General features: G+C 61.3%; 62 protein-coding genes (2 of these 62 cut by a window edge). 40 read left to right on the top strand and 22 right to left on the bottom strand.

The annotated features are described in order from the left end of the window. On the bottom strand, positions 1 to 617 hold the 5' portion of the coding sequence (locus tag GB927_RS25735) for a hypothetical protein (RefSeq protein WP_256120075.1). Its footprint begins 202 nt before the window's first position; the window shows 617 of its 819 coding nt (coding positions 1-617); it begins with the start codon at positions 615 to 617; the stop codon falls past the left edge of the window. Between the two features lie 458 nt (positions 618 to 1,075). Between GB927_RS25735 and GB927_RS25730 the strand changes: the two genes are divergently transcribed. Then, the gene (locus GB927_RS25730) at positions 1,076 to 1,282 is read left to right on the top strand and encodes a helix-turn-helix domain-containing protein (protein ID WP_256120074.1); all 207 of its coding nucleotides are present in this window, start codon (positions 1,076 to 1,078) and stop codon (positions 1,280 to 1,282) included. Here the strand turns inward: GB927_RS25730 and GB927_RS25725 are convergent, their stop codons facing one another. Both GB927_RS25725 and GB927_RS25720 read right to left on the bottom strand, forming a co-directional pair. Next, complete coding sequence (locus GB927_RS25725) at positions 1,283 to 1,792, bottom strand: thermonuclease family protein (RefSeq protein WP_256120073.1); 510 nt, start codon at positions 1,790 to 1,792, stop codon at positions 1,283 to 1,285. After that, positions 1,782 to 2,408 carry a hypothetical protein gene (locus GB927_RS25720; RefSeq protein WP_256120072.1) on the bottom strand — a complete coding sequence of 209 codons (627 nt, stop codon included), beginning with the start codon at positions 2,406 to 2,408 and terminating at the stop codon, positions 1,782 to 1,784. Before GB927_RS25720 ends, GB927_RS25725 begins: the two co-directional genes overlap by 11 nt. A gap of 80 nt (positions 2,409 to 2,488) precedes the next feature. Between GB927_RS25720 and GB927_RS25715 the strand changes: the two genes are divergently transcribed. The 15 genes from GB927_RS25715 to GB927_RS25645 all read left to right on the top strand — a co-directional run bounded on the left by GB927_RS25715 (position 2,489) and on the right by GB927_RS25645 (position 16,093). Beyond that, entirely contained in the window at positions 2,489 to 3,049 is a 561-nt protein-coding gene (locus GB927_RS25715) for a lytic transglycosylase domain-containing protein (protein WP_256120071.1), read from the top strand. 47 nt (positions 3,050 to 3,096) lie between these two features. After that, entirely contained in the window at positions 3,097 to 3,420 is a 324-nt protein-coding gene (locus GB927_RS25710) for a TrbC/VirB2 family type IV secretion system protein (RefSeq protein ID WP_256120070.1), read from the top strand. Position 3,421: 1 nt separating this feature from the next. Beyond that, on the top strand, positions 3,422 to 3,712 hold the full coding sequence (locus GB927_RS25705) for a VirB3 family type IV secretion system protein (RefSeq protein ID WP_256120069.1): 291 nt from the start codon (positions 3,422 to 3,424) through the stop codon (positions 3,710 to 3,712). Continuing rightward, a complete protein-coding gene (locus tag GB927_RS25700; protein WP_256120068.1) occupies positions 3,709 to 6,120 on the top strand; it encodes a VirB4 family type IV secretion/conjugal transfer ATPase in 2,412 nt (803 codons plus the stop codon). Before GB927_RS25705 ends, GB927_RS25700 begins: the two co-directional genes overlap by 4 nt. Next, the gene (locus GB927_RS25695; protein WP_256120066.1) at positions 6,113 to 7,276 is read left to right on the top strand and encodes a transglycosylase SLT domain-containing protein; all 1,164 of its coding nucleotides are present in this window, start codon (positions 6,113 to 6,115) and stop codon (positions 7,274 to 7,276) included. The genes GB927_RS25700 and GB927_RS25695 overlap by 8 nt, the downstream gene beginning before the upstream one ends. Positions 7,277 to 7,286: 10 nt before the next feature. Beyond that, positions 7,287 to 8,003 (top strand): type IV secretion system protein, encoded by a 717-nt coding sequence (locus GB927_RS25690; protein WP_256120065.1) that lies wholly within the window; start codon positions 7,287 to 7,289, stop codon positions 8,001 to 8,003. Positions 8,004 to 8,009: 6 nt separating this feature from the next. Continuing rightward, complete coding sequence (locus GB927_RS25685) at positions 8,010 to 8,183, top strand: hypothetical protein (protein WP_256120064.1); 174 nt, start codon at positions 8,010 to 8,012, stop codon at positions 8,181 to 8,183. Positions 8,184 to 8,187: 4 nt separating this feature from the next. Next, positions 8,188 to 9,207, top strand: a complete 1,020-nt coding sequence (locus GB927_RS25680; protein WP_256120063.1) for a TrbL/VirB6 family protein — start codon at positions 8,188 to 8,190, stop codon at positions 9,205 to 9,207. A 55-nt stretch (positions 9,208 to 9,262) separates the two neighbouring features. Continuing rightward, positions 9,263 to 9,499, top strand: coding sequence for a hypothetical protein (locus GB927_RS25675; protein WP_256120062.1), 237 nt, complete (start codon positions 9,263 to 9,265; stop codon positions 9,497 to 9,499). Positions 9,500 to 9,515: 16 nt separating this feature from the next. Continuing rightward, on the top strand, positions 9,516 to 9,887 hold the full coding sequence (locus GB927_RS25670) for a hypothetical protein (RefSeq protein ID WP_256120061.1): 372 nt from the start codon (positions 9,516 to 9,518) through the stop codon (positions 9,885 to 9,887). 156 nt (positions 9,888 to 10,043) lie between these two features. Beyond that, positions 10,044 to 10,778, top strand: a complete 735-nt coding sequence (locus GB927_RS25665; protein WP_256120060.1) for a VirB8 family type IV secretion system protein — start codon at positions 10,044 to 10,046, stop codon at positions 10,776 to 10,778. Next, complete coding sequence (locus GB927_RS25660; RefSeq protein WP_256120059.1) at positions 10,778 to 11,560, top strand: TrbG/VirB9 family P-type conjugative transfer protein; 783 nt, start codon at positions 10,778 to 10,780, stop codon at positions 11,558 to 11,560. Before GB927_RS25665 ends, GB927_RS25660 begins: the two co-directional genes overlap by 1 nt. Continuing rightward, on the top strand, positions 11,557 to 12,978 hold the full coding sequence (virB10, locus tag GB927_RS25655) for a type IV secretion system protein VirB10 (protein WP_256120058.1): 1,422 nt from the start codon (positions 11,557 to 11,559) through the stop codon (positions 12,976 to 12,978). The genes GB927_RS25660 and virB10 overlap by 4 nt, the downstream gene beginning before the upstream one ends. Next, positions 12,975 to 13,973, top strand: a complete 999-nt coding sequence (gene virB11 / locus GB927_RS25650; protein WP_256120057.1) for a P-type DNA transfer ATPase VirB11 — start codon at positions 12,975 to 12,977, stop codon at positions 13,971 to 13,973. Before virB10 ends, virB11 begins: the two co-directional genes overlap by 4 nt. Continuing rightward, complete coding sequence (locus tag GB927_RS25645; protein ID WP_256120056.1) at positions 13,970 to 16,093, top strand: type IV secretory system conjugative DNA transfer family protein; 2,124 nt, start codon at positions 13,970 to 13,972, stop codon at positions 16,091 to 16,093. The genes virB11 and GB927_RS25645 overlap by 4 nt, the downstream gene beginning before the upstream one ends. 50 nt (positions 16,094 to 16,143) lie before the next feature. Here GB927_RS25645 and GB927_RS25640 read toward each other — a convergent pair whose 3' ends face one another. Continuing rightward, positions 16,144 to 16,902 (bottom strand): SDR family NAD(P)-dependent oxidoreductase, encoded by a 759-nt coding sequence (locus GB927_RS25640; RefSeq protein ID WP_256120055.1) that lies wholly within the window; start codon positions 16,900 to 16,902, stop codon positions 16,144 to 16,146. Between the two features lie 255 nt (positions 16,903 to 17,157). Between GB927_RS25640 and GB927_RS25635 the strand changes: the two genes are divergently transcribed. Together GB927_RS25635 and GB927_RS25630 are read left to right on the top strand one after the other, a co-directional pair. Beyond that, positions 17,158 to 18,771: an RcgA family putative transporter gene (locus GB927_RS25635; protein WP_256120091.1), complete on the top strand. Its 1,614-nt coding sequence runs from the start codon at positions 17,158 to 17,160 to the stop codon at positions 18,769 to 18,771. After that, positions 18,761 to 19,759: an RcgR family putative quorum lactone hydrolase gene (locus tag GB927_RS25630; protein ID WP_256120054.1), complete on the top strand. Its 999-nt coding sequence runs from the start codon at positions 18,761 to 18,763 to the stop codon at positions 19,757 to 19,759. The genes GB927_RS25635 and GB927_RS25630 overlap by 11 nt, the downstream gene beginning before the upstream one ends. A gap of 110 nt (positions 19,760 to 19,869) precedes the next feature. Here GB927_RS25630 and GB927_RS25625 read toward each other — a convergent pair whose 3' ends face one another. The 5 genes from GB927_RS25625 to GB927_RS25605 form a co-directional block, all read right to left on the bottom strand. Then, positions 19,870 to 19,944, bottom strand: coding sequence for an aldehyde dehydrogenase family protein (locus tag GB927_RS25625; protein WP_256120090.1), 75 nt, complete (start codon positions 19,942 to 19,944; stop codon positions 19,870 to 19,872). Between the two features lie 142 nt (positions 19,945 to 20,086). Further along, positions 20,087 to 20,521, bottom strand: a complete 435-nt coding sequence (locus GB927_RS25620) for a MerR family transcriptional regulator (RefSeq protein WP_256120053.1) — start codon at positions 20,519 to 20,521, stop codon at positions 20,087 to 20,089. 63 nt (positions 20,522 to 20,584) lie between these two features. Beyond that, the gene (locus GB927_RS25615) at positions 20,585 to 21,232 is read right to left on the bottom strand and encodes a DsbA family protein (RefSeq protein ID WP_256120052.1); all 648 of its coding nucleotides are present in this window, start codon (positions 21,230 to 21,232) and stop codon (positions 20,585 to 20,587) included. Then, complete coding sequence (locus tag GB927_RS25610; protein ID WP_256120051.1) at positions 21,229 to 21,669, bottom strand: disulfide bond formation protein B; 441 nt, start codon at positions 21,667 to 21,669, stop codon at positions 21,229 to 21,231. The genes GB927_RS25615 and GB927_RS25610 overlap by 4 nt, the downstream gene beginning before the upstream one ends. 70 nt (positions 21,670 to 21,739) lie before the next feature. Then, positions 21,740 to 22,402: a DUF930 domain-containing protein gene (locus GB927_RS25605; protein ID WP_256120050.1), complete on the bottom strand. Its 663-nt coding sequence runs from the start codon at positions 22,400 to 22,402 to the stop codon at positions 21,740 to 21,742. Positions 22,403 to 22,604: 202 nt separating this feature from the next. On the opposite strand from GB927_RS25605, the gene GB927_RS25600 reads away from it, so the two are divergent. The 14 genes from GB927_RS25600 to GB927_RS25535 all read left to right on the top strand — a co-directional run bounded on the left by GB927_RS25600 (position 22,605) and on the right by GB927_RS25535 (position 35,162). After that, positions 22,605 to 24,752, top strand: a complete 2,148-nt coding sequence (locus tag GB927_RS25600) for a heavy metal translocating P-type ATPase (RefSeq protein ID WP_256120049.1) — start codon at positions 22,605 to 22,607, stop codon at positions 24,750 to 24,752. Positions 24,753 to 24,765: 13 nt separating this feature from the next. After that, positions 24,766 to 25,233, top strand: coding sequence for a copper chaperone PCu(A)C (locus GB927_RS25595; protein WP_256120048.1), 468 nt, complete (start codon positions 24,766 to 24,768; stop codon positions 25,231 to 25,233). Next, complete coding sequence (locus GB927_RS25590) at positions 25,220 to 25,825, top strand: SCO family protein (RefSeq protein ID WP_256120047.1); 606 nt, start codon at positions 25,220 to 25,222, stop codon at positions 25,823 to 25,825. Before GB927_RS25595 ends, GB927_RS25590 begins: the two co-directional genes overlap by 14 nt. A 4-nt stretch (positions 25,826 to 25,829) precedes the next feature. Next, positions 25,830 to 26,423, top strand: coding sequence for a methyltransferase family protein (locus GB927_RS25585; protein WP_256120045.1), 594 nt, complete (start codon positions 25,830 to 25,832; stop codon positions 26,421 to 26,423). 221 nt (positions 26,424 to 26,644) lie between these two features. After that, positions 26,645 to 27,460 (top strand): chromate resistance protein ChrB domain-containing protein, encoded by an 816-nt coding sequence (locus tag GB927_RS25580; RefSeq protein ID WP_256120044.1) that lies wholly within the window; start codon positions 26,645 to 26,647, stop codon positions 27,458 to 27,460. Between the two features lies 1 nt (position 27,461). Then, positions 27,462 to 28,874: a chromate efflux transporter gene (chrA, locus tag GB927_RS25575; protein WP_256120043.1), complete on the top strand. Its 1,413-nt coding sequence runs from the start codon at positions 27,462 to 27,464 to the stop codon at positions 28,872 to 28,874. Between the two features lie 11 nt (positions 28,875 to 28,885). Beyond that, the gene (locus GB927_RS25570; RefSeq protein ID WP_256120042.1) at positions 28,886 to 30,103 is read left to right on the top strand and encodes an MFS transporter; all 1,218 of its coding nucleotides are present in this window, start codon (positions 28,886 to 28,888) and stop codon (positions 30,101 to 30,103) included. Between the two features lie 172 nt (positions 30,104 to 30,275). After that, a complete protein-coding gene (locus tag GB927_RS25565; RefSeq protein ID WP_256120041.1) occupies positions 30,276 to 30,629 on the top strand; it encodes an ArsR/SmtB family transcription factor in 354 nt (117 codons plus the stop codon). Further along, positions 30,626 to 31,066, top strand: a complete 441-nt coding sequence (gene arsN2, locus GB927_RS25560; protein ID WP_256120040.1) for an arsenic resistance N-acetyltransferase ArsN2 — start codon at positions 30,626 to 30,628, stop codon at positions 31,064 to 31,066. The genes GB927_RS25565 and arsN2 overlap by 4 nt, the downstream gene beginning before the upstream one ends. A gap of 15 nt (positions 31,067 to 31,081) precedes the next feature. After that, entirely contained in the window at positions 31,082 to 31,609 is a 528-nt protein-coding gene (locus GB927_RS25555; protein WP_256120039.1) for an arsenate reductase ArsC, read from the top strand. Beyond that, complete coding sequence (arsB, locus tag GB927_RS25550) at positions 31,609 to 32,667, top strand: ACR3 family arsenite efflux transporter (RefSeq protein WP_256120038.1); 1,059 nt, start codon at positions 31,609 to 31,611, stop codon at positions 32,665 to 32,667. The genes GB927_RS25555 and arsB overlap by 1 nt, the downstream gene beginning before the upstream one ends. Positions 32,668 to 32,669: 2 nt before the next feature. Next, a complete protein-coding gene (arsC, locus tag GB927_RS25545; protein ID WP_256120037.1) occupies positions 32,670 to 33,092 on the top strand; it encodes an arsenate reductase (glutaredoxin) in 423 nt (140 codons plus the stop codon). After that, positions 33,067 to 33,795: an arsenical resistance protein ArsH gene (arsH, locus tag GB927_RS25540; protein ID WP_256120089.1), complete on the top strand. Its 729-nt coding sequence runs from the start codon at positions 33,067 to 33,069 to the stop codon at positions 33,793 to 33,795. The genes arsC and arsH overlap by 26 nt, the downstream gene beginning before the upstream one ends. A 338-nt stretch (positions 33,796 to 34,133) precedes the next feature. Next, positions 34,134 to 35,162: an EamA family transporter gene (locus GB927_RS25535; protein ID WP_256120036.1), complete on the top strand. Its 1,029-nt coding sequence runs from the start codon at positions 34,134 to 34,136 to the stop codon at positions 35,160 to 35,162. A gap of 35 nt (positions 35,163 to 35,197) precedes the next feature. On the opposite strand, the gene arsK is transcribed toward GB927_RS25535, so the two are convergent. After that, positions 35,198 to 36,442, bottom strand: coding sequence for an arsenite efflux MFS transporter ArsK (arsK, locus tag GB927_RS25530; protein ID WP_256120035.1), 1,245 nt, complete (start codon positions 36,440 to 36,442; stop codon positions 35,198 to 35,200). Continuing rightward, positions 36,408 to 36,776, bottom strand: a complete 369-nt coding sequence (locus GB927_RS25525; protein WP_133037164.1) for an ArsR/SmtB family transcription factor — start codon at positions 36,774 to 36,776, stop codon at positions 36,408 to 36,410. The genes arsK and GB927_RS25525 overlap by 35 nt, the downstream gene beginning before the upstream one ends. Positions 36,777 to 36,819: 43 nt before the next feature. On the opposite strand from GB927_RS25525, the gene GB927_RS25520 reads away from it, so the two are divergent. Beyond that, positions 36,820 to 37,338, top strand: coding sequence for a DUF6428 family protein (locus tag GB927_RS25520; RefSeq protein WP_256120034.1), 519 nt, complete (start codon positions 36,820 to 36,822; stop codon positions 37,336 to 37,338). A 171-nt stretch (positions 37,339 to 37,509) separates the two neighbouring features. After that, positions 37,510 to 38,448, top strand: coding sequence for a cation diffusion facilitator family transporter (locus GB927_RS25515; RefSeq protein ID WP_256120033.1), 939 nt, complete (start codon positions 37,510 to 37,512; stop codon positions 38,446 to 38,448). A 12-nt stretch (positions 38,449 to 38,460) separates the two neighbouring features. Here GB927_RS25515 and GB927_RS25510 read toward each other — a convergent pair whose 3' ends face one another. The 6 genes from GB927_RS25510 to GB927_RS25485 all read right to left on the bottom strand — a co-directional run bounded on the left by GB927_RS25510 (position 38,461) and on the right by GB927_RS25485 (position 44,473). Further along, positions 38,461 to 39,765, bottom strand: a complete 1,305-nt coding sequence (locus GB927_RS25510; RefSeq protein WP_439655530.1) for a peptidoglycan L,D-endopeptidase MepK — start codon at positions 39,763 to 39,765, stop codon at positions 38,461 to 38,463. A gap of 177 nt (positions 39,766 to 39,942) precedes the next feature. Next, the gene (locus GB927_RS25505; RefSeq protein ID WP_256120032.1) at positions 39,943 to 41,700 is read right to left on the bottom strand and encodes a peptidoglycan D,D-transpeptidase FtsI family protein; all 1,758 of its coding nucleotides are present in this window, start codon (positions 41,698 to 41,700) and stop codon (positions 39,943 to 39,945) included. Positions 41,701 to 41,901: 201 nt separating this feature from the next. After that, on the bottom strand, positions 41,902 to 42,117 hold the full coding sequence (locus GB927_RS25500; RefSeq protein WP_256120031.1) for a hypothetical protein: 216 nt from the start codon (positions 42,115 to 42,117) through the stop codon (positions 41,902 to 41,904). A gap of 153 nt (positions 42,118 to 42,270) precedes the next feature. After that, positions 42,271 to 43,260, bottom strand: a complete 990-nt coding sequence (locus GB927_RS25495; RefSeq protein WP_256120030.1) for a flavin-containing monooxygenase — start codon at positions 43,258 to 43,260, stop codon at positions 42,271 to 42,273. Between the two features lie 83 nt (positions 43,261 to 43,343). Then, complete coding sequence (locus tag GB927_RS25490) at positions 43,344 to 43,958, bottom strand: L,D-transpeptidase (protein WP_256120029.1); 615 nt, start codon at positions 43,956 to 43,958, stop codon at positions 43,344 to 43,346. A 146-nt stretch (positions 43,959 to 44,104) separates the two neighbouring features. Beyond that, entirely contained in the window at positions 44,105 to 44,473 is a 369-nt protein-coding gene (locus GB927_RS25485) for a hypothetical protein (protein WP_256120028.1), read from the bottom strand. 158 nt (positions 44,474 to 44,631) lie between these two features. Between GB927_RS25485 and GB927_RS25480 the strand changes: the two genes are divergently transcribed. Genes GB927_RS25480 through GB927_RS25465 form a run of 4 tightly spaced genes read left to right on the top strand, consistent with a single transcriptional unit; the run spans position 44,632 to position 47,411 of the window. Next, positions 44,632 to 45,273, top strand: a complete 642-nt coding sequence (locus GB927_RS25480; protein WP_256120027.1) for a DsbA family protein — start codon at positions 44,632 to 44,634, stop codon at positions 45,271 to 45,273. Continuing rightward, the gene (locus GB927_RS25475) at positions 45,270 to 46,142 is read left to right on the top strand and encodes a peptidylprolyl isomerase (RefSeq protein ID WP_256120026.1); all 873 of its coding nucleotides are present in this window, start codon (positions 45,270 to 45,272) and stop codon (positions 46,140 to 46,142) included. Before GB927_RS25480 ends, GB927_RS25475 begins: the two co-directional genes overlap by 4 nt. Before the next feature lie 56 nt (positions 46,143 to 46,198). Further along, a complete protein-coding gene (locus GB927_RS25470; protein ID WP_256120025.1) occupies positions 46,199 to 47,242 on the top strand; it encodes a L,D-transpeptidase family protein in 1,044 nt (347 codons plus the stop codon). Further along, positions 47,235 to 47,411 carry a hypothetical protein gene (locus GB927_RS25465; RefSeq protein WP_256120024.1) on the top strand — a complete coding sequence of 59 codons (177 nt, stop codon included), beginning with the start codon at positions 47,235 to 47,237 and terminating at the stop codon, positions 47,409 to 47,411. Before GB927_RS25470 ends, GB927_RS25465 begins: the two co-directional genes overlap by 8 nt. A 75-nt stretch (positions 47,412 to 47,486) precedes the next feature. Here the strand turns inward: GB927_RS25465 and mntR are convergent, their stop codons facing one another. Then, the gene (gene mntR, locus GB927_RS25460; RefSeq protein WP_256120023.1) at positions 47,487 to 47,957 is read right to left on the bottom strand and encodes a manganese-binding transcriptional regulator MntR; all 471 of its coding nucleotides are present in this window, start codon (positions 47,955 to 47,957) and stop codon (positions 47,487 to 47,489) included. Between the two features lie 152 nt (positions 47,958 to 48,109). Between mntR and GB927_RS25455 the strand changes: the two genes are divergently transcribed. Further along, positions 48,110 to 49,249: a multicopper oxidase domain-containing protein gene (locus GB927_RS25455; RefSeq protein WP_256120022.1), complete on the top strand. Its 1,140-nt coding sequence runs from the start codon at positions 48,110 to 48,112 to the stop codon at positions 49,247 to 49,249. Continuing rightward, positions 49,246 to 50,442, top strand: coding sequence for a ZIP family metal transporter (locus GB927_RS25450; protein WP_256120021.1), 1,197 nt, complete (start codon positions 49,246 to 49,248; stop codon positions 50,440 to 50,442). The genes GB927_RS25455 and GB927_RS25450 overlap by 4 nt, the downstream gene beginning before the upstream one ends. Before the next feature lie 21 nt (positions 50,443 to 50,463). Here the strand turns inward: GB927_RS25450 and GB927_RS25445 are convergent, their stop codons facing one another. The 4 genes from GB927_RS25445 to GB927_RS25430 all read right to left on the bottom strand — a co-directional run. Continuing rightward, positions 50,464 to 51,282, bottom strand: coding sequence for a DUF2182 domain-containing protein (locus GB927_RS25445; protein ID WP_256120020.1), 819 nt, complete (start codon positions 51,280 to 51,282; stop codon positions 50,464 to 50,466). A 10-nt stretch (positions 51,283 to 51,292) separates the two neighbouring features. Continuing rightward, positions 51,293 to 51,910 (bottom strand): DUF1326 domain-containing protein, encoded by a 618-nt coding sequence (locus GB927_RS25440; RefSeq protein WP_256120019.1) that lies wholly within the window; start codon positions 51,908 to 51,910, stop codon positions 51,293 to 51,295. 122 nt (positions 51,911 to 52,032) lie between these two features. Beyond that, positions 52,033 to 52,488, bottom strand: coding sequence for a DUF411 domain-containing protein (locus GB927_RS25435; RefSeq protein WP_256120018.1), 456 nt, complete (start codon positions 52,486 to 52,488; stop codon positions 52,033 to 52,035). A 2-nt stretch (positions 52,489 to 52,490) separates the two neighbouring features. After that, positions 52,491 to 55,009: the 3' portion of an efflux RND transporter permease subunit gene (locus GB927_RS25430; RefSeq protein ID WP_256120017.1), read on the bottom strand. 655 nt of this gene lie beyond the right edge of the window; only the last 2,519 of its 3,174 coding nucleotides appear in the window; its start codon lies off the right edge, out of view — the gene reads right to left on this strand; the stop codon is at positions 52,491 to 52,493.

Here is a 55,009-nt window from a genome sequence, read left to right as displayed (position 1 = left end):
TTACGAATTGCGCGATGACCGGCCAGCCAATCGAGCCAGCGGCGGCAGACAATCCGGATCGTGTTAGGTCGGTGCCACCTTCGATTCATCCGGTTTTCAGTAACGGTGATCAGTCCCATCTGCGCCGCGTTGCGGATCGCGTAGCGTGCGGTCGTGCATCCGACGCCGGCGCGAGCAGCGATTTCCGGAAGCGACATGCCTGAAAACCCATGGTCGATGACGGCGCGAGCGATAACAGCGAGAACCGCCAGCTTGCTGACGGTGAACATCCTGGCGATGCATGTCGGAATGATGCAGTCCTTGGCGAGCGCGCGGCGGCGCAGCCAGCCAGCCGCTCGTTTGCCCTCGGGAATGTTTAGCCGCCGGCAATTCGGTCGAATCGCGGACGGGGCGACGGGACCGATCGGCCCCCTGCCCGGCCAGGGCTCCGTTCGAACCGTTCTGCGTTGATGCTCGATGACCGGCGCGAGATACTCCATCTCGTTGTCGCCCAATAGCCCTTCTCCATTCAAGATCCAGGCGGATTTCGCGCACTCGTCGATCTGCTGAAGGGTGCGCGCTGCAAGCAGGCGCGCCAATAGGTTCGGCCCATAGGCCGTCGGGGATGCGGCAAGCATGATCTCTCCTTATTGTCGGCGGCGGAGAGAAACCCTGGGCACAAGACACACGTATTCGTGGCAAGAATTGACTTGCAACGGCCTCTTCGATGTGCGAGAAAATCGGTGGCTATAAGACTTTCCGCACATCATCGTGTGTCTCTGAACCCGTCTCTCCGAGGCGGGTTTTATTTTGTCTACGGCATAGGGCCTCCTTGGCTCGTTCGCTGACATAGCGAGTCGCAAAGCTAATTATATTTTACGGACGAAACAAACATAAACCTACGCATGCCGTGAAAACGCCGCTTTTGACTCGTGTAGCGGTTGCGCGCGACATTGGGCTTGGCGGGGATTCGCCCGGCCCGCTATCACCTCATCGACTGCACTTGCGCCGACATGCTTGCGCAACGGACAGAGCGAACCATCACCCTCCTGGACGCCGGCGGCGCAGGGACGGTGACAGGAAAGGATGACCGTAAATGGCCATTGAGAATGCCGCTGAGCTTGTGAAACTCCTCGCCGACGAATTTAACCGCCGCGGAACCAAGCCTGACGAATTCGCCGAGCTGACTGGCATCTCCGAAGAGCGCCTCGAACTTCTCCGGAAAGGAGCGTGGAACAAGCTGACGCTTAGGGAAATCGCGATCATCAGCGAGACCCTTCACGTCGATCTCTGGAGGCAGTGACTATTCCTGCCTCAGCAACACGGAAGCGGGATGAACGAAGGTTCCATCCCACAGGCCGTTTCGGCCTTCCTTCGCAGCAGATTCAGCAACGGCATAGGCCGACGATACCGGCGCTCCGGAGGGGAATACGGCGGCAAACGCAGCGCCCGAGGATATGAGTGCGGTCCCGACGTCGACGGTCGTCCCATCGATCTCGGCCGCGCAGACGACGAAGGTGGCGCCGTCCTTGGCGTCGCCGACCGGCTGGCAGCCGATGGAACCGGTCGAGAACAGCGCCGCAATGGACGCGATCGAACGCATCCCGCAATCGACATCTTCTCCCTTGGGCGAGCGATAGGTCGTTCCACGGAGGCATGCCTGAACGCCGAACAGCCTGAACGTCCGGCTTTGATAGGTCCAGGTATCGCCCGTCTCAAAGGTGACGCCGGCCGGAAACGAGATGGTCTGCTCCTGCGCGACGGTAGATGAGGCGACCAGCACGGCTATGACAATCGAAAGCTCAATCCGCATTCTGGAATCCCATCGATCGAGAAAGAGACTGCGACGCCTCGAGGTCAGGGCGGCGGGAGCGGCCGTCCAGTGTCCGCCCGATCGCGGCGAGGCCGAGGAAGACCATGCTGTCATCGTCGTTCACGGTCTTGAAGGGCTCGCCATTGCCTCCGACGAGGACGAAACATGACGCCGGTGTGGTCTGCCCATCGGCAGGCGCCAGCAGCAAGGTCTTGCAGAGGATGACGCTGGCCCGCCTGTTGTAGACCGCCTCGGTATAGTCACGCGCCGCCTCAGTGCAGCTCCATGTCTGCACCCGGTTATAGACGACGGTTTCGCTTGGGCAGGCGGTCAGGCCGCGCAAGGCGATCTTCCTGCCCGCGATCGTTCGATGAACCGGACCGTCGATCTCGACCTGTCCTTCCAGCTTCTCGACCGACCGCGCCGCAAGTTTCCCTTCGGCGTCGTAACGCTCCAGCACGAATGCCTTCGCGCCCTGCGCCGCGAACTGGCGGAGGTATTCGGGAGACGGTTCCGCATAGGGATTCTCGCCTTCTGCGACGGCGAAAGACACACCTCCGATCAGCAGCAAGCCAGCCAAACCGAGAACTTTGAGTTGTTTGTGCATAGCAGCCATAGCCATTTCTGAATTGACAGGTGAATCCCACACGAATTAACTATAGTTTACTCATTGATGTGGCAACCCGGACAAGCGCATTGAAAACAGCCCTGCTTATGCTCCTCATTTCGACGTCGGCGATGACCGCGCAAGCGTGCGAACCGGTTGATAGCGACGGCGTTCTGGAACTGGTGCGGACCATCGCCAATGAGGAAGAGCTGGACCCCGATCTGGCGCTCGCCGTGGTTGATGTCGAGAGTGCCGGGGGCAGGCACCAGGTTTCCGACGCCGGCGCCGTCGGCATCATGCAGCTGATGCCGGAAACCGCCTCTGACTATGGCGTGAAGGACCGATGCGACCCGGAGTCGAACATCCGCGCCGGCGTCCGCTATCTCAAGAAGCTCTACGGCGAGTTCGATGACCCCTTGCTGATGCTGGCCGCCTACAACGCCGGTCCGGAGCGGGTCTATCAGATGGGCGGCATTCCCGAGTTCAACGAAACCACCCTCTACATTGCCAAGGTCATGAACCGCTGGACGCTGAACGCCAAGGCGTCGGCGGCCGAGGAAAAGCGCAGCGGAAGCAGCCTCTCCCGGAAGGAGACGATCGCTCTCGCGCCCTCCCCCTGGCGCGACCAACACGTCTGGACCGCCGATTAGCGCCGGTCCCCTCAACTTCATCCTCCCAAGATCAGAAGGACATTCAAATGAGCATTTCCACGATGAAGCCGCGCCTGCGCGGCAAGGGCCTCCTGTCGCTGGCGGTCCTTGCGACCTCCATCGCGCTCACCCCGGAATTCGCCTATGCGCAATCGGCAGCACCGGTCGAAGGCATCCTCGAATGGTTCGTCGGCGTGCTGCAGGGCAATGTTGCGCGCTCGCTCGCGATCATCGCCGTCTGCTTCCTCGGGTTCCTGTTCCTGACCGGGCGCATGGCTTGGCAGGGTGCGATTTCCATCGTCATCGGCATCGCCATCATCTTCGGCGCCGCCGAGCTGGTCGACGCGATGAAGGCGGCGGGGGGCGTCTGACATGCGTGACGACGCTCCCGATGTCGAAACGCTCATCCAGCCGTTGACCCGGCCGCCGATGTACTTTGGCGTCGACATCATCGTCTTCGTCGTGAACGGGATTTTCGGGATCGTCGTCTTCATCGCGTCGTCGAATTTTCTGGCGCCGCTGGTCGTCCTGCCCGTCCATTTCATCGCGCTGTACCTCTGCCAGCGGGACATCCACATCGTCCGCGTGGCGCAGGTTTTCCTGTCGATGCGCCGGGCGATCCGTAACCGACGCTTCTGGAAAGCGGGGAGCTACGCCCCATGAACATCGTCAATCACGATCTGAAGTTCGGCCGCGAGCGCGCCCGTGATCTCGGGATCGGCACCCACGTTCCCTATCTCCGCCATGTCGACGAAGAAACAATCGTCACCAAGTCCGGCCTGCTGTTGCAAGTCATCCGGCTCTCCGGCCTGCCCTACCAGACGATGGATCAGGCGGAAATCAATGCCCGCCTCGCCAACCGCAACATGACGGTCCGCTCGCTCGGATCGTCACGTTTCGCGCTCTACGCCACCATCATCCGGCGACAGATCAAGCCGGCAATCGACGGCGGTTTCGACAACCCCTTCGCCGACGAGCTGAATGCCCGTTACATGGACGGGCTGCAGCACCGGACGATGTTCGTCAACGAGCTTTACGTGACCGTGATCCGCCGGCCGATGACCGGGCGCGCCGGCAAGGTCGACCGCATGTTCGACATCTTCCGCATGGCCGACAACGAGGTCGAAGCGCGAGGTGAAGCGCTACGCGACCTGAAGGACATGGTGTCCGGCATTGTCGGCGATTTCCGCTCCTACCGCCCGGAAGTCCTTTCCTGCGTCACCCGTGACGGTGGCCTCTATTCCGAACCGGCCGAGTTCTTCGCCAAGATCCTCGCCGCGGGCGACGAGCGGACGATGCCCCTCCCCCGCATGTCACTGGCCGATTACGTCGGGACCGGCCGGATCATGTTCGGCAGGAAGGCGACGGAGATCTGGTCGGCGGACGGCGCCACCTCAAAGGTCGCCGCCATGGTGTCGATCAAGGAATACCCGCCGATGACGACGCCCGGCCAGCTCGACGGGCTGCTGCGCCTGCCCTACGAGTTCATCGTCACCCATTCCTTCGCACCGGAAGATCGCACGACGGTCACCGAGGCGATCGCCACGATCAGCCGGCAGATTTCGAATTCCGACGATGGCGGCACGGCCGTCGAGGACGATATCGAAACAGCGCGCGACCGGCTGGCCTCGGGCGAAGTGGTGTTCGGCAAACATCACATGACGGTGGCGGTGCTCGAACGTGACCTGTCGAGGCTGAACCGCGCCGTCGCCGACGTCACCGCCGAGCTGGCGCGCATGGGCGTCGTGGCCGTGCGTGAAGACCTCAATCAGGAAGCAGCCTGGTGGGCGCAATTGCCGACCAACTTCTCCTACATCGCCCGGCAAGGGCTGATCTCGTCGGTGAACTTCGCCGGATTGTTCTCCGCGCACAATTTCCCGTCCGGCCAGACGCACAGGGTCCATTGGGGGCTGCCGATCTCGCTCTTGGAGACCACCAGCCAGACCGCCTATTTCTTCAACTTCCATGAGGCGGATGTCGGCAACTTCACCGTCATCGGCCCGACCGGCTCGGGCAAGACGGTGGCGCTTTCCTTCCTTCTCGCCCAGGGCATGCGCGTTAACCCGCGGCCGCGCTGCGTCTTCATCGACAAGGATCGCGGTGGCGAGATCTTCGTGCGCGCCATGGGCGGGCGTTATGAGCGACTTTCGCCGGGCGAGCCGACCGGCTTTGCGCCGCTGCAGCTCGAAGACACGCCCGCCAACCGCAGCTTTGGCAAGACGCTGGTCTCTTATCTCGTCACACCGTCGGACCGGGTGCTGAATGCCGAGGAGATGGCGGTCATCTCCGATGCGGTCGACAGCATCTACACCGATTTCGAACGACCACAGCGGCGCCTCGACATGCTGGCGGAAGCGCTTCGCGGCAGGATGCGGTCCGGCATTGGCGATCTCGCCGACCGGCTGAAGGAATGGACGACGGGCGACAAGGGCTGGCTGTTCAATAATCCGACCGACAAGCTGGATTTTGCCGGCTCGGTCATCGGCTTCGACATGACGGAGATCCTGTCCGACAAGCGCACGCGATCGGCGGCACTGCTATATATGTTCCATCGCATCCAGGAGATCCTCGACGGTCGCCCCTCGATGATCTTCCTCGACGAGGGCTGGCGCCTGCTCGATGACGAGGTCTTCTCCGGCTACATCAAGGACTGGCTCAAAACCATCCGCAAGATGAACGGCATCGTCGGCTTCGGCACGCAGTCGGCAGCCGACGTGGTGCGCTCCGACCTGCGCAACACGATCATCGAACAGACGATGACCAACATCTTCTTCCCGAACGCATCCGCGGACGAGGAGAGCTATCGCAAGGCGTTCAGCCTCTCGGAGAAGGAATTCCGCTTTGTGAAACAGGCGGACAAGACGAGCCGCACCTTCCTCATCAAGCACGCCCAGGACTCGGTGATCGCGCGGCTCGATCTTTCGGCGATGCCCGACCTGGTGAAGGTGTTGTCCGGGCGGCCGGAGACGGTGCGCGAGTGCCAGACGCTCCGCGAGACCTATGGCGAAGAGCCAGCCGCCTGGCTCCCGCATTTTTGTGGCTGGACGATCCCGGAGGCAACCGATGCGTAGAACGATCCTGTTCCTGCTTTCTGCCGCGCTCGTCATCGCCCCGGCGCCAGCGGCATTCGCCGACATTCCGGTCATCGACGACGATGTGAAGGAAAAGTGGGCGGAGGATGAAGGCCATTCCAAGCAGGACACCGAAACGCAATCCGACCAGCTCGAAGAGCAGACGGTGACGAACTGCAACATCTCCCAGAAGGAGAAGAACCGCCGCCTCTACCGCTCGCCGGCCCAGGCCGTGAAAGAGGACGCCAAGAACGTCGAGCTGATCAAGCACTATGCGGAAAAGTACAATGTGCCGGTCGGCCTCGCCTTGTCGGTGGCGCATGCAGAATCCGGCATCTCGACCTGCTCGGGCTCGCCGACCGGCGTGAAGGGCGTGATGCAGCTGACCAAGCGGACCGGCAAGGGCATGGGCTTCGACCGCGACATCAACGAGGAGAACATCGAGGGCGGCGTCAAATACCTCGGCATGGGCGTCAACAAGTGCGGCAGCACCGATTATGCCTGCCTTGCCTCCTGGTACAACGGCTCGACGGCGGCGGAGCAGAAGAATTGGGCCGGCAAGGTCGGCCGGAACCATGGTTGGTTTAATTCATTCGCCGGCGGCTCGAACATCGAGGACATCTCCTCGCCGTCCTATAAATCCTATGTCGATTACGGTTCCGGAGCGACCCGCAGTTCCAACAGCGCGGCGGCGGGCGCGGTCGACCGTGCCGTTTCGGGGATCGACGCAAGCACCGCACGCGTCCAGGAGGCGGGCCGCCGCATCGATGCGCTGTCGGCCTCGGTCGGCGCGTCGGAGATCTACCAGGATGCCTGGGACGACAACACGCAGGCCCGCGCGGTCAACGCCGAACTGCTGAACAACCTGATCACGGCCCGCAACCTGTTCAACGAACTACTTCAGGCGCGCATGCAGATGAACCTGTCGAAAACGTCCGAGACGGCCAGGACCCTCAAATCCGACACCAAGGTCAATCCCTACAGCTGTGATCCGGTCATTCTCGAAGAGATGAAGGTGCCGCGTGAGGACTGGCCGCGCTGCGCCACGGTCGCGGCCGCCGATGCCGAAACCTCGGTCCTGTCGTCCGAAGGCTCGGATGGCGCGATCGGCAACAATCTTCTTTCCATCCAGAACGCCGCCAACGCGGCCGAATAAGGGGGTTCCCATGAACAAGCTGCTCATCGTCTCCGCCGCCCTCGCCTTCTCGACGCCCGCGCTCGCCGATATTCCGGTGATCGACAACACCAATCTCGCCATCGCCAAGAAGAATGCCGAGAACACCGGCGAGATCATGAAAACCAACACCAACATCCTCGAAAAGACCAAGGAGATTCTCGGTGCGCTCTCCGGTAGCCGTGACGGTTCGATGGGCATCTCTTCGACCGGCCTCGGCGGCAATATGTCGGTCTCGGCCGCACCGTCCTTCTCCTCGATCATGAACGGCGGCACCCTGTCCTTCGGCGGGCTCGGCTCGGATGCGCAGAATATCGCCGCGACGCTGATCAACGGCCTGCAGCTGGTCAAGCAGGTCAAGGCCATCGTCGAAGGCGAGGATACCGGCGCGATGAACAATGCCTTTTCCGGCGCGGTCAACACCGTGGCGCTGCTCTCGGCGCTGACGCAGCAGGCAACCAAGGGCGTGTCGCAGCGCGAGCAATCGCTTCAGTCGGCCACCGGCCAGATCGGCTCGGCCGAGGACGTCAAAGGTTCGGTCGATGCCAACACCCGGATGCAGCTGGAGACAGCGCGCACCATCAACGAGTTGATCGGCGTGTCGAACGGCGCGGTCTCGGCTCTGAACACCGAAATGCAGATGCGGCTAACCCAGCAGTCGGAGACCGCCAAGATGCTGCAATACAAAGACATCAACCCGTTCAAGTGAGGCCGCATGCGATTGCCCGTTGCCATCATGCTCTCCGGTCTCGCGCTGCTCGCCGGTTGCCAGACCAAGGGCGAGAAGAAAGCCCCCTGTCTGCCGATCTCGGGCTACGTCGAGGCCGATGACCTGTGCGGTCCGGCCATGCCGGTCAACGACGTCTTCGCACCCGTCCTGAAGGAATAAGCGGATGGCAGCGACCACGATTATCTCGGATATTTTTTCCAAGCTCGACGCCATCGGCGAGACGTTCATCAAGAACGCCTATGACGGCCTCGCGCTGCAGGTGAATGTCCTGTTCGGGTCGATGCTGACGCTCTATGTCCTCTGGTGGGGTTACATGATCCTCGCCGGCCGCGACGGCTTTTCCGTGCCGGAAGCGGCGTGGCGACTCGGCCGCGCCTTCTTCATCTATTACATGGCGACGAACTGGGGGGCATTTTCCGCCACGCTCTACAAGCTCGTCCAGGAGGTCCCCAATCTGATTTCCGACACGATTATCGAGTCGATCGCTGGTTCGGGTGGGGCGCTCGATGGCGGGACAGGCGACACGACTGGCGTCGTGAAGATCCTCGACGCCGTCTTCGAGACCGCAGGTAAGATTTATGAGCAGGTGGCAACCGGCACCTTCGAATATGTCGGCGCTCTTATCGGTGCGATCGTCTTTGTCGTCGCGATGATCTTCATCGCCGTCGCGGCGGCCGCGATCCTCGCCGCCAAGCTGATGCTGTTCATCACCCTAGCGCTGGCGCCGGTGTTCATCATCCTGGCGCTTTACCGCTGGACCTTCCGCTTCACCGACGGCTGGCTGTTGCTGATGGTGAACCTGATGGTGACGCAGACCTTGATGATGGCGTTCCTCGCCTTCCTCTACCAGCTCATCGAACTGGCGATCAACACGGCCAACAATACCGCGACGGAAAGCAAGCTTTCCTATGTCGCTCCGTTCGTGATCGTCTGCCTGCTCGGGATCGTCGTTTTTCGCTTCATCCCCTCCTTCGCCGCATCCATCGTTGGAGGCAGCGTTTTGGGGCAAGGCGATTCCGCCTTTATCGGCGGCCGGCGCTCGGTCGCCTATGCTGAACGCCAGGTCAGCGGGCGCGCTCGTATGCTGCGTGCTGGCCTTGGACGCCGCCGAACATCGGCAGATGTGCAAGCAGCACGCGCACGCGCTATACAGCGAGAAACCGAGAAGAACGGGCAACTTTAGGGTAGTCTCTCATGCCCAATCTTGATAACTATAGTTTATCAGAAGGAGAAAGGCCGTGGATCACCCCTGGCAAGATGATCGGCGACGCTTCGCCGCCATGGACGCGCAAAACCGTCTCAACGAGGAAATGGCTAAAAGCGAACGCGCCGAATCCAAGAAAGGCGGTGGCTTCGGCTACCTGGTGTTCATGGTCGCTGTTATCTTCTTCAAGCCCTTCGCCGAGTATTGCGTCGATCTCTACAACACGCTGGCCGGATACGCTCATAGCCTCGCCGCCGTGTTCGGCTTTTGATCGAGGAGGGTTCGTAATGAGGAACATCGCCTCGACGATGATTGCGCTCGCCTTGCTTGTTCCCGGTACGGCATGGTCTCAATCGCCAAGCTCGATCCTGCCTCTGTTGACCGGCGCGTATGCACCGGCCGAAGGTGGCTGCGAAGCCGCGGCCGCAGCGTTCATCTATATCGAGGACAAGGGAATCGGTGCGAACAAGACCGCCGGCAAGGTTCTTTCCGTCAAACAGGATGGCGGAACGTATGTTCTCGATGTGCTGTGGGTCGAGGCCGGGTCTGATGAATCAGACGGCGATCGCGACACGGTCCGCATCGAGGTGAAGGATGATCGCTCCTTCTACTTCTCCAATACGGCGTCGAAGAAAACGCTGATGAAGTGGTGCAGTTAGGTCTTCGGACGACTGCACCACGGAGCTGAACGCTCCACGAATCCAGGCAAACCAGCACTCACCTCAGCACCGATTTTGGCCGGTAGAGGTGATCGCTCGGCCTAGCGAATAAACTATATTTAACTCCGCAGGATTGGCGGTTTATCGGAAGTCCAAATGAGCAACGCAGAGCCAGCCGAACATACACCCGAAACTCCGACGATCGATCTCACCGCCTACTGGAAAGCCGGCGCCTCTTGGGAGGCAGAGCTTTATCGGAAGGAGCGCCGCTCGCGGAAGGTCGCCTGGACTGTCGCGACGGTCGCCGGCGTCTCCACGCTGCTCAGCCTTTCGGCCCTCAATCTCCTCGTTCCTCTGAAGCAATTCGAAGCCGTGGTGGTGATCGCCGACAAGACCACCGGCTTCGTCGAGGTCGCCCGCTCCCTGAACGAGAGCAAGCTTTCCGAAAACGACGCCATCAAGACCGCCAACATCGTGCGCTACATCCGGGCGCGCGAGACCTACGATCCTCGGGCGTTGAAGGACAATTACGATCTCGCCCAGCTCTATTCGACGGGCCAGGCCGCGGCGGATCTCCGGCACGAGTTCGAGCCGTCGAACCCGCAGTCGAAAGACAAGGTGCGCGGCCGCAACTCCCGCATCGCCGTCACCATCAAATCGGTGTCGTTCCTAAACGCGTCCACGGCGACCATCCGCTTCTCGACGGAGACGCGACGCGACAACACGCTTCGACGCGAGCACTGGGTCTCGGTGGTCCGTTTCCGCTATACGACGGCGCCGTTAAAAAACGAGTATCGCTTCGACAATCCGCTCGGCTTCCAGGTCGTCGAATACAGGCGCGACCAGGAATCGTTGCCCGAGGTGCTTCCGGCAGACAAGGCGGCGCGCTGATGCGGACATCTCTCCTCGCCTTTGCCGTCATCTCGCTGCTGGCCATGTCGAACACCGTGACGGCCGCAGACCCGCGCATCCGCTACATCACCTTCAACAACAATGCCGTTGTAACCGTGCCGGCTGGGCTCGGCGTCTCGACAATGATCCAGCTCGGCAGCTCCGAGGTGATCGAGACGATCTCGGCCGGCGACACGGCCAGCTGGTCGATAGTCCCAAAAAAGGGCTCCGGCATCCTGTTCGTGAAGCCGCTGCGCGAGAACGCTGAAACGAATGTCAACATCGTCACCAACCAGCGCGTCTATGCCCTGCTGCTGAAGGGATCGGCCGCGGCGGACCTGCGCGCCGCATTCCAGGTGCGGTTCAAATATCCGGACGAAGACGTCAACGCCCGGCTGCTGGCCGCCGCCCAGGAAAGCGCCAAGGATCCGCTCCTCAAGGATCTCGATCCGAGCCGCCTGAACTACGACTATGTGTTCAAGGGCGACACCAGCCTTAAGCCGCGCGTCGCCTTCGATGACGGCACGCATATGTACCTGGAGTTTCCCGACGAAATTCCCGCCATCTTCGTCGTCGAGGGCAAGCGCCAGGAATCTCTCGTCAATCTGCGCACCCAGGGCAAGTACGTCGTCGTCGACAAGATCGCGGCGCAGTTCACGCTACGCGCCGGCGACAAGTGGCTCTGCCTCTATAACCGGCAGGCCAATCGCCAATCCTTCGATCTCATCGAGGACGCATACGGGCCGAAGCGTCTCGGCAGCAAAGAGGAACGCCAGCGATGAGCAAGATCGACTTCGACCATCTCGACGGGCAAAGCAGCGTGGCGAGCGACCGCAATGGGCGTCTCGGCAAGCTCGCCCTTCCCGTCCTGCTTCTCGTCGGCGTCGGCGTGCTTGCCTATGTCAACTGGCCCAGCGGTCCGCAGACCTCCAACCTGACCGAAGGCACCGGCGAGACCTTCGAGACCTCAAATACCAGCATCCGCGATTTCCCCGACGAGCCGGTAAAACAGGCGGCCGATCCGAACCTTGTGCAAATCCCGATTGACGACAAGAAGCCCGTAGATTCCGCCACAGTCGACGTCACCGTCAACCAGGGCGACGATCTGGAGAAGCTGCGCCAGATCGAGGAAGAGCGTCGTCGCGCCGAAGAGGAGCGGCTTCGGGCGGAAGAGGCCCGCCGGCGTGCCGAGGAGGATGCGCGACTTGCTGCGCTGGAGGCAAAGCGCCTCGAAAATGAGGAGAAGGCGCGCTGGGAACGGCTGCGCTCGGATCAGATCATCGTCGACGGCTCCGGCCGCGAGAGTCTGACTGCCGGCGACCAGTCGGTGACGATCGCCGATGACGGCCAGCTCGTCGCCGTTCCCGGCGCGGAAAGCGATGCCAACAAGGCGTTTCTTGCCCAGTCGGAAAAGCAGACCGCCGGCATGGTCAAGGCGACCCGCTTCGATCGCACCGACGCGCTCGTCGCCCAGGGCACAATGATCCGAGGCTTCCTGGAGACGGCGATCAACACCGACCTGCCGGGCATGGTGCGCGCCGTCGTGCGCGAGGATGTTCGGTCGCTCGATGGCGCTCGCATTCTCATTCCGAAGGGCTCGCGCCTGATCGGGGAATACAAGTCCGGCCTGGCGCGTGGCCAGAAGCGCATCTTCGTCGTCTGGTCGCGTGTCATCCGCTCCGATGGCCTGTCCGCCGAGATCGCCTCGCCCGGCGCCGATCGGCTCGGCCGAGCCGGATTGACCGGCGAGATCGACACCCATTTCTGGGAGCGCTTCGGTTCCGCGATCATGCTGTCGGTTATCGGCGGCGCGGCAGAATATGTCTCGGCCCTTGGCGATACCGCGACCGAAAGCGCCCGCTCGATCTCGACGGTCGATCCGATCACCGGCGCGGTCACGACGATCACCACCGAGCCGAGCCGCACGGCGGCCGAAGCGCGCTCCATCGCCGCCGAGAAGTCGTCGGCTATCCTCCAGGACATCGCCAACGAGGCGTTCAAGGAAAGCTCGAAGATCCCGCCGACGATCTATGTCGCCCAGGGTGAGTCGATCGTCGTCTATCTGCGACGCGACCTCGACTTCTCCGCCTTCTACGCCGACCCGGTCCGGCAGGAGATGATGCGGCTGAGGCGCGGGGGGCAAATCCGGCGCAACGTCGATCCGACGCCTTATTATCCAGTCGCGCCGGTTTACAAATGAAGCAGTTTCCGTTCCTCGATAAAGCGCTTGAGCGGTTGAAGCCGTTTCTTTCGGACGAGCGCGTCTCGGAGATCTCTGTCAACCGGCCGGGCGAGTTGTTCATCGAACGCCTTGGCGTCGGCGGCATGGAGCGTGTTGTCGATGCGCGGTTTTCCGCCGAATGGATAAGGACGCTGAGCGAGCGCGTCGCCGGCTCCACCAACCAGGTCGTCAACGACGAGCACCCGATCCTGTCGGCGTCGCTCCCGACCGGCGAACGATTCCAGTGCTTCCTGCCGCCGGCCGCCCCCGATGGTGGCGCGATCTCGATCCGTAAGCAGGTCATCCATGACATCGGCCTGGATGTCTACAAGAGCCGTGGCGCGTTCGAGCATACAAAAGTCGGTCGGCAGCTCATGCTTTCAGCGGCCGAGGAGGAACTCGCCGCCATGATGCAGGGCGATGTCGACGCCATGCTGTTTCTTCGGACTGCGGTGCGATCGCGGGTGTCGATCGCCGTCTCCGGCGGCACGTCGACCGGCAAGACCACGTTTCTCAACGCGCTCCTGAAAGAAGTGCCGGACGACGAACGCATCATCACAATCGAGGACACACGCGAGCTGAAGCCGATCACGCCGAACACGGTCGCGCTGCTGGCCTCTAAGGGCGATCAGGGTCGCGCCAAGGTGACGCCGCAGGAGCTGCTGGAAGCCTCGCTGCGCATGCGGCCGGATCGGTTGATGCTGGGCGAGCTGCGCGGCGCCGAAGCGTTTTCCTTCCTGCAGGCGATCAACACCGGCCACCCCGGCTCGCTGACGACGGTCCACGCCAATTCCGCACGCTCGGCCTATGACCGCCTGGCGCTGATGGTCATGCAGAGCGGCGTTGCGCTCGAAAAGCAGGAGATCATCGACTACCTGAAAGAGGTCATCCCTGTCGTCGTCCAGCTCGCGCGCCTTCCAGACGGCCGGCGCGTCGTCTCGGAAATTGTCTTCACCAAGGGAGACATCCTATGAACCCGGCGATCCTGCTGCTCGGATTGGTCATCGCTGCAGCGGCGGCGGCATTCGTTGCCTCCCTCGCCTATGCCGGCCTCTACTATGCTTTCGACAATTCGACATGGATGTTCCAGGCGCTGCAGGACGATTTGCTGGCGTCCTACAAGGCAGCGCGCCTCGACCTCGCCGCCGGCGACTGGCATCGGCCGGCGATAGCGGCCGCGGCCGGTCTATTCGCCGGCGGCACGATGCTGGTCACCGCCATGACCGGCAAGAAAAAGTCGACCGACGCCCGGTTTCTCGGCCCGCTGGAGGCGCGCGCCCTTGGCCTCACGCGCACCGGTGGCGTATTCGTCGGTCGGATCGGCGGCAGCCTGATCAAGGTTCCGGGCGGCTTCACCCAGCGCGGCTCCGGTCGGCGGCGGTTCCTGAAGCCGATGCTGTTCGGCGGCAAGAAGCTCTGGATCGACGGCGATGACGTCGGCGGCTTCGTCATCGGCCCTCCCCGGTCAGGCAAGGGCGCCTCGCTGATCGTACCGAACTGCCTGCTCTGGCCGGACAGCATCGTCGTGCTCGATATGCGTGGCGAGACCTATGAGGCGACGGCCGGCTTTCGCTCGAAATTCTCCCGCGTGCTGCGTTTCTCGCCGGCCGACGAAAACGGCGATACCGAATGCTACAATCCGCTCGACTTCGTCGCCATCGATCCCGATCAACGCGATATCGACATTAACTCGATCGCGACGGCGCTGCTGCCGACGCCGAAGGGCGACGCTTACTGGATCTCCGACGCCCGCGCGCTGTTTGCCGGCGTCACCTCATGGGTGTTGGAGAATCCCGATATTCTAGACAAGGACAAGAACCTCGGAACGGTCCTCAACGTCGTCGAGGGCGGCGATCAGTCGCTTCGGGAATGGTTGGAAGAGGTCGCCAATCCCGAGCTTCGCGCCGCCTGGATCAGCTCCTTCACCTATACCACCCTCGCCCGTTTCGCCGTCATGGCCAGCAAGCAGTTCGATGGCGTCTACGGTTCGCTCGCCGCGGCCGTGCGGCCGTTCAAGAACAACCGCATATTGCGCGCGACGGCGCGGTCGACCTTCGACATTCGGGCGATGCGCCGCGAGAACATGAGCCTCTATCTCGATTTCCGGATCCAGCAGATCGCCTCGATCGGGCCGATCTTCAATGTGCTCATGGTCCAGTTCATGGACTACATGTCGCGCAACATGATGAAGCGCGGCGAGCGTCGGGTACTGGTCCTGCTCGATGAATTCCAGAACCTGGGCAAGCTTGAAAACGCACTGACGGTCGCGACCGTCCTTGGCGGCTATGGCATTCCCTGCTGGTTCTTCGTGCAGTCGCTGCGATCGATCGACAACGTTTATACGCGCGAGGGCCGGCAGACCCTCGTCAACTCCGCCCGCGCTCAGATTTTCCTTGGCGCACAGGATCCGGAGGACCAGCGCTATGTGTCGCAGCTGCTCGGCGAGCGGAAGGAGGTGACGGTCGACAAGGCGGTCTCCACCGGCGTGACGCTGTTCGATCGAAAGGGTGCGACCATGTCCCACAAGACCACGATGCGGCCGCTAATGCGGCCGGATGAGCTGGGCGCGATGAACGAGACCCGCTGCATCATCAAGCTTCGAAATCAACAACCGATATTCGGCGTTCGGAATTACTATTATGCCGATAGGGAGCTTGCGAAGCGCGCGTGGCTGCAGACGCGAGCGCCATCGAGTAAAACGCCGATCGATGGCCCCAGCAATTTCGAGTTCGAAACATCAGAGGCTGGACCGTCCCCCGTCAGCGCTTCTCAGAGCATACCGACACCCGGGGCAAAATTTGTTGCAAATAGCTCGGCCGTTCTCAGAAATCCGCCGAGTCAATTGCAGCCCGAGCAATTTCATCAACTGCCCGATGCTGCCAGTGAGCCCCAGCGCTCCGGCCAGAACAGCGACCCACCTTGCGCTAGCCCAGCCCCGGACTTTAGATCGGCGTTGGACGCAAGCGCTCTACGAAAGGCCGAGGCAGATCAATCGATCGAGAAGATCTTGACCATACTCAAAACCTCTCCCGGGAAGAGGCGGGCGGCGAACAAGGTTCGGAAAGAGGTCACGTCTGCGCTTGCCGACGAGTGAGCTCAAATTCACCCGGATGTTCCGAACCTGATTCTTTTCACTGTCTCGGCTCAGCGAATATAGCTGCCGCCGTTGACATCCAGCGTTGCACCGTTGAGCGAGTCCTGTGAATGACGCAACAAGAAGGCGACAAGTTCGGCTATTTCAGTTGGTTCCGCCATATCCCCTATTGGAATTTCCCCTACAGCTTCTACCTCGTCATGGGCGGCGATGTATTTCTCTGTCATCTCAGTGCGGACTAGACCCGGCGCGATAGACATCGCCATTACCCCCTCCCGACCGAAGCTATAGGCGATGGATTTGGTGAGATTGATGAGCGCGGCCTTGGTCGCGCCATGCGGCAGCATATCGGGGGTGGAGCCTCGCTGACCGGCCTGGCCGGCCATGTTTACAATGCGCCCACCACCTTCGGTTCGAAAATGCCTAATCGCCTCCCTGCAAAGGTCGGCCGCTGCAAAGACATTTAGTTGGAACTCCCTATGCCAGGCGGCCTTCCAGTCCGCGGACGAGTGCTCTATTGGAATTTCAGTGCGAATACCCGCATTGTTGACGACGCCGTGAACACGCCCCGCGAATGCGATGGCCTTTCGCCAAAGCGCGCACGGCCCGTCCACGTCCGAAAGATCGGCTTGCACCACCAAGCCGTTGCCCCCAACACGGGCCAATAGAGTCTCCGCGGCATGCTCGTCCTGAAAATAGTGGATGATTGGCCGCGCACCCTCTAGTGCGAGGCGTTCTACGATCGCAGCGCCTATACCGCCTGATGCACCAGTAACCAGGACTGTCTGTCCCCGCAAAGGCTTATCCATGTATCGCTCCATTAGTTGTGACGCCTTCTCGGATTTCCACAAACGCCTTGGACCACGAGAAGACACAATCGGCTGGCAAGTACCGCATCACGCGATCTGATCGGAAGAAACTCCTCAAAGTAGAAGATCGTGGACCGAAAACAGTCAGCGCAATTGTGGTGTCCGTTGCGACGAGAACAGGCCTCTATTTGGAAACGAAGGCACGACAGGAAACGAAATCTAGCGAAACCAAACGAAACGCGGGCCAATAAACCTTTGTTAAACAACGGAAAGTTTTTTCTCCCTCCGCCGAACGACGGGAGTGATTTCAAAGAATTATTCAAACGGTTGGCCGCGGCGGGAGCGGGACGGCAGCTGGGCAGCGATGGGTTTCCAGCAGGGCCATGGACGCCCGAGTTGCTTGCAGAGGCGATTTCCCAAATTGATTCCAACCGGATAGGGGTCGACCTGCGGACGGTGCAACTTTGGTTTCAGGAGAACGACAAGGGAATTAGCACTGCCAACATTCGTTGGCTGGCAAGGATTTTTGGGTGCGATGATCCGGTATCAACCGGCGATTGGCAGATGGAGCTGAGCGCGGCCCAGGCTCGATTAACGGCCAAGAGGCGAGAAGGAAGAAAAGCTGGAAGCAACATGGCAATGGGGCTTCCAGGTCTGGTACAGACTGCGACCGCCACTGATGAGACGGTATCCGCGGCAGAGTTGGCACAGCATGTTGATGCGAAGGGGCCAGGTCGTGGTTTGGATTTGGCAATGAGGTCAGAGGCGCTTTTTAGTCGCGGCTCTCCGTTGAACTTACCGGCGGGCGTATTTGCAGGTGCCACCGCGCTTGGTTTTTTGTCATATGTTACGGGAGTTCATAGCGCGACTTACGACCGAGTGGACGGCGTCGTCAAACAAGTCGGATTTCTCTGGGCGCCAAACTGGACATTCCTCTTCATGGTGTTCCTGCCATTATTCTTCGGATTCGTTATCGAGCTCCTAGCCTTCTGGAAATTTGAGGCGCGTTTGAAGCTTGTGGCGCAGAGCGACCAGATCGAAAGCCACAATGCCTGGGCGCGCACCGTAGGAAGCGCGTCCTCAACCTATTGGGCAGTTTTCTTGGTATGTTTGGTATTCGCAGGTATAGTTCAGTGGGTCGAAGTGTGTTTGATTCCGCTCATGAAAGGCAACGGGGACTATGCTATCGATTGGGGAAAAATAGCGATCGTTCGCCCTGATATCATATCAGTACCCGAGGCGGTTCTGTTCACGGGTTTTTCTTATTTGTACATGGCAATATCGTTCTATGTTTTCTTTGTAGGCCTCATTTTGCTTTACACGATCGCATATGATTTCTGGAAAATCAAAGAGAAGTTGAAAGATCAGCCTGAGGTGAATTCTCAATGCGATCTCAATGAAGTCGGCCTAACGATCATACGTGGGACTTTTCGATGCACTGTTTTAGGGATTTTGATCGCCATATGCATGAAGATCCAAAGCTCTTACTTGACATCGACTGGCGAGAATATTGCTGCTTGGTTCGTCGGCGACATATCTTCGGCCATTTATGGAGACAAAAATATGAACAGCGCGATCGGTTATAGCATGCCGACGCATTACAGCAGCCTTCTTGTCGTTATTTCTACCTGTATTGTGTTCTTGTTTGGCGCCCTCCGTCTAGATATCGGAAACCAGTTCCGTGTGACCTTGTGGAAGATGTCGACGGTCGTGGCGTTGCTCGTTGCAGGCTACTTATTGATTGGTGCCTTTGCTGGCTTTTCGATTCTTCTGAGTATTGGAGTGCTTTTCGCACTTTACGGCCTGTTTGATCCAGGGCTCGGGCGCTGGCAGACGAGTGAGTTAGGAAGCAAACTGAATGTATCATAATTGGCTTGATCGTTGGGATGAGCGGCGGGCACAGCGCGGTGAGGAAGCAAAGAAGGCAACGGTCTTCGCGCTCGACGCGGAACGCGCCTTTTCAGGTGCCGAGAAGGTAGGGAGTATCGAAGAGTTCGGTCTCCTTGCAGACCAAGCCTTAGCCGATCGGGCTTTTTTTGATGAGCCGAATGGAAGCGATCACGGCTTTCAAACGCAAGATGGGTGGCTCAAATTTCCATCTGACTCAACCACTGACATTGCTGAGAATAATGTCGTTTGGGCGAAGATCACGGAAAGTGGATCGCTCGACCACGCGATGGTGGTTTTTCACCATTGGAATGCAAGCGCGCGGAATAGTCAGCTTGCCAGGTTTTTTTCCAAGCGCGGCATAACGGTTATCGAGATTGCGATGCCATATCACTTCGAGCGCAGCCGTCCGGGGTCCGCGCACGCCGATTACATGCTTAGCCCAAATCTGGGTCGAACGATCCAATCAATAAGGCAGGCGGTATGGGATGGGCGAAAACTCATACGTTGGCTGGAGAGCGAAGGCTACAGAGAGATCTCGGTTCTCGGTATGAGCCTGGGCTCCTGGGTCGCCGGACTCATCGCGGCTCACGACTCGGCCGTTTCTAAAGCCTCGTTGTTTCTGACGGCTGGAAGCCTAGCGGATATGGTTTGGACCGGCCGTGCGACACGTTCGATACGAGATAGCCTCAAGCCCAGTATTGATCTGACGGATCTCAGGAGAGTCTGGGCGCCGCTCAACATGGAAAATTATGCGGATCGTTTAGCGCGTCGGGATCTGAACCTTCACATTGTGTTGGCGAAGCGAGATAAAGTGGTGTTGCCAGAACTTTCGGAGAGGTTCGTGCAGACGCTGACCCGCGCCGGCGCTAAGGCTGGCATTTTGCGTTTGAACTGTGGTCACTATTCGCTCGCCATGCCGCCTTATATTTTGCTGGCGGGTATGAACTTGAAGCGGTTTCTGTCGTGATGACTCCTTACACTAAAAAGCCAGACCATTTTTAGCTGGATTTTTCCGCGGAAGATTCCTGGCTGGGGGAGAAGAGAGGTATCCTCACCAGGCTTAAGAACGACTGCGTATCAACAGGCGAGCGCGGGAACACTCGTCCAGAACGCCATCAAACATGGGAAGTTCCACGGAACGATCGCCGCCATCCGGAACAACTTGTCCGCTCTGGTTCACTCCTTGGCGGGCAAATAGCAGAGCGTTGAAGGACCGCGCGCAGCTCTTCGGCATGCGGCCAAGCCTCTATCGCCCGTCAGGCCGAGCGCGGCGACGATGCCGACAGGTACGTTCTCACGCAGTGACGTCGCCCTCGCTTCGGGCAGCATCTGCGGGCGACAATGACTCGATGATGCGGCAATCTGCAACCGTGCCGCATCTGCAGGTGTCGATGATCCGGTCGAGCTCGGTTTTCAGAGACAAGAGATCGCTGATCTTGCGCTCGACCTCCGTTCGATGAAGCTTGGCGATGTCATCTACCGCCGCACAGGACTGGCTGCGGTCGTCGGAAAGACGCAGCAGTTCCTTGACCTGGTCAAGAGAGAACCCCAACTCGCGCGCCCGTCGAATGAAGCTGAGACGATTGAGATGCGCGGGCTCGTAAGAGCGATAGTTCCCGTCGGTGCGCGCGGGCGACGGCAGTATTCCGCTCTTCTCGTAGAACCTGATGGTCTCCACGCTGGTGCCCGTCGCCTCCGCGAGGCGGCCTATTGTGAGTACCTTGCTCATCTCAACCCCATAGTGACTACGGGGTCTAACTAGCCCGGTTTCTGTGCGGCGTCCACACGACCCTCATCTGACGCGGTCGATCTCCCCTTTGACGAGGGCCACAAACCCTTCACGGCTAAAATCAACCAATGGCTTGCCGTTGACGAAGAATGTCGGCGTCTGCTGGACCTTGTTCGCCTCCACATCGGCGATGTCCGCCTTCAGCACCTTGTCGACTTCAGGCTTCACGCTTTCCAGGCGCGCGGCCATGAGGTCAAGACCGACCTCCTCGGCAATTACCCATGCGCGCTTCAGGTCCGGTTGCCCGTGGACCGCCCATTCCGGCTGCTTCGCCATCAGGGCCGTCAGGACTGGCTCGAACTTGTCCTGCTTACGGGCGGCCTCCAATATTCTGACGACTTCATCCGAGCCTTCATGGAAAGGCGTGTAGCGGATGACGATGCGGACATCGTCGGGATAGGTGGCGAGAACGTCTTTCACCAGCGGATAGAATGCACGGCAGGCCTCGCATGACGGGTCGAGAAACTCGACGATGGTCACCGGAGCGTCGATCCGACCGAGAATGGGCGAGTGTGGCCGCACCAGCGTACTCTCGACCGCTGGCACGGCGGCGGCTTCCAGTGCCTTTTGGGAGGAATACCAGTAAGCGCCACCACCGAACGCGGCAATGGCGATCAAGACGGTAAGGCTGACAACAAGACGTCGGTTCATTTGCTGGTATTCCTTCGGATGGCATGAAGCAGGATCGTGATGGCGGCAAAGGCCGCGAACGAAAGCACGGGGAGCGGAACCCATCCGAAGACGGTCATCTTCGCGTCGGCACAGGATGGTCCCTGTCCGCAAGGCACGATGCCCTCGGGGATCAGGCCGTAGTAGAGGAGCACATGGTAGCCTGCGATCGACAGCCCGCCCAACGCCAACGGCAGGGCGTATCGCCAAATCCCGTTGTCGGCGCTTAGCGCCGCGATAGCCAGGATGACCGCAAGCGGAAACATGAAGACCCTCTGGTACCAGCAGAGAATACAGGGAGCCTGCCCCATTATCTCACCGACGAACAACGCTCCGCCTGAAGCGACAAGCGAGATCAGCCAAGCCAGAAAGAGCGCCGACCAGCCGGATTCGTGAGATGCGTTGTGAGTGCGGTTCATGCGATTCCGAATTGTGCCATTAAAGAGATCAGATTCTGCACCCTGTACCGACTACAGGGTCAAGAGGCAGTCAGTGTTCCTCATATTCGTCATGGAGGTTGTATTCGGGCCATCTGTCCCTGGGGATGAGGTCTCCCAGACGGAACTCGAAGCCTGTGACGCTGGCGTGATCCGGTGCGAGGGTGCATCTGAATTGAAGACGATACCACTGCCGTTTGCTCTGCAGCGCCGCGCCGTCAGCGGTGAGAACATCGCCGGCCATCACGGGATCGCCGATCGCGAAAATCCTCACATATTCGGCCTCGATCTCATCGCTCCAGGCGCTGACCTGTGCCATTGCCTCCAGGCCGCAAAGTTGCTCGACCTGGTCGGTGGGCAGGAGCGTGGAAAGCTCTTCCCGTGCCTCACGGCTACGGGCGTCCACCAGCACGTCTCCGGACAGCATGCGGGTCGCTTTGACCATCGCCGGCGCGGCAATGTCGTCGCGCTTGCTCTCTCCATCGCCGGCCGGTTCGATCTCGTCGTTCGGCTGACCTCCAGTCTTCTCTTGCGCTCCCTTTCCATTTTGCGGAGCCGTGACGATCTCGACGTCAATGGACCTCTCCTCGAAGACTTTATGTTGCGAGGGAGGCGGCAACAGGAGGATAAAGGCGCATGCGGCGGCGTGCAGAAGCCCGGATAACGCAAGGCCCCACCAGTTAGGGCGCGGGGCGGTCCGTCGCTGCCCATTCATCGTTTATCGGCTTTCACCCGTACATCGCTCGATAGCCACGCTATGGAGCTTCCGCCATCTCTTTGAACCCTGTAGCCGGTACAGGGTCAAGCAATACGGTCCGGCTTGGTATGCACGACCTGCAAAAATCGGGCCTTGAGTCTGTAGCCACTACAGGGTGTAGGCAGAGACGATCATGAGTGCGAGTGACCTGGACGCGACAATGGAACCAATCAAGAATATCAAGTACCGCGTCGGCGGTATGGATTGCGCGAGCTGTGTGGCGAAGATCGAGAACGCGGTCGGACGCCTGCCGGGCGTGGACTATGTCGGCGTCTCGCTTTCCTCCGGCACCTTGACCGTTCGGCCAGGTCAAGACTTCTCGAAAGGCACCGTGGAGCGGCAGGTGAAAGCTCTCGGCTTCGCCATCGCGCCCGAGGGCGCGCCACTCGTTCCCAGCGACGACGGCCCAGACCGTCAGCACTTCGATCCCGTCGACGGCCCCTGGTGGAAGACGCGCAAGGCCCTGCTCACCGCGGTGAATGGCGCGGCCCTGGCGCTGACATACATCGCACATCTTATCTTCCCCGCGGTTCCGCAATGGATATTCGTGCCGGCGCTGGCCATCGGCGTGGTTCCGGTCGCGCGCCGTGCGATCGTGGCCGCCATGACCGGTACGCCGTTCTCCATCGAGATGCTGATGGCGATCGCGGCCATTGGGGCGATGATCATCGGTGCGGCCGAAGAAGCCGTGATGGTCGTCTTCCTCTTCCTGGTCGGCGAGCTTCTGGAGGGTGTCGCGGCAAGCCGCGCGCGGGCAAGCATCCGCAGCCTTGCCGACCTTGTCCCAAAGACGGCATTTGTAGACCTCAACGGCGAAACGAAGGAAGTACAGGCGGAAACCCTGGCGCTTGGAAACGTCATTCTCGTCCGTCCCGGCGACAGGATCGCAGCCGATGGCTCGATCGTCGAAGGCAGTTCCGCGATCAACGAGGCCCCGGTTACGGGGGAAAGCGTTCCGAGGCAAAAGACGGTCGGCGATGCAGTCTTCGCAGGAACGATCAACACGGATGCTGTGCTCCGGGTGAAGGTCACGGCGGTCGCGGGCGACAACACGATTTCGCGGGTCATCCGCCTCGTGGAAGAAGCGCAGGATAGCAAGGCTCCGACGCAGCGGTTCATCGACCGCTTCTCGACGTACTACACCCCGGCAGTCCTCGTCGTCGCCGCCCTTGTTGCGACGATACCTCCACTTGCCATGGGCGGAATTTGGTCGGAATGGGTTTACAAGGGCCTGGCCATCCTCCTCATCGGCTGCCCCTGCGCGCTCGTGATCTCGACACCCGCGGCCATCGCAGCCGGTCTTTCGGCCGGTGCAAGGCGCGGCCTGCTGATCAAGGGCGGGGCCATCATCGAGACCCTGCGAAAGGTGACCCTCGTTGCCCTCGACAAGACCGGAACCCTGACTGAGGGCAAACCGAAGGTGACGGATGTCGTCGCGGTCAGCCGCTCCGAAAGCAAGGTCCTGTCGATGGCCGCTGCGCTAGAGGCCGGCTCCAGCCATCCCCTCGCGGTCGCCATCCTGGAGCGTGCGAAGGCCGACCGCGTTCCGGTCCCGCCAATATTCGGCGCGAAGGCCATTGCCGGCAGGGGCGTGAGCGGTTCCATCGGAGGTGAGCAGGTCAAGCTGCTGTCGCCGAAGGCGGCGCTGTCCGAAGTTCCCATCGACCAGGCGTTGCTGGATCAGATCGACGTCATGAACGGCGAAGGAAAGACTGTTTCGATCCTGCTGGCAGGCAATTCCGTGGCAGGCCTGATCGCTATGCGTGACGAAGCACGGGATGACGCCGTCGCCGGACTTCGGATGCTGAAAGCGGACGGTATCGAAACGCTTATGTTGACGGGCGACAACGAGCGGACCGCAAAGGCCGTCGGCTCCGGTCTCGGGATCGATGTCCGCGCCAGCCTGATGCCGGAGGACAAGCAGAAGATCGTCCGGGAGAAGCAGCGCGACGGCTTCGTCGTGGCCAAGGTCGGCGACGGTATCAACGACGCGCCGGCGCTGGCGGCAGCGGACATCGGGATTGCCATGGGCGGAGGCACGGATATCGCGCTCGAAACTGCCGATGCCGCGGTTCTTCACGGCAAGGTGTCCGATATCGCCAACATGATCTCGTTGTCTCGCGCGACCATGGGAAACATCTGGCAGAACATCGCGGTCGCGCTCGGCCTCAAAGCCGTTTTCCTCGTCACGACCATTTTGGGCATTACGGGTCTCTGGCCCGCCATCCTCGCCGACACGGGGGCGACCGTGCTCGTTACCATGAACGCCATGCGCCTGCTCGCATGGAAAGGCCAGAACACGAACTGAGATCGATGAAACGATGCGTATCCTGATAACCGCTCTGCTTCTCCTTTTGCCGACATCTGTGCTCGCGCACGAGTTCAAGGCAGGCAGCCTGCTGATCGACCACCCCAAGATCGTCGAGACACCGCCCGGCGCCAAGGTGGCCGCTGGCTATCTTACAGTCGTCAATTCAGGGGAGGGCGAAGACCGGCTTCTTGCGATCGAAAGCACGACCATTTCGCGGGTCGAAATGCACGCCTCGACGATCACCGACGGTGTCGCCCGGATGAAGCAACTGGAAAGTGGACTGCCAATCCCTGCCGGCAAGTCGGCCAGTCTCGGCGACGAGGGGACGCATGCGATGTTCATGGACCTCACCAGGCAGTTGAAGGCGGGCGAGAAGATCGAAGCCGTGCTGGCGTTCGAGAAAGCAGGCCGCGTTCCCGTCGTCTTCAATGTCGAGAAGCGCTCGGCACAGAAGGTCGAGCGTCATGAACACCAGTAGGTCGAAAGTCTTGCGGACGATCCGCTGGGTGAGTTGGGGTTTGATTGCCGTCCTCTCGACTGTCCTTGCCGTCCTATGGGCGCAGGTTCGCTTCAGCACGGAGGCGGAAGCGAAACCCTACGCCACGCCCTTCCAGTTGACTGACCAGAACGGCGCGACCGTTACCGAGCGCGAACTGCTGGGTAAGCCGTCGGCGTGGTTTTACGGCTTCACGCATTGTCCGGACGTTTGCCCTACGGCCCTTGCCGAGATGGCGCAGGTGCTGAAGGAACTCGGGCCGGAGGCCGACAAGCTGCGCGTCGTCTTCGTCAGCGTCGATCCCGCGCGCGACACTCCGGCAATCCTCAAGGACTACGTCGCCTACTTCGACGAGCGCATCGTCGCCCTGACCGGCGAGGAGCGGCAACTGCAGCAGATGACGAAGGCGCGCTACATCTTCTACAAGAAGGTCGGCGACGGGGACAGCTACGAGATGGATCATACCGCGGGCATCCAGCTCGTTCGGGCGGACGGTCGCTTTTTCGGGACGCTCGACAGCCATGAAAACGCGGACGTAAAGCTGCAGAAGGTCCGACGGTTGATCGGCGAATGACACCATGATCGACATAGCGGCAATTGTCGTCGTCTGGGGATACATTCTCGGGTTTCTTTATCTGACGGCCCGAACCGCGCGACGGTCTGGCAAGCCGGTTTGGCTGTTCTCGGCCGGACGCGAGCGCCAGACCGTTCCCGCCATGCTTTTCCGCACGGCCTTCGTTCTCGGCGGCATCCTTCCGCTGATAACGATGTGGGCCGAGGCAACCGGTTCGCCGAACACGCTCATAAAGCGGTTGGGTGCCGATGAAACGGTGGCGGTGGCAGGACTTTTGATGGCGGCGTTCGGCGCGGCACTGGCGCTTTACGCGCAGAACTACATGGGGAACTCCTGGCGAATAGGCGCGGCTCAAGGTCAGTTGGGCGCCATCGTTTCCGGCGGTCCGTTCGCCTATTCCAGGAACCCGGTGTTCGTCGGACAGATCGCGTTGTTCTGCGGGCTGGCGCTGGTCTATCCAACCCTTGCTCAGCTCACGGTCGCGCTTGCCATCGTCGCGGCGGCGAAACTCCAGGTTCGTGTCGAGGAGAGGGTTCTCGCACATGATCTCGGTGAAGCCTATGTGAGCTATTGCCGTCAGGTCAGGAGGTGGCTGTAGGTGCAGAACCGCCCCATCGATGGACTGCTTGAAACCGCTGACATGCCGCGCGCTTCGGGCGAATAGTCCTTGCCGGCTGGAACCAACGAAACCACTCGCCGGCCGATGCTTGACACAAAAACGGGGTACGCGCATATACAGCCCATGGGGTCGCGATCACCCCACGAGGCGACATGCCGAAGAATCGCGTCCATAAAACCGCAACAACGGAGGGACGCGTCATGCCGTCATTTCTCGAGATTTCTCCTGACAAGCTGAACCGCCTGATCGGAACGCCAAGCGCGCCCGTCATCATCGACGTGCGCACGGACGAGGATTTTTCGCGCGACCAGAGGCTGGTGCCCGGATCGATACGCCGGCGCTACGAGGATGTCGCCGCTTGGTCCGGTACGGTCGCCGGACCTGCCGTCGTCGTTTGCCAGGCGGGCCGCAAGCTCAGCCACGGCGTCGCGGCCAATTTGCGGCATACGGGGCGCGCCGCGGAGGTGCTGGAAGGCGGCTTTGAAGGCTGGACAAGCTTCGGCGGCGCGGCCGTGCCGAGTGAAAAACTGCCGCCGCGCGATCCGCAGGGCCGCACGGTCTGGGTCACGCGGTCCCGCCCGAAGATCGACCGCATCGCCTGCCCCTGGCTGATCCGGCGCTTCGTGGATCCGTCGGCGGTCTTCCTGTTCGTACCGGCCGCAGACGTCTCCCTGGTCGGCGAGAGGTTCGGCGCGATGCCCTTCGATATCGAAGAGGTGTTCTGGAGCCACCGCGGCGAACTCTGCACCTTCGACTTGATGATCGAGGAATTCGGTCTGGCGTCCGAGCCGCTCTCGCGCCTCGCCACGATCGTGCGTGGCGCCGATACCGCCCGTCCCGACCTTGCGCCGGAAGTGGCGGGGCTGCTTGCCGCGTCGCTCGGCCTGTCGCGCATGTTCAATGACGACCTGCAACAGCTCGATGCCGGCATGCTGCTCTACGACGCCTTCTATCGCTGGTGCCGCGATGCGACCGGCGAGACCCACAACTGGCCGAACCAGAAGCGGGGCCAGTGAGATGGCGGGAATCGTCAATGAAACCTCCGCTTCCGTGGAGACGGGGTCGCATGGCATCTCCCTGTCGGAGGCGGTGAGGGTATGGGCACGAATCGCCGCGCTGAGCTTCGGCGGCCCGGCCGGGCAGATCGCGATGATGCACCGCATCCTCGTCGACGAGAAGCGCTGGGTTGGCGAGCACCGCTTCCTGCACGCCCTGAACTATTGCATGCTGCTGCCCGGTCCGGAGGCGCACCAGCTCGCCATCTATATCGGCTGGCTGATGCACCGCACGCTCGGCGGCCTGATCGCCGGCGCGCTGTTCATGCTGCCGGGTTTCCTGTCGATCCTCGCCTTGAGCTACGTCTATGCAGCCTTCGGCAACGTCACCCTCGTCGCGGGCCTGTTTTTCGGCCTGAAGGCCGCGGTGCTCGCAGTCGTTATGCAGGCCGTGTTCCGCATCGGAAGCCGGGCCTTGAAGAACAGGGCGATGCTGGCGATCGCCGGCCTGGCTTTCGTCGCGATCTTCTTTTTCCGGGTGCCGTTTCCGCTTATCATCGCCGCCGCCGCGCTCACCGGCTTCCTCGCCGGCCGCTCCGGGTCATCGCTGTTCACGCTCGGCGGCGGCCACAAGGCGGGCGCGGGCGCGGTGCTTGCGGACAAGGATTCCCTCCTGGGGGAAGAGACGCCGCCGCACGCGCGGCCGAACCTCGCCTGGTCGTTGAAGACATCGGGCGGACTGGCCTTCGTCTGGCTGCTGCCGGTCGCCGTTCTCCTGATCGGCCTCGGCCCCGACAACGTCTTCTCGAAGATCGCGGTGTTCTTCAGCCAGATGGCGGTCGTCACCTTCGGCGGCGCCTATGCCGTGCTCGCCTATGTGGCGCAGGAAGCCGTGCAGAACTTCGGCTGGCTCAAGCCCGGCGAGATGCTCGACGGCCTCGGCATGGCCGAAACCACCCCCGGGCCTCTCATCATGGTGGTCCAGTTCGTCGGCTTTATGGGAGCCTATCGGGAGCCCGGCACGCTCGATCCGATGCTCGCCGCGACGCTGGCGGCGATGCTGACCACCTGGGTGACGTTCCTGCCGAGTTTCATCTGGATTTTCCTCGGCGCGCCGTTCATCGAGACGCTGAGGGGCAATCCTGCCCTGACGGGCGCGATGTCCTCGATCACCGCGGCGGTCGTCGGTGTCATCCTCAATCTGGCCATCTGGCTGGCCCTGCACGTGCTGTTTCGCGAAGTCGACGACCATGTCTTCGGCCCCCTCGTCGTCGAGGTGCCGCGTCTTCTTTCCGTCGATCTCGCGTCGCTGACCCTGACGGTGCTCGCTGTCGTCGCCCTGTTCCGGCTGAAGCTTTCCGTCGTCGCAACGCTCGCGATCTGCGCGTCGGGCGGCATCGCCTGGACGCTGCTGACAAGCGCCGCCGCGGCATGAGCGAAAGCAAAATGACCGCCTCCTCCCTGCAAACCGCCGCGGCCCGCGGCCGGATTCCAGCCACCGTCTGGGTCCTCGGGATCGTCAGCCTGCTGATGGACGTCTCCTCGGAGATGGTCCAGACGCTCCTGCCGTTCTATCTCGTTTCCGTCCTCGGCGCCTCGGCGCTTGCCGTCGGCTTCATCGAGGGTCTTTCGGTGGCGATCGCCACCACGACCAAACTTTTCTCCGGCATCATCGCGGACTGGACGCGGCGCCGAAAGGCACTCGCCGTCCTCGGCTACGGCCTCGGCGCCCTGTCGAAACTCGCCTTTCCCTTCGCCACCTCCGTCGGCTGGATCGTCGCCGCCAAGGCGCTGGACCGCGTCGGCAAGGGCATTCGCGGCACCCCGCGCGACGCGCTGATCGCCGACGTCACGCCCCAGGAGATCCGGGGAGCCGCCTTCGGCCTTCGCAAATCCCTCGATACGGTGGGCGGTTTCATAGGCCCGCTTGCCGCGATCGGGCTGATGTTCGCGCTCGACGGCAACGTGCTGGCGATCTACTGGATCGCGGTCGTCCCGGCATTCCTGTCCGTCTTCATCCTGGTGATCGGCGTCAAGGAACCCAGGGAACCGGTGGCGGCGAAGGCCGCGGCCCTGCCCCTTCGCATCAGCGATATCATCCGGCTCAACAGCTCGGTCTGGCTCGTCATCATCGCCGCCTCGATGCTGACCTTCGCCCGTTTCAGCGAGGCCTTCCTGCTCCTGAAGTCGCAGGAGGCAGGTTTTATGCCGGCATGGATCCCGGTCACCATGGTCGTCATGCATGCGGTCTACGGGCTGACCGCCTATCCGGCAGGCCGGCTGTCGGATGCAATCGGGCGGTCCGGCATTCTCGCCGCGAGTGTCGGCGTGCTGGCCTTGGCCTACGTCGCCCTGGCCTTCGCAGGCTCGATCCCGATGTTCCTAGTCGGCGTGGTCCTCTGGGGCCTCCACATGGGCCTCTCCCAAGGGCTGCTTGCAACGCTCATCGCCGACGCGGCGCCGCCAAGCCTCAAGGGCACGGCGTTCGGGGTCTTCAACCTGATGACCGGCATCGCCGTTTTGACCGGCAACGTCATCGCCGGCCTGCTCTGGGATTCCTACGGCTCGTTCGGAACATTCGGGGCCGGTGCAGTGCTGTCGCTGATCGCTTTGCTGATCGTGACGCTGGTGTGGCGCTGGAGAGTGCTGAAGTCAAAAGGGTAGCCCGTCGGGTCTGCGTAGGACAATATTGCCGGAACATTTGGTATTCGCGATTGTGTGCGGGCCGTATCAATGCGAACTATGCGATGGCCGATGCATCCATCGTAGCGTGATCCTAATCTCGCCAACGGTCGAAGCGCGTTGACATCGACAATATATCCTGTAATCTGGATATATGGATAGCAACACAGCGATCGCGGCGCTCGGCGCCTTGGCGCAGACCACACGACTGGAGACCTTCCGGCTTCTCGTTCGGCACGAGCCCGACGGCATTCCAGCCGGCGAACTCGCCCGCCTCATCGACGTGCCGCAGAACACGATGTCCGCGCACCTCGCGACGCTGTCGCGGGCGGGCCTGGTCACGAGCGAGCGGCAGAGCCGATCGATCATTTATCGCGCCGACCTCAACGGCCTGCGTGAGCTGACGCTGTTCCTGCTGAAGGACTGCTGCGGTGGATCGACGGAACTTTGCGCCCCGCTGATCGCCGAATTGGCGCCCTGCTGCAGCCCGGAGGCGAAGGCGTCATGAGCACCATCAGGCTGGAGCAGATCACAGGCAGCGATGCTGACCTCAAGGCGGCGTTGACGGACGCCCATCTGTCCACCGATGACATCGAGGATAGCGGCCGGACCTTCTTCAAGGCGCTGTCAGCCGATGGCCAGATCGTTGGTTTTTCCGGCGTCGAGCGCTGCGATGGCGACTACCTCCTCCGTTCAGTCGTCTTGCATCCGGATCGACGCGGAACCGGCGTCGGCAAAGCCGTCGTCGAGGTGACGGTGGCGAGTCTCGACCCTGGCGGCGCCGTCTTCCTCGCAACGACGAGCGCGGCGCCGTTCTTTGGGCGCATCGGATTCTCTGAAGTGCAGCGGGACAGCGTGCCTGCTGCGGTGCTGGCGACACGCCAGCTTTCCTCCATCTGCCCATCATCGGCGACCATCATGAAGCTTATCAAGCCGCCGATCTAACCACGGACCACGACCATGACTGACAAGACCTACAACGTGCTGTTCCTCTGCATGGGCAATTCCGCTCGTTCTATTCTCGCCGAATCCATCCTCAACAAGGAAGGCGGCGGACAGTTCAAAGCCTATTCCGCCGGCAGCCAGCCGAAGGGCGCGGTCAATCCGCATGCCCTGAAGGAACTGGAGGCGCTCGGCTATCCGTCGACGGGCTTCTCGTCGAAGAGCTGGGATGTGTTCGCTGAGCCGGGCGCTCCACAGATGGATTTCATCTTCACGGTCTGCGACAGCGCCGCGGGCGAGGCCTGCCCGGTCTGGATCGGCCATCCGATGACCGCCCATTGGGGCGTCGAGGATCCGGCCGCCGTCGTTGGATCAGAAGTCGAGATTCAGCGCGCCTTCGCCCAGGCCGCCCGCTTCCTCAAGAACCGGATCATGGCCTTCATCAATCTCCCGCTCGCCTCGATCGATCGCATGGCACTCGAGACCAGGCTTCGCCAGATCGGCTCGATGGAGGGTACGACCAGCCCCGAAGGAAAGTCCGCCTGATGTCCACCTTCGAACGCTATCTCACCATCTGGGTCTTTCTCTGTATCATCGTCGGCGTGGCCCTTGGCCATCTCATGCCCGGTCTCTTCCAGATCATCGGCGCGGCCGAGGTCGCCAAGGTGAACATCCCTGTCGCGATCCTGATCTGGCTGATGATCATTCCGATGCTGCTGAAGATCGATTTCCGGTCGCTGGCGCAGGTGGGCACCTACTGGCGCGGCATCGGCGTGACCCTGTTCATCAATTGGGCCGTCAAGCCGTTCTCCATGGCGCTGCTCGGCTGGCTGTTCATCGGCTGGCTGTTCCGCCCCTACCTGCCTGCTGACCAGATCGACTCCTACATCGCCGGATTGATCATCCTCGCGGCCGCTCCCTGCACGGCCATGGTCTTCGTCTGGAGCAACCTGACGCGCGGCGAGCCGCTGTTCACCCTCTCGCAGGTCGCGCTGAACGACGCGATCATGGTCGTCGCCTTTGCTCCGATCGTTGGCCTGCTGCTCGGCCTCTCCGCCATCACCGTGCCGTGGGATACGCTCGTTCTCTCCGTCGCCCTCTACATCGTCGTGCCCGTCATTATCGCGCAGATCATCCGCCGCCGGCTCACGGCCGACGGAACGACGCGCGCACTCGATGGCATACTCGCAAAGCTGCAGCCCATCTCGTTGTTGGCGCTCCTTGCGACGCTGGTTCTGCTCTTCGCCTTCCAGGGTGAGCAGATCATCGCGCAGCCCGCCATCATCGGCCTGCTGGCCATCCCAATCCTGATTCAGGTCTACCTGAACTCCGGGCTTGCCTATCTCTTGAACCGGATGACCGGCGAGCGGCATTGCGTTGCCGGCCCCTCGGCCCTGATCGGCGCCAGCAATTTCTTCGAACTCGCGGTCGCCGCCGCCATCAGCCTGTTCGGCTTCCAGTCCGGCGCGGCGCTCGCCACCGTCGTCGGCGTGCTCATCGAGGTTCCTGTCATGCTCTCGGTTGTCTGGATCGTGAACCGCTCGAAGGATTGGTACGAGGCCGCCCCCGCCGTTTCCCGAACCACTGTCACCGAAAGGCACTGACCATGGACGCGACCATCTATCACAACCCAGCCTGCGGGACGTCCCGCAACACGCTGGCGCTGATCCGCGCTGCCGGGATCGAACCTGTTGTCATCGAGTATTTGCATCACCCACCGACGCGCGAGCAGCTTGCAACGATGATCGCGGACGCTGGTTTGAACGTCCGGGAAGCCATTCGCGAGAAAGGCACACCCTATGCCGAACTCGGTCTGGACAACCCCGACCTCACCGACGACCAGTTGCTCAACGCAATGATCGTGACGCCGATCCTGATCAATCGCCCCTTTGTCGTGACTCCCCTCGGCACCCGGCTCGCCCGCCCGTCCGAAGTCGCCCTCGACATCCTGCCCAATACCTTCAAGGGGCCGTTCTTCAAGGAAGACGGTGAACAAATTCTCGATCAGGAAGGAAAGCGCATTGCCTGATACATTCCCAGCATTGCAAGGCGATCACCTGCACCCGACCGATCTCGGCGCCCTGCGCCCGGCATTCTCGACGCACGAGCCGCGCATCCTGATCCTCTACGGCTCGCTGCGCGAAGTCTCGTATAGTCGCCTTCTCGCGTTCGAGGCCTGCCGGCTGCTCGAGCGGCTCGGATGCGAGGTTCGCATGTTCGACCCGAAGGGTCTGCCGCTCCCCGACGAAGCGCCCACAAGCCATCCGAAGGTGCAGGAGTTGCGTAATCTCTCCCAATGGTCGGAAGGGCAGGTCTGGGTGAGCCCGGAACGCCACGGCGCAATGACCGGTATCATGAAGTCGCAGATCGACTGGATTCCGCTTTCGGTAGGATCGGTTCGGCCGACGCAGGGCAAGACACTCGCCGTCATGGAAGTCTCGGGCGGCAGCCAGTCCTTCAATGCGGTGAACCAGTTGCGCATTCTCGGTCGCTGGATGCGGATGATCACCATCCCCAACCAGTCCTCCGTCGCCAAGGCCTACCAGGAGTTCGATGCCGATGGCCGGATGAAGCCTTCCTCCTATTACGACCGTCTGGTCGACGTCTGCGAGGAGCTGGTGAAGTTCACCCTCCTCACGCGCGATGCTTCCGCCTATCTCACCGACCGCTACAGTGAGCGCAAGGAACAGGCGGCCGAGCTTGAGAAGCGGGTATCGCTAAGGTCGATCTAGCCCGGCCTTCGGCCGTCCGGTCGCCAACGACAGTGTTGAATGAACCAAGACTGTTCGTAGCGATCCGTGGTCGGGAGGCATCGGTCTACATGATGCGCTCTCTGGGATAAGGGAAACGTCAACGCAGCCATCGCCTCGTGGTGTTCGAGCACAGGGCAGCGTGATATAAGAGGAATCCGGGTCGATTAAATTCGTCCCGCTGGGCGTGCAACAACGACGGATATCCAAAGCGATATGAGCAAGCGTCCCCAAAGACTGCCTTCATACGATCGGTGTGACGACGACGCCTAGCTCTCGGCGTCCCACCACCTTCGTTTGAACCTTCTTTGGAGATAGCCATGTCCTCGCTTTCGCCTCGTGTGGCGATTGTAGGGGCGTGTTTGTGCTGGGCTCTTGGTACGATTCTCAGCAAGACACTCCTCTCGTCGTTTCCACCTGTCACAATTCTTGTTTTTCAGCTCGTGCCGAGCGTCATCGCACTTTGGCTGGCGGTTGCTTTCACCAAGCCGGATATTCCAGCAACCCGTTTGTTGTTGCCTATCGGCTTGCTCGGCCTTCTCAATCCCGGATGGGCCTACACATTCAGCATGTTCGGCCTTTCCCAGACGAGTGCGAGTGTCACAGCCTTGCTCTGGGCCTTCGAGCCTATTCTCATCCTCGGCCTTGCCTGGATGTTTCTCAGGGAGCGAATTGATCGCCAACTCGTCGGCCTCGTGGCTCTAGCGACGTGCGGAATTTTGCTGGTCAGCGGCGTCTGGAGTGACGAGCCGTCTTCAGCCGTGAAGCTGGGGACAGCTCTGATTCTGGCGGGCGTGCTTTGCTGTGCGATTTACACGGTCCTGGCGCGCAATCTCATCGCCGATCCGCTCTACACGGTCGCCATCCAGCAGACCGTGGCTCTAGGCTGGATGCTCGCAATCTGGCCGCTTGAACTGTCCCGGGTCGATCTATCGGGTGCGGCCGCCGTACCGGTCCAGGACATCGCTACGATCATTCTCTCGGGGCTGCTCTACTATGCGCTTGCCTATTGGCTCTATCTGTACGCGCTCCGGTCGATGCGGGCGAGCGTTGCCGGCAGCTTCTTTAACCTCATTCCGGTGTTCGGGGTCATCGGGTCGTTCCTTTTCCTGGGCGAGCGCCTCACCACCCTGCAATGGTTGGGAGCCGCGCTGATCATCGGCGTGGCGATGGTGGTTCTGCGGCGGGATGCGGACGAACTTCCTATCGAGGAAGCCCAAAGCATGGGTGCCTCGCAACGATCCCAGCCACTGTCGATGCTCGACGAACACCAACTTGATGATATCGGACTGACTCGGAAACAAGCATCCGAGGTCGACAAAAGGAGTATTGCTCGACAAAAGCCGTGAAGCGGCCAGGCATCGACGATGCCTGTTGGTTGCGGTCAATTTGACGGGCTCGGTGTGGCGACGAGGCTCCGCTTCGTCGCCATCGCCACCGCGACAAACGCCGCAACGCCGATCGAGCCGAGCGCGGCGCTCAAGACGAGTGACGCGCCTATGCCGAACTGCCCCATCGTCGCTGCGAAGGCGAACGGCGCAGCCGCGCCGGCGGCCAGTCGTGAGGCGGCCATCTTGCCGGTGAGCGCACCGTATCCGTCCGAACCGAACAGGTAGAGCGGCAAGCTGCCCTGCGCGATGCTGTTGATGCCCGACCCAAGGCCGAGGCAAATCGAGAAGGCAACCGCACCGGGGAGCCAGTTGCCGGACAGCGCCAAGATGACGACGCTCAGCACCATGAAGACGGCGGAGAGAACCGCAAGGCCGGGCGGCGCGAGCCGCGTGCCGAAGATCATGTTGATCAGTCGGCTGAGAACCTGCGCCGGGCCGAACAGCGAGCCGATGACGACGGCGGCGCTTCCGAATCCAAGCGCACCGAGCATCGGCACCATATGGGCGAGCATGGCTCCAAGCGTGAAGCCGAGCAGCGCGAATGCTGCCGAGACGGCAAGTACAGCGCCGCGGCGGCGCTCGCGAGGAATGGCCCCAACGACGGGCTCGCGCATCGGCCTCATTCCGCCGGCGGCTGCGACCTTTCCCTTTCGCACGATCCAGAGGTGGAACGGCATGCAGACAAGAAGGTTAAGCCCGGCATAGACGAGGTAGATTTCCCGCCAGGACAGATAGCCGAGCAGCGCCGTGGCAATCGGCCAAAAAATCGTGGAGGCAAATCCTGCAATCAGCGTGAGATAGGTAATGCTCCGTGATGCGGAGCGGGGATCGGCTTCCACCAGTGCCGCGAACGCGGCCTGGTACTGGACCATGCCGGACGATATCTCCAACAGGACGATGGCCACCGCGAAGACTGCCACCGACGGCGACCAGGCGCACAAGATCAAGGTCAGCGCAGACAACGCCGAGCCGATCGCCATTACCGATGCCGCGCCAATGCGATCCATTTGCCGCCCTATGTACGGCGCTGACAGCCCCCCAACGAACAGCGAGGCCGAGAAGACGGCAAAGACCTGTGCGACAGTGATGCCGAGATCCGCCGCAATGCCGGGCGCCAGGATGCTGAAGCTATAGTAGAGGGTGCCGTAGCCGATAATCTGGGTCAGGCCGAGCGCGGCGACGATGCCAACGGGAACGTTCGGATTACGCAACGACGTCGCCCTCGCTCTGGTCAGCATCCGTCTTGCAGCATCCCTCGGATCGCTCCACGCCCTCGCGGACCATCGGGTGGCCGGCGCAGCAATCCTCCATGAGGAATTTCACGAGATCGGCCAGCGCATCGTAGCTGGCGCTGTAGACGATTGAGCGGGATTCCCGTCGCTGCGCGATGAGGCCAGAGCGCTCCAACTCCTTCAGGTGGAAGGATACATTCGAGGGCGAGACGCCCATGCGCTCGGCGATCAGGCCGGCGGCCAACCCGTCCGGTCCGGCGACGACCAGCGTTCGGACGATAGCGAGGCGGGTTTCCTGCGACAGGGCCGCGAATGAGGTAAGGGCTTGACGTTCGTCCATATTTCAATAATCCTTGAATCATTGAAAAATAGGAGTAGCGCACATGAATGCGATCGACAAGACCGTTTCATCCGATATCACGCTTGGACAGCTTCTTGACAGCCTTGCGGCCGCGCCAGAGGCGCCGCTGGTGTTTCTCTACGAAGGGCAGCCGGTGAATGCGGGCTATCATGTCACCGAGGTCAAGGCGGGTGCATTCTCGGCGCTCGATTGCGGCGCCAACCCCGAAGCCTGGTCGGAGATGTTCGTCCAGCTCTGGGATATCGACGAGGACGGCAGGAACCACATGCCGGCGGGGAAGTTCTCCGCGATCATCCGCAAGGTTTCCGATCACGTCCGGCTCGATCCGGCTGCCAAGCTCACCTTCGAGGTCAGTGACGGAAATCGGCCGATGGCGCTGTATTGCGCGTCGTCGCCGCGATTGGCTGGGGATCGGTTCGAGGTGGCGCTGGCTGCTCGGCCGTCGAGCTGCAAACCCCGCGACCGCTGGCTGGCGGAGAAGGCCGCGGTTGCAGATGCCTGCTGCGGTGCGGGAGCGACACATGCCAAGTGCTGTGCCTGACGTACCTGATGAGCTTGCCAATATGCCGAGCTGGCGATCCTGACCTACGGGAAATCCCGTAGATCTGCGCCTGCCAGCGATCCGACATATGGGCCATTCCTCTCGCTCGTGGCGGTTGACGTTTGCCGACGAACGTAACAGTTTTCGTGCGGCAGGAGCAAACAGCGAGCGATGGGCGAAGACATGGGCAGTGCGCCGGAGCATGTGCATACAGAGGGCGATCTTGGACACCAACATGCGACGGAAGTGACACAGTCAAACGAGCGTCGGATCAGGCTCGTGTTCCTCCTAACGGCCGGATACGCGCTTGTGCAGGCGATCGGCGGCTGGATTGCCGGTTCCCTCGCCCTGATTGCGGACGCCGGGCATATGATCTCGGACTCTGCGGCTTTGCTGCTGGCGCTTGTTGCCTATCGCGTGGCGCGTTGGCCAATCGATGCGCAGCGTACATACGGTTTTCACCGCGTCAGGGTTCTTGCGGCGCTTGCCAATGGCGCCACCCTGCTGCTGCTGGTCGCCTGGATCGCCTGGGAGGCGGTGCAACGGATCAACCAGCCTGCCGAAATCCTTGCTGGCCCGATGCTCATCGTTGCGACCATCGGCCTGCTCGTAAACCTTATCGGCGCCTATGCACTCTGGTCCGGCGACAGTGGCGATAGCAATTTGCGGGGCGCGCTTCTTCATGTGGTCGGCGACCTTCTCGGATCGATTGGTGCGATCACTGCGGCTGTCGGGATCATGTTGACCGGATGGGCCATTCTCGATCCGCTTCTTTCGGTCCTGGTTGCCGGCCTCGTCATCCGGTCCGCCTGGGGGCTTGTTTCCGACTCCATCCGCGTTCTTCTCCAGGCAACGCCGAAGGGCATCGATGCCACAGAGATCGAAGCGTCCCTGCGCGATCTTCCGGGCATTGCAGAGGTTGGCCATTTCCATGCCTGGACGCTGACCGATGAGAGCATCATCGCGACCGTTCATGTCAGCGCCGACCAGGGGGCAGACCCCTTGTCCCTGCCGCCTTTGGTGGCTTCGTGGCTTCAGGAAACGCGTGGCATCGATCACGTCACGGTTCAGGTCGACCCGCGAGGCTCTCTCCTCACCCGACACACATGAGCGTTCCAGAAATCAGCCGTCCGATCCAAAACGATCTTGGTTGAATGCACCGGGCTGATCGCGCTGGTGCACTCGCTCGGCGCCGCGTCGCGTCTCGTCCGCACTTGCGAAGGTCCTCTGCAGGACTGTCGGAAGGGCCAGACGCTCAAGCGCTTCGGTGGGTGCGAGCGCCCAGTCGAGGAGCGCCTCGTCAGACACGATCCATACGACCGGCCTCATTTCCTGGCCAAACCCGGTAGCACTGGTTTCAGCGGTCGTGGGCTGGCGTAGCGTGCGTCCCGTTAACCTCAGGCCGTTCGTTGCCTTGAACGACGCGGATGGAACGAATGCCGACAGATTTGCAGGAAGGGCTCGCTCGGCTTTAGCGGCGCGGAATGTCGGGAGCGGCACGCTGATCGTCGCGAGATCAACGAATGCCGGCTGATCGACATTCGACTGGGGAGAAGTCTGCAATTCGAGCGCCCTTTCCGCGCGGCTCTTGCGCGTCGGCAGCAATGCGGTCACGAGGTTATCCGTTTGGGAGGCATCATCCTCTTCGGACAGCGCGCCGCTGGCGGTGCTGGCAGCTGCAACCGATTTAGCGCTTACACGCCGCTTATAGTCAACCATGGCCACATTGTACCCCGGCAACGGCCGTCCATCCGCGGGAACATGAAGGGTCTTGCCGTTCGGGAAGATGCGGACCAGTTCCTGGCGCGACATCCGCGGCCAGGCGCGCACACGCCCGACATCCAAATGCACGAAGGGCGAGCCCGAAGTCGGATAGTAGCCGACGCCGCCGATCTGCATCTGCATGGCGATCGCCCTGAGCTTTGCCAGCTTCACGCCGGGAATGTAGAAGTCCATCGCCTTTCCGAGCATATGCTGGCTGTTCTTGGCGACGCCCGTGTTGCGAGAGCGGCCGCGCAGCATGTTGTTGGTGGCCGGCGACCGGTAGGCGGAGACGATATTGATGTAGCCGTTCGCCCCGCTGCGTTGGTAGACTTCCCAAACGAGATCGAGCAGACGCGGATCCATACGGGCGGGTTCGTTCCGGCGCCAGTCGCGCAGGAAGCGATTGATCTGCGCAAGACCCTTCGCGTCAAATTTGCCGTCGCGTTTGAAGGCGATCGTCGCACGCTCGCCGGTATGGGTGAAAAACAGCTTAAGCGACCGGGTTTCCGCAGCCGCGTCGGCGGCGCCTAGCGCGGCGGCGGAAGCGGTGATGGCCGCGACGCAGGAGTTCCGCGCGATCCAGCGCGCAAGTTTCGCAATGCCGTTGTCGGCAATGGTGCGAAACGTATGGACCAGAGACGCTTTTACTGGATACTCAGACACGATGGGTACGATCCAAACGAGACACAATCACAAAGGCACTGCAGGCATTTTCTGCCTTGACCGAGAGTGATTATGGTCAACAAAGGCTTAAGAAGCCGTTGACGAGCTCTTTAACCGCGTCGCCGGGGGTGTAGGCGTACCGATAGAGCAGCTAGGCTGCGACGCCTTTCACATCGCCTAATAGTCGACCAGCGGCATCTCGCGGCTCAGTTCGCCAAAATGCGGCTCTACCCCAAGGAGCGGTGCGACGCGACCGATGATGGCCTTGATCATCGGTGCGGCTGTGGACGCTGCGGTGCGGCCGCCGTTCTCGCCGGTGCGAGGCGCGTCGATGATGGAGAGTACGATGTAGCGCGGCTTCTCCATCGGGAACGCGGCAACGAAGGCGTTGAAGTTGATGTTCTTGGCGTAGCGTCCGTTGATGACCTTGTCGGCCGTGCCGGTCTTGCCGCCGACATGGAATCCTTCGACCTGTGCGTTCCGGCCGGAGCCTTTCTGGCCGTTCCAGTCGTAGAGGTAGCGCATGTCGGCGCTCGTCTTCTCCTTAAGGACCCGGATCGCGAGCGCCTGCGCCTCGTCTCTGGAGCGCGGCAGGAAGGTCGGCGGCACGAGGAAGCCGCCGTTCATCAAGGCGGCCGCGGCGACGGCCGTCTGCAGGGGCGTCGTCGCCACGCCGTGGCCGAAGGAGATCGTGACGGAGTTGATCTTCTTCCAGGTTTTGGGCTGTGTCGGCGTCGCCACGCCCGGCATCTCGGTTTCCATTTTCGAGAGCAAGCCGAGCCGGGTCAGGAATTGCTGGTGGCCTTCGATGCCGACCATGTCGGCCACCGCGGCGGTCCCGATATTGGAGGAATACTGAAAAACCTCTGGAATGGAGAGCGGACGGTTTTTGCCCTTGAAGTCGCGAATGGTGAATCCGCCCATGCGGATGGGCCGTGAGGCATCGACGACGGAGGTGAGGTTGATCTTGCCTTCGTCCAGACCCATGGCGAGGGTGAAACTCTTGAAGGTCGAGCCCATCTCGAAGGTCGCGTTGCTGATGCGGTTGAACCAGCCTTTCTCGTATTCCTTGTCGATGCTGCCGTCGGCGAGCTTTCGCGAGGGCGCATTCGGGTCGTAGTCGGGAACCGAGGCCATGGCCAGCACCTCGCCGGTATCGACGTCGAGGATCACGGCACCGGCGGCTTCCGCCTGGTAGTCGGCCATCGCCTTTGCCGCGACCTCGCGCACGATGTTCTGGACACGCAGATCGATGGAGAGTTTAACCGGTTCGAGCCTGATGTCATTGGTGAGGCCTGCGGCGCGTAGGTCGGCAAGTCCCTGTTGGTCGAGATAGCGCTCCATGCCGGCCAGGCCCTGGTTGTCGACGTTGACATGGCCTACGATATGCGAAGCCGTGGCGCCGCCCGGATAGATGCGCCGCTTTTCTGGCCGGAAGCCGATGCCCGGCAAGCCGAGCGCGAGGATGTCGGATTGCTGCTTGGGCGTCAGTTGCCGCCGCAGCCATTGAAAGGCGCTGTCTGAGCGCAATCGCCGGTGTGTTTCGCTCCAGTCGAGGTTCGGCACGACCATGGCGAGTTTCTCGACCACCTCGTCTGCATCGACGATGCGGCGCGGTTCGGCATAAAGCGAGACCATGTTGAGGTCAGTGGCAAGCAGCAGGCCGTTGCGGTCGATGATGTTGGGGCGAGAGGCAACAGCGTCTCCACTGCCAATCGAGGCGGACTGAGTGGGGTCGGAAATGCCGTATTGGACGAGGCGCGCACCGATGGCGAGGTAGCCCGCGAGGAAGAAGCCGATCAGGATCGCGAGGCGTTGGCGTGTCTGGATGCGCCGGCGGGCGTTCGTACCGACGAATGCCTCGCCGTTGGCGCGATGGGCGCCTTTCATCGTAAAATGAGCGCGACTTTGGAGTCGGGTAATAAAAGAAATCATGTCGACCAAACTCAGGCCTGTTTACCCGCTCGACGAAACAGTCATAGGCCAAATGCAACCTTTCACTGTGCCGAAAAAGACGCAAAGGAAGAGTTGTTGGGGGAGGTGGTGGTCTTAAAACTCCGTTAATATACAATTAAATCTTTATTTGTCTGGTTTACGATTTCTTTGCTTGATATTGGGCTGGGCTTCGGGCGCAAATCAGGGGCGCCCGCTGTGTCGCGCATTTCTAAACCAGAAGAATGTTTCCATGCCTATCGCTGCTCCCAAGATGACTGGTGTGGTCACAGCGAACATTGCCTCCACGGAATTGTGGCCGCCTAGAATGCAGATAGCCATGAAGACCATCTTCAGTCCCGCATAGGCGAGTAAGCAGAAAAGCCCAATCCATGACGCAGCCTTCAAGATCGCGAGCATGAGACCCTCCTTGCTAAAAATTAGCGCGAGGATCATGTGAAGGACAATCACACTTTCTTGTTCGTCCGGTGAAGGCGAAGCGACTGTGCCTATGTCGAAGTGGTGTTCTCGTCTGCCTGGGACGGGCGCAACCGGTCGCATGCCGAAGCTGCGTCACGGGCGGGCGGAGCCGTCCCAGCTATGACGATGCCGAATCTCTCCGACGATCACCTGCGCGTCCGGGCCTACCCCCATGACCAGGGCTAAGGCTCGGTTTCGTTGCCATGGGCGGCCGACATAATAGAGGCCCTCCACAGGCGAAATGCCCCGCATATGGGAGAAGGAGCCGTCGGCAGCGAGGGCGGACGGTATGTCGACCCAAGCGGTCTCATCCCGATAGCCGATTGCCCAGACAACGGTGCGGACATCGGCAGCTCCACCGTCAAGGAACCGGGCACCGGTTCCGGACGCGGAAACAAGCCGCGGAACCAGTCGAACGCCGGCACGCATAAGGTCCGTGTTGTCCTTCCCGCGGTCGGGAAAGGCGTCTGCTGTGCGAACCTTGCGACCGAGCCAGGAGTCAGCCGGTGCTTCCAGGACCCCGACAATCTTTAGCCACCACCAGATGGATTTGCCGAGTAAGCGTTCCGGGAACAGTTTGCGGCGCTTTCCGCAGCAAAGAACCGTTGATCGGAAGCGCTGGCACTCCAGCGCTATGTCTCGACCGCTTGCGCCATCTCCGACGACGAGGACATCCCGTTCCGGCAGATCGGTTGGATTCAGATAGGATTCCGGCGTCAATTGAAGAACCTTCGATCCGAACCCATCGGCAAGGCCGGCTGGCACGACCGGCCGCTGGAAGCCGCCGGTCGCGATAATCGCGTCGCTCGCCTTGATCGTCTCACCCTTTTCCGTCTCCGCAAGGACCCCCCCGTCCACCTGCATCAGCCGAGTGACACGCGTTGATGGCCTCACCGGCAGTCGCAACCGAGTGGCGTAGTCTTCGAGGTATCCGGCGAACTCATCGCGGTTCGGGTATTGTTCCCGGTTGCCGGCCACCGGCGCACCGGGAAGCGTGCTGAACTGACGCGGTGTGAACAGGGTCAGTGACCCATAGCGGTGTCTCCAACTGTCGCCGATCCGCGGATGCGCATCGACGATCAAGAAAGGTACTCCCTACTTTTGGAGAAAATACCCAGCCGCAAGACCCGCCTGACCGGCGCCGATGACAAGGACCAACCGTTCCATCACGAGATCACCACCACTCGCGCGCCGACGGGGACACGTTCGTACAGGTCTTCAACGTGATCGTTGACCATCCGGATGCAGCCGTTCGAGACGGCCTTGCCGATCGTCCAGGGCTCCGTCGTGCCATGGATGCGATAGAGCGTATCTCTGCCCTCCCGAAACAGGTAAAGCGCCCGCGACCCGAGTGGGTTTTTCGGCCCGCCCGCCATTCCACCGGCGTAGCGGGCATATTTCTTCGGATTGCGCTTGATCATGTTGTCGGTCGGACGCCAGCTCGGCCATTTCGCCTTTCGGCCGACCGTCGCCGCGCCGGAAAACGTCAGGCCCGCACGGCCGACGCCAACACCGTAGCGGCGCGCGAAACCATCGTCCTCGATCAGATAAAGATAGCGATCTTTCGGCACCACGACGATGGTGCCAGCCGTTTCGGGGAAGGGAGACGTCACCAGTTGAGGCAGAAACCGTTCGTCGAGGTTGGTTGTGCGCGTCTTGCCGTGAGCGAGAGCACCTGTCGGAGTGGCGAAAAAAGCAATTGCTGCGAGGCTGAATGTCCGGCGATCGAGAAGCGACGCGGCCGGTGGCTCCGATGGCAAGATGATGTCGTCTGGTTTCATGTGGGTGATCCTTGGCGCGGGCAAGGCCCTACAAATGGCCAACTGCTAACCGCAACGAGTTGCAATAATTTACGTATTTTGAAGGAGAGCACGCCGGAGCGGCCTAGCCTGTGGCCGTGAACTGCACGCGAGGGCCTCTTCCCAACTCAAGCCGAACGAGGAGGGGGAAGGATCAGTTGGATCAGACGGGAGAGATGGGTGTCAGCCGCTTCGACGCCATGCACTCGATGAACCGGACCAGTCACCGGCCAATACCAGGCTACCAGCCAATTGCAGGCTTCGTGACAGCTGTCGGACTGCGATGGATGTCCTGGCGCGACATCGTCGGCGTCCATCGCCGGAAGGTTTGTGACACTTTGCGATTGATCCCATGCTGCGTTGCTGCGGGTCACGGCCGACGCCGTGGTGCTTATCCCGACAGCGAACGACATCAGGATGACAACGATCAATTTCACGAAATCGCCGTGTATGCGCATAGTATCCAGATCCGCGATGGTTCCGATCGCCAGTCTCACGGTGGTTTGCTTAACAGCCGGTTATCGAGATGGTCACATCTTCGTTTTCGGGTGGCGCCTGAATGCCCTGCGAAAATTCCCGCGGTGCGCGCTTTCGCGCACTTGCACCTCAAGCTGCTAGAGGTTTTATGATCCGGCTCCCTGGATTTGGAGACGACATGTTCAGACGGCAATTTCTGAAATCGACCGCGGCAGGCATCGCATTGCTCGCCGCGAACAGCGTTTTTGCACAGGCCGCTTCAGCGGACGCCGTTCCCGACCTTATGCAACCCGGTCCCTTGCCCGAAAGGATTTTGGGGCGGGACGATGCGCCGGTCACTGTGATCGAATATGCCTCAATGACGTGTGGGCATTGCGCTAACTTTCACCTGAACGTCTGGCCGGCCTTCAAGGCGGAGTTCGTCGACACGGGCAAGGTCCGCTTCATTCTGCGCGAGTTTCCCTTTGACCCCAGAGCAACAGCCGCCTTCATGCTTGCCCGGTGCATGGGCGATGCGAAGTGGTATCCGACGGTCGACCTCCTTTTCCGCAACCAGCCGCGCTGGGCGCGCACCAAGGATGGCAAGGAGGGGTTCCTTTCCGTCCTTTCGATGACCGGTCTCAAGGAGGCCGATCTCGAGGCCTGTCTTGGCGATCAGGCGCTGCTCGACAAGGTCAACGCCGTTGCCGCCCGAGGCCAGGAGCTCGGCGTGGATTCGACGCCGACCTTCTTCATAAATGGTGAGAAATACACCGGTGTCATGCCGATTGAGCAGCTGCGCGCCCTTGTTGAACCGCTTGTCGCGGGAGCAAAGAAATGATCCATCTCACAATGAGGCAACTTCTTCTCTCCGCACTTTTATTGGCTGGGACTCCAGCCCTCGCCGAGGAACGGGCGGACCAGGTTGCGGCCCGCGTCGGAGATACCGAGATTCGGGAATCCGATGTGTCGTTCGCAACTTCGTTCCTCGGCGATCCAAACCCCAAGGCGACGCCGGAGGCGCGCAAATCCGCGGTCGTCGATGCGCTGATCGATCTCAAGGTGGTCTCCGACGCCGCGATTAAGGATGGGCTGGAAAACGACGAGACCTTTAAGCGGCAGATGGCAATTCTCCGGCAGCAGGTCCTGCAACAGGCCTATCTTTCCAAAGCGGCTGCCGCGGCGGTGACCGAAGATAGTCTTCGCAAGGTCTACGATGAGCGGGTCGCCGCGATGCCGAAAGTGGAAGAGTTTCAGGTCCGCCATATCCTCCTGAGCGATCAGGCGGGCGCCGAAGCCGCGATCAAGGAGATCGCCGCCGGTAAGTCCTTTGAAGAGGTGGCCAAAAGCGTATCGCTAGACGACACCTCAAAAGAAAACGGAGGTGATCTCGGTCTCCTGACGCTCGAGCAACTTCCACCGGAACTCGGGACGGTAGTGGCAACGCTGAAGAACGCTGAGATCGCCGCAAAACCTGTCGAAACACCCTTCGGCTTTCACGTCGTAAAGCTCGAAGAGCGTCGAAAGCGCGAACCACCGGCTTTCGAGGTCGTGTCGGCGGAGTTGCGACGTGGAATGGAAGCGCAGGCGGTTCGCAAGATCGTTACCAACCTCAAGGCGGGTGTGCGCGTCGAGAAGCTCGTGCCGGACGTGGCGATGCCCGCGGGATCAGAAGACGGACACGATCACGGCACCCAAGCCGGGGAATAGCGGTAACCCATCGTCTCCCTGCACAAGCTCCTGGCATTCCTACGTCATGGCATATCATGCGACCGTACTCTTCCCTTCTGCAGAAATTCCTTGCAGTTTCTCTCATCGCGACCGGACTATCTGGGTGCGTTGCGATGGAGCTTGCCGAACTTTCCAGCGAGCCGCCGAAACTCTCGTCAACCATTGTCGCCGAGATGTCGAAGAAGGGCGTGCGACCCGAGGACCCTGTGCTGGTGCGAATCTTTAAGCAGGAGAGCGAACTTGAAGTCTGGAAGGCGGATGCGTCCGGCCGCTACAAGCTCTTCAAGACCTATCCGATGTGCCGTTGGTCCGGCCAACTCGGACCGAAGACGAAGGAAGGCGACCGCCAGGCGCCCGAGGGCTTCTACCATGTCTCCGCCGGTATGCTGAACCCGCAGTCACAATATTATGTCTCGTTCAATCTCGGCTATCCCAATCGCCTGGAGGCTGCGCTCGGCTATAGCGGAGAGGCGCTGATGGTTCATGGAGCCTGCTCGTCGTCGGGCTGCTATGCCATGACCGACCAGGGCGTCGGCGAGATTTATGCCATGGTGCAGAAATCGCTGCAAAGCGGCCAGGAACGCTTTCAGGTTCAGGCCTATCCGTTCCGCATGACCGCCGAGAATTTCGTAACGCATCGGCGTGATCCGAACATGCCATTCTGGCTGACCTTGAAGGAGGGCTACGATTACTTCGCGCTCTCCAAGCGCCAGCCGAAGGTTGCCACCTGCGAACGTCGCTATGTGTTCAACAGGGAGTTCGAAGGCGGCGATCCGCGCAACCCGCTTGCAGCCTGCCCGGCGGCGACCAGCATCGCCTCGGCCGACCTCCAAGCGCTGGTCGCGGCTGAACGCCGCAAGGTTGACGTAGCGCTTTCCGCTGAAACATCGAATGACGCGCTCGCCTATGTGGATGGCGGCATGCATCCGAGCTTTCGTGCGCTGCTGAAGAAACAGGGCGCCACGAAGCTCGCCGAGGACATATCGATCATCAAGTATCCGGTCAGCCGTCCGGAAGCCGCACTCCCTGACCCCTATTCCGGAACGTCTGCCATGACCAGCGAGGCGGCGAATGACTGATCCCATTCACGATAAAGATCGCACGCACACCGTTCGGCGGAAGAACTGGCTCATGCTTTTCGTTTTGTTGGGCTTCGTGGTGTTCGTGACTGCCTATAGCGCTCTGCATATCCGCAGCGAGGTGAATACGTCGGCCGTGCCAGCAGGCGCTACCGAAACCGGCAAGTAAACGGTCGCAGCAGACGCGCACCGGATCCGCGACCTCCAGGCGCCTACCCCTAAAACGGGATGCGACCTTCTGACTTTACGACCGCTGCCGCTCGATGTGGCGCTTGAACACACCAAGGGTTTCCTCACTGACGTGATGTTCTATGCCTTCAGCATCGATGCGTGCCGCTTCTGGCCCCACCCCCAGGGCGAGCAGGAACCCTTCGACGATCCGATGGCGCTCACGAGCGCTGTCGGCGAGCGACTTGCCTTCAGCAGTCAGGAAAATGCCGCGATAAGGTTTCTGCTGGACCAACCCTTCCGCAGTCAGGCGTTTCAGCATCTTGGCGACAGTCGGCTGGGCGACGCCCAGGCGCCGGGCCACGTCGATCTGGCGAGCCTCGCCGGTGTCCTGCAGCAGGTCATCGATCAGTTCGACATAGTCCTCGACCAGTTCGGTCCGCCGGTTGTTTCGGGTCTGCCGAAAGCTCTCGACATGGCTCTCCTCGTCCAGAAGCACGGGCCGCGCACCGGCCTTTGATTTCCCGATCATGTCGCCGCCATCCATTCCATCGATGCAAGATTATAGCCAATGCTATGGAATCTTGCCTCAAAGTGCAAATCTTAACGCCGAGAATGCCGGAAGTGCGGTGAATATAGCATTTGCTAAGTTGTCGATCCTGTGCTTTTCTTATTCGACATTGCTAACGGGATCGTCACATGAAGCGCTGGCTGCCATTCGATATCAACCGCAGAAAACTCCTCAGCGCCGGGCTGTTCACAGCCGGCGGCGCCGCTCTTGCCTCCGGCACGGCCCTCGGTCAGTCCACCTCGGCGCATAACGGACACCTCCCAGCAGGTGACAAGAGCGCAGCGATCTCGCAATCGCCTCATCTCCAAGCTCATGGAGCGATGATCACCGTCGGCGACGTGGACTCTGAAAAGAACGGTTTCGATCCCACGGCAATGCTGACGGATTGGGATTCTGGAACGACGTCAAGGCTGCCGGATGGCCGCACGCTGAGGACTTTCGAGGTTACTGCCGAAGACAAGGAGATCGAGATCGCGCCGGGCGTCATGTTTCCAGCCTGGACCTTCAACGGTCGTGTTCCCGGTCCAGCGCTCCGGGCGACCGAAGGCGACCGCGTGCGCGTCGTCTTCAGGAACTATGGCTCCCATCCGCATTCGATGCATTTTCATGGGTTCCACGCCGCCCGCATGGACGGCGTTCCGGGTGCGGGATTAATCGCGCCGGGCGAAGAGTTCATCTACGAATTCGACGCGCGACCTTTCGGCTGCCATCTCTACCATTGCCATGCTTTGCCTCTCGCCCGGCACATCCATAAGGGTATGTACGGTCTCTTCGTCGTTGACCCCGATCCCGCGCGCCATCCCGACGCTGTGGCAGCGGCGGCGTCACGGCTGCGCGGCTCGCCGGAAAACCAACGCTGGCAGGAGCTCGCGATGGTCATGAACGCCTTCGATACCAACTTTGACGGGGAGAACGAGTTCTACGCCTGCAACACCATAGCCCATTGCTACGCCAAGCAGCCGATCCGTATTGAGCGAAACCGTCCAGTCCGGATCTATCTCGCGAACCTGACCGAGTTCGATCCAATCAACTCGTTCCATATCCACGGGAACTTCTTCGACTATTACGATCAGGGCACCACGTTGACACCGACGCTCAAGACGGTCGACGTCATCATGCAATGCCAGGCGCAACGCGGCATCCTGGAGTTCACCTTCGCGAATGAGCCGGAGCACGAGCCGGGCCTCTACATGTTCCATGCCCACCAGTCGGAGTTCACCGAACTGGGCTGGATGGGAATGTTCGACGTCGTGGAGGGCGTGGCATGAGCGAGCAAACGGCTGGTATTCCGGAACGCAAAGCACCCGCAAGCAGAACGGCGCTGCTCTGGGCGCTGCTGCCGATCGCACTCCTCGTTGCCGCCTTTGCCTGGCTTTTGGGGAACGATCTCACGGCCAGCTTCCGCAACGGTGCGCCTCCGGTCGAGAACATCGCCTTTGAACGGACTGTGCTCGACCAGAATGGCCTTCGACTCCTCGTTCGCGCCGGCGGCTCGGAGCCGATGACGATCGCTCAGGTGCAGGTCGATGCCGCCTACTGGCAGTTCCGGCTCAATCCCCCCGGCACGATAGCTCGGGGAAGCGCGGCATGGGTTGAAGTTCTGTTCCCATGGGTACTCGGGGAAGCCCACAAGGTCACCCTGGTCACCAACACCGGAGCGACGTTCGACCACGAGATACCCGTCGCAGTGCCGACGCCGCAGCAGAGTTCGGACACCTTGGTTCGTCAGGCCGTGCTCGGCGCCTTCGTCGGCATCCTGCCGGTCGTGGCGGGCCTGATGTTCTTCCCGGCCCTGCGTGGAGCAGGACCTCGGGCGATGCGCTTCCTGCTGGCTTTGACCGTCGGCCTGCTGGCGTTCCTGCTCGTCGATACGTTCGAAGAAGCCTTCGAGTTCGCCGGCAAGTCCGCCGCGCTGTTCCAGGGAACCGGAATGGTGGTGTTCACGGCCCTCGGCGCGTTTGCGCTCTTGACCGCGGTCTCGCGCCGCGAGGGTAGTCCCAGTGGCCTGGCGCTTGCCACCCTGATTGCGGTCGGCATCGGACTTCACAATTTCGGGGAGGGGCTTGCCATCGGAGGTGCGTTCGCAGCCGGCGCTGCGGGACTTGGGACGTTCCTCGTCATGGGGTTCACGCTGCACAACATCACCGAGGGCATCGGCATTGCCGCACCGATCCTGCGCGAGCAGCCTACGCTCAAGCGGTTCGCCGCGCTCGCCCTCATCGCCGGAGGTCCGGCGGTCATAGGCATCTGGGTGGGCAGCCTCGCCACGTCGCCGCAATGGACGGCGCTTGCGCTTTCCGTCGGCGCGGGTGCAATCCTCCAGGTCATCGTCGAGGTCTCGCTGTTTGCCGCGCGGGGAGCGCCGAGCCTTTCCGCAGGTTTGCTCCGACGCGAGTTCCTCGCCGGTGCGACCGTGGGTCTCGCCGTGATGTACACAACGGCGATGCTCGTCAAAATTTGATCAAGCCGTTGCGAGCGCAGCCTATGCACCTGTGCTAAGCGATCCGGCGAGCAGGACCAACCCGCCGACTATAAGGATGATCGCCGTCACTTTCGCGACCCGCCTTCCGCCGGGTGCCAGCTTCTCAATGGCGACATAAACGGCAATGCCGACGATCCACCAAATGTTCATGACGCCGCCGACAAACAGCAGTGCCATCAACGTCCAGCAACAACCGAGACAATAGCCGCCATGGACGAGCCCCATCCGGAACGCCGCCGCATGCCCGGTGCGCCGGTGACGGGTGAGCGCCTCGACCGGACTTCGGCAATGATCGAGGCAAACGGCCTTCAAGGGAGACAACTGATAGAGCCCGGCGCCGATCAGTACCGCCGCGGCGAGATAAGTCGTTGCAAGGTTCATGTACATGGCGGAAACAAGCCCGCCCGCCGACAAAGCCCCCTGGATGAGGGTCGCAGCCACGCCGAACCCCGCCCATACCGCGAGGTATCCGAGGAGGAATTCAAGCGCGGGCCAGGCACCTTGGTCCCGCTGGAGCGCACCGTAAAGCAGCACGACCGGCGACGCACTCGGAACCATCATGGCGACCATCATCAGCCACCACATCACGAAGATGACGACCGCATAGCCGGGTGTCCAAACCACAGGACTGACCATGTCCGGCGTGCCGGCGATGAGCGCGCCGGCAGGACCTGTATCCATCGACATGCCGAGAGACGACATTCCCGTTCCACCACCCGCCAGGATGTAGGCAACGGATACAGCTACCGCACTCAGCAACGACAGGATGACGATCAAACGATCACGGGCAAGGAAGCGATCAAGCGTCGACGGCCCCACGGTGCGCATCCTATGCTGCGTGGTCGATGACGCCTTGCCCGTTCATGTAGATCCGGCAGATGTGCGCGTGCGTCCCCTTGTTCTTTTCGAGCGAAATCGCCCCTGATGTCTGCGTCGTGCCGCTGGCCATTTCCGCCACGCGATATTCGAAGCCGTGTGGCAGGTTGATGCGTGCCCGATGCTCCGCGCCCGTCACCGGATTGCGGATCGGCTCGACGCCAAGATCGAATACGTCCGCTACCCGCACATATCCCGTCCGCGCTTCCGGATCGACTTGCGCGTCGATCCGCTTCGTCAGCGTTTCGAGCTTGTTCGGCGACATCTTGCTGAACACCCAGAACATGGTCGCCATGTCCTCGGTGTCGCTGCCCGTGACGATCTTCTCCACGGCCTCCCGCTGCTCCGGCGTGACAGCGGTGTCGACGACGAGTTGTATGGTTCCGTTGCCGAGATGGATCGGTCCGGGCCACTTGGCCGTCAGTGCAAACTTCACGCCGTCCAGCCGGACATCCCCGAAATGCCCCTTCTTGATGATGAAGCCCACGGCGGCTTCACAATTGCCGTGGGTCGGAAGGGAATTGAACTGGCACGGGCACCCAAAATTGCAATTGCAGTTCGCGATCTCCATCGCGTCGATTTCCCAAGGCGTCATGTCAGCCTCCTGAAAACGGTCCCGATGACCGTCATTACAGATACCACTAAATTACGGTGCGAGATAGAGCTAAGCGCCGGCGCGGGGCGGAAGCAACCTCAGATCTTTGGTCGAACCTCCAGGAAGACCGACGTCCTGCCATCCTTACCGACGCCGATCACGTCGTAGGTGGCAGAAGGATCGTCGCCCATGCCGAGCGATCCGGCCGGCATGCCCGGCACGACCAGTCCGGCAAGGTCCGTTCTGCTTTCGAGCATCCGCGTCGCTTCGAGAGGAACGTGACCCTCAAGGAATTGCCCGCGGTAGACTGCCGTGTGGCAGCCCTGCATATCCAATGGCACGCCGAGCTTTTGCTTGATGGCAAGCAGATCGCCTTCCTCGACAATCTCTACCCGATATCCCGCTTTCTCGTAGGCGTCCGCCCACAAGGAGCAGCAGCCGCAATTGGGGTCTTTATGGACCGTCAAGATATCGGCATTCGTCGCCGCGAATGCAGTAGTGACGGGGAATGTGGCGGTGGCAGCCAGGGCCACGATGAATTCTCTTCTCTTCATGGTCATGCTCCTTCAAAAGCCGGCGCGGGAACGGTCTCCGACGCGGCAGGTTGATGTTCTTCTGTCGTCCCGAGTCCAAACCCCTTTACGAGGCCGTAGACGGCGGGAATGACGATCAGGGTGAGCAGGGTCGACGAGACCATGCCGCCGATCATCGGCACGGCAATCCTCTGCATGATCTCCGATCCTGTGCCCGTGCTCCAGAGGATCGGAACGAGACCCGCCATGATGGCGACGACCGTCATCATCTTCGGCCGCACGCGCTCGACCGCGCCGACCATGATCGCGCGGTTGAGGTCGGCACGGCCGAAACGGCGGCCTTCATGCTCGCAGGTCTCCTTCTGCTCGCGGAGCGCCTGATCGAGATAGATCAGCATGATCACACCCGTCTCCGCGGCGACGCCGGCGAGCGCTATGAAGCCGACAGCGACGGCGACGGACGCATTGAAGCCGAGCCACCACATCAGCCAGATGCCGCCGACCAGGGCGAAGGGCAAGGACAGCATGACGATCATCGTCTCCGTCAGCCGACCAAAATTGAGGTAGAGCAGCAGGAAGATCAGCGCGAGGGTCAGCGGCACCACGATGGCGAGCCGCGCCTTGGCCCGTTCGAGATATTCAAACTGGCCGCTCCAAGCGACGGAATAACCCGGCGGCATCGACACGCGCTCGGCGACCGCCTTTTGCGCATCGGCGACGTAACCGCCAAGATCGCGCCCGGCGATATCGACGAAGACATAGACCGCAAGCTGTCCGTTCTCGGTGCGGATCGATGTCGCACCACGGGTAAGCTCGACCTTGGCGACCTCGCCGAGCGGGACCGTGCCTCCACCCGGCAGGGAGACCTGCACATCTTCGGCGATCGATTTCGGATTGCTGCGATAGGCGCGAGGATAGCGCACTGCCACGCTGTACCGCTCCCGGCCCTCGACCGTGGAGGTGATGCTTTCCGAGCCGAGCGCCATGGCGATGACGTCCTGCACGGCGCCGACACTCAGGCCATATCTGGCGAGAGCATCGCGGTCGGGAACGATGTCGAGATAATAGCCGCCGATGACACGCTCGGCATAGGCCGACGACGTACCCGGCACGGTTTTGAGGGTTGTCTCGATGTCGCGCGCGATGCGTTCCATCTCCTTGAGATCGGTTCCAAACACTTTTACTCCGATAGGCGTGCGGATGCCCGTCGAGAGCATATCGATGCGCGCCCGGATCGGCATGGTCCAGGCATTGGAGACGCCGGGGAACTGGAGCGCCGCATCCATCTCCTGCTTGAGGCTATCGACAGTGACGCCGGGCCGCCATTGGTCCTGGGGCTTCAGCGTGATGATCGTCTCGAACATTTCCGTCGGCGCGGGATCGGTCGCGGTCAAAGCACGGCCGGCCTTGCCGAACACGGTGTCGACTTCCGGGAACGACTTGATGATGCGGTCCTGCATCTGCAGAAGCTCCGCCGCCTTGGTGACGGAGAGGCCGGGCAAGGTCGTTGGCATGTACATAAGCGTGCCTTCGTTCAGGGACGGCATGAACTCGCTGCCGATCTGCCGGGCGGGCCAGGCCGTGGCGGCAAGAATACCCACCGCCAGCACGATCGTCAGTGTCTTGGCCTTGAGCACGCCGGAGATGATCGGACGGTAAGACCAGATCAGGAAGCGGTTCACCGGATTGCGGTGTTCCGGCACGATGCGGCCGCGCACGAAGATCACCATCAGCGCCGGCACCAAGGTCACCGAAAGGAGCGCCGCGGCGGCCATCGCGAAGGTCTTGGTGAAGGCGAGCGGTCCGAACAGCCGGCCCTCCTGGGATTCGAGCGTGAAGATCGGCAGGAACGACACGGTGATAATCAGCAGGCTGAAGAACAATGGCGGGCCGACCTCGGATGCCGCTTCGACCAGCACCTCGGTTCGCGGCTTGTCGGGCGGCGCGCGTTCAAGGTGCTTGTGGGCGTTCTCGATCATGACGATGGCCGCGTCGATCATCGCGCCGATGGCGATGGCGATGCCGCCAAGGCTCATGATGTTGGAGCCGAGGCCGAGCAAGCGCATGGCGATGAAGGCCATCAGGATGCCGACGGGCAGCATGATAATCGCCACCAGCGCGCTGCGGACATGCAGCAGGAAGACGACGGTCACCAGCGCGACGACGATCGACTCCTCGACCAGCGTCGACTTCAAGGTCTCTATCGCCGCCTCGATGAGCCGCGAGCGATCGTAGACCGGCACGATCTCCGCGCCGCCGGGCAGGCTCCTTTCGACGATCTCCAGATTCTTCTTGGCATTGTCGATGACGGTCAGAGCGTTTTCGCCGAAACGCTGGAGCACGATGCCGCTCGCCACCTCGCCCTCGCCGTTCAGCTCGGCAATGCCGCGGCGCTCGTCGCCAACGATTTCGACCCTGGCGACATCAGACAGACGCAGCGGAATGCCGTCCTGGCTCCTGAGACCGATGCTCTCGATATCCTCGACGCCTTTGAGATAGCCCCGGCCGCGGACCATGAACTCGAACTCCGACAGCTCGACGG

This window comes from Shinella lacus (assembly GCF_010994755.1).
In the GTDB taxonomy this organism is placed as follows: Bacteria; Pseudomonadota; Alphaproteobacteria; order Rhizobiales; family Rhizobiaceae; genus Shinella; species Shinella lacus.
Note: the sequence above shows the minus strand (reverse complement) of the source record. Positions and strands in the feature narration are given on the sequence as shown.

Coding starts and splice junctions, on each gene's coding strand:
- chrA (WP_256120043.1), top strand. CDS start 27,462: ATGGCGGGAATCGTCAATGAAACCTCCGCTTCCGTGGAGACGGGGTCG.
- GB927_RS25490 (WP_256120029.1), bottom strand. CDS start 43,958: ATGAAACCAGACGACATCATCTTGCCATCGGAGCCACCGGCCGCGTCG.
- virB10 (WP_256120058.1), top strand. CDS start 11,557: ATGAGCAAGATCGACTTCGACCATCTCGACGGGCAAAGCAGCGTGGCG.
- GB927_RS25475 (WP_256120026.1), top strand. CDS start 45,270: ATGATCCATCTCACAATGAGGCAACTTCTTCTCTCCGCACTTTTATTG.
- GB927_RS25435 (WP_256120018.1), bottom strand. CDS start 52,488: ATGAAGAGAAGAGAATTCATCGTGGCCCTGGCTGCCACCGCCACATTC.
- GB927_RS25610 (WP_256120051.1), bottom strand. CDS start 21,669: ATGAACCGCACTCACAACGCATCTCACGAATCCGGCTGGTCGGCGCTC.
- arsN2 (WP_256120040.1), top strand. CDS start 30,626: ATGAGCACCATCAGGCTGGAGCAGATCACAGGCAGCGATGCTGACCTC.
- GB927_RS25580 (WP_256120044.1), top strand. CDS start 26,645: ATGCCGTCATTTCTCGAGATTTCTCCTGACAAGCTGAACCGCCTGATC.
- GB927_RS25680 (WP_256120063.1), top strand. CDS start 8,188: ATGGCAGCGACCACGATTATCTCGGATATTTTTTCCAAGCTCGACGCC.
- GB927_RS25685 (WP_256120064.1), top strand. CDS start 8,010: ATGCGATTGCCCGTTGCCATCATGCTCTCCGGTCTCGCGCTGCTCGCC.
- GB927_RS25730 (WP_256120074.1), top strand. CDS start 1,076: ATGGCCATTGAGAATGCCGCTGAGCTTGTGAAACTCCTCGCCGACGAA.
- GB927_RS25450 (WP_256120021.1), top strand. CDS start 49,246: ATGAGCGAGCAAACGGCTGGTATTCCGGAACGCAAAGCACCCGCAAGC.
- GB927_RS25555 (WP_256120039.1), top strand. CDS start 31,082: ATGACTGACAAGACCTACAACGTGCTGTTCCTCTGCATGGGCAATTCC.
- GB927_RS25465 (WP_256120024.1), top strand. CDS start 47,235: ATGACTGATCCCATTCACGATAAAGATCGCACGCACACCGTTCGGCGG.
- GB927_RS25720 (WP_256120072.1), bottom strand. CDS start 2,408: ATGGCTGCTATGCACAAACAACTCAAAGTTCTCGGTTTGGCTGGCTTG.
- arsB (WP_256120038.1), top strand. CDS start 31,609: ATGTCCACCTTCGAACGCTATCTCACCATCTGGGTCTTTCTCTGTATC.
- GB927_RS25705 (WP_256120069.1), top strand. CDS start 3,422: ATGCGTGACGACGCTCCCGATGTCGAAACGCTCATCCAGCCGTTGACC.
- GB927_RS25660 (WP_256120059.1), top strand. CDS start 10,778: ATGCGGACATCTCTCCTCGCCTTTGCCGTCATCTCGCTGCTGGCCATG.
- GB927_RS25605 (WP_256120050.1), bottom strand. CDS start 22,402: ATGAATGGGCAGCGACGGACCGCCCCGCGCCCTAACTGGTGGGGCCTT.
- mntR (WP_256120023.1), bottom strand. CDS start 47,957: ATGGATGGCGGCGACATGATCGGGAAATCAAAGGCCGGTGCGCGGCCC.
- virB11 (WP_256120057.1), top strand. CDS start 12,975: ATGAAGCAGTTTCCGTTCCTCGATAAAGCGCTTGAGCGGTTGAAGCCG.
- GB927_RS25590 (WP_256120047.1), top strand. CDS start 25,220: ATGAACACCAGTAGGTCGAAAGTCTTGCGGACGATCCGCTGGGTGAGT.
- GB927_RS25500 (WP_256120031.1), bottom strand. CDS start 42,117: ATGCTCGCGATCTTGAAGGCTGCGTCATGGATTGGGCTTTTCTGCTTA.
- GB927_RS25615 (WP_256120052.1), bottom strand. CDS start 21,232: ATGAACCGACGTCTTGTTGTCAGCCTTACCGTCTTGATCGCCATTGCC.
- GB927_RS25525 (WP_133037164.1), bottom strand. CDS start 36,776: ATGGACGAACGTCAAGCCCTTACCTCATTCGCGGCCCTGTCGCAGGAA.
- GB927_RS25535 (WP_256120036.1), top strand. CDS start 34,134: ATGTCCTCGCTTTCGCCTCGTGTGGCGATTGTAGGGGCGTGTTTGTGC.
- arsC (WP_256120037.1), top strand. CDS start 32,670: ATGGACGCGACCATCTATCACAACCCAGCCTGCGGGACGTCCCGCAAC.
- GB927_RS25455 (WP_256120022.1), top strand. CDS start 48,110: ATGAAGCGCTGGCTGCCATTCGATATCAACCGCAGAAAACTCCTCAGC.
- GB927_RS25690 (WP_256120065.1), top strand. CDS start 7,287: ATGAACAAGCTGCTCATCGTCTCCGCCGCCCTCGCCTTCTCGACGCCC.
- GB927_RS25565 (WP_256120041.1), top strand. CDS start 30,276: ATGGATAGCAACACAGCGATCGCGGCGCTCGGCGCCTTGGCGCAGACC.
- GB927_RS25700 (WP_256120068.1), top strand. CDS start 3,709: ATGAACATCGTCAATCACGATCTGAAGTTCGGCCGCGAGCGCGCCCGT.
- GB927_RS25440 (WP_256120019.1), bottom strand. CDS start 51,910: ATGGAGATCGCGAACTGCAATTGCAATTTTGGGTGCCCGTGCCAGTTC.
- GB927_RS25515 (WP_256120033.1), top strand. CDS start 37,510: ATGGGCGAAGACATGGGCAGTGCGCCGGAGCATGTGCATACAGAGGGC.
- GB927_RS25670 (WP_256120061.1), top strand. CDS start 9,516: ATGAGGAACATCGCCTCGACGATGATTGCGCTCGCCTTGCTTGTTCCC.
- GB927_RS25585 (WP_256120045.1), top strand. CDS start 25,830: ATGATCGACATAGCGGCAATTGTCGTCGTCTGGGGATACATTCTCGGG.
- GB927_RS25620 (WP_256120053.1), bottom strand. CDS start 20,521: ATGAGCAAGGTACTCACAATAGGCCGCCTCGCGGAGGCGACGGGCACC.
- GB927_RS25570 (WP_256120042.1), top strand. CDS start 28,886: ATGACCGCCTCCTCCCTGCAAACCGCCGCGGCCCGCGGCCGGATTCCA.
- GB927_RS25645 (WP_256120056.1), top strand. CDS start 13,970: ATGAACCCGGCGATCCTGCTGCTCGGATTGGTCATCGCTGCAGCGGCG.
- GB927_RS25470 (WP_256120025.1), top strand. CDS start 46,199: ATGCGACCGTACTCTTCCCTTCTGCAGAAATTCCTTGCAGTTTCTCTC.
- GB927_RS25665 (WP_256120060.1), top strand. CDS start 10,044: ATGAGCAACGCAGAGCCAGCCGAACATACACCCGAAACTCCGACGATC.
- arsK (WP_256120035.1), bottom strand. CDS start 36,442: ATGCTGACCAGAGCGAGGGCGACGTCGTTGCGTAATCCGAACGTTCCC.
- GB927_RS25520 (WP_256120034.1), top strand. CDS start 36,820: ATGAATGCGATCGACAAGACCGTTTCATCCGATATCACGCTTGGACAG.
- GB927_RS25630 (WP_256120054.1), top strand. CDS start 18,761: ATGTATCATAATTGGCTTGATCGTTGGGATGAGCGGCGGGCACAGCGC.
- GB927_RS25640 (WP_256120055.1), bottom strand. CDS start 16,902: ATGGATAAGCCTTTGCGGGGACAGACAGTCCTGGTTACTGGTGCATCA.
- GB927_RS25505 (WP_256120032.1), bottom strand. CDS start 41,700: ATGATTTCTTTTATTACCCGACTCCAAAGTCGCGCTCATTTTACGATG.
- GB927_RS25600 (WP_256120049.1), top strand. CDS start 22,605: ATGGAACCAATCAAGAATATCAAGTACCGCGTCGGCGGTATGGATTGC.
- GB927_RS25710 (WP_256120070.1), top strand. CDS start 3,097: ATGAGCATTTCCACGATGAAGCCGCGCCTGCGCGGCAAGGGCCTCCTG.
- GB927_RS25695 (WP_256120066.1), top strand. CDS start 6,113: ATGCGTAGAACGATCCTGTTCCTGCTTTCTGCCGCGCTCGTCATCGCC.
- GB927_RS25595 (WP_256120048.1), top strand. CDS start 24,766: ATGCGTATCCTGATAACCGCTCTGCTTCTCCTTTTGCCGACATCTGTG.
- GB927_RS25480 (WP_256120027.1), top strand. CDS start 44,632: ATGTTCAGACGGCAATTTCTGAAATCGACCGCGGCAGGCATCGCATTG.
- GB927_RS25725 (WP_256120073.1), bottom strand. CDS start 1,792: ATGCGGATTGAGCTTTCGATTGTCATAGCCGTGCTGGTCGCCTCATCT.